At 53.7% G+C, this 41,986-nt stretch carries 37 protein-coding genes, 2 tRNA genes and 2 rRNA genes (2 of these 41 cut by a window edge); 12 read left to right on the top strand and 29 right to left on the bottom strand.

All coding sequences use genetic code 11. The features are described 5' to 3' along the window. The 5 genes from ACJTMZ_RS13195 to gmhB form a co-directional block, all read right to left on the bottom strand. Positions 1-1,809: ribosomal RNA gene (locus ACJTMZ_RS13195) — 23S ribosomal RNA — on the bottom strand; its annotated part reaches 1,075 nt to the left of the window's first position; the annotation flags it as partial. 180 nt (positions 1,810-1,989) lie between these two features. Further along, positions 1,990-2,065: transfer RNA gene (locus tag ACJTMZ_RS13190), tRNA-Ala, on the bottom strand. Positions 2,066-2,257: 192 nt separating this feature from the next. After that, positions 2,258-2,333: transfer RNA gene (locus ACJTMZ_RS13185), tRNA-Glu, on the bottom strand. A gap of 84 nt (positions 2,334-2,417) precedes the next feature. Next, positions 2,418-4,088, bottom strand: a 16S ribosomal RNA gene (locus tag ACJTMZ_RS13180). A 365-nt stretch (positions 4,089-4,453) separates the two neighbouring features. Further along, the gene (gmhB, locus tag ACJTMZ_RS13175; protein WP_017383733.1) at positions 4,454-5,020 is read right to left on the bottom strand and encodes a D-glycero-beta-D-manno-heptose 1,7-bisphosphate 7-phosphatase; all 567 of its coding nucleotides are present in this window, start codon (positions 5,018-5,020) and stop codon (positions 4,454-4,456) included. Positions 5,021-5,208: 188 nt separating this feature from the next. On the opposite strand from gmhB, the gene metN reads away from it, so the two are divergent. The 6 genes from metN (at position 5,209) to proS (ending at position 10,788) form a co-directional block, all read left to right on the top strand. Then, the gene (metN, locus tag ACJTMZ_RS13170; RefSeq protein ID WP_006810022.1) at positions 5,209-6,240 is read left to right on the top strand and encodes a methionine ABC transporter ATP-binding protein MetN; all 1,032 of its coding nucleotides are present in this window, start codon (positions 5,209-5,211) and stop codon (positions 6,238-6,240) included. After that, positions 6,233-6,886: a methionine ABC transporter permease MetI gene (locus tag ACJTMZ_RS13165; protein ID WP_003856130.1), complete on the top strand. Its 654-nt coding sequence runs from the start codon at positions 6,233-6,235 to the stop codon at positions 6,884-6,886. Before metN ends, ACJTMZ_RS13165 begins: the two co-directional genes overlap by 8 nt. 40 nt (positions 6,887-6,926) lie before the next feature. Then, positions 6,927-7,742 (top strand): methionine ABC transporter substrate-binding lipoprotein MetQ, encoded by an 816-nt coding sequence (gene metQ, locus ACJTMZ_RS13160; protein ID WP_003856132.1) that lies wholly within the window; start codon positions 6,927-6,929, stop codon positions 7,740-7,742. A gap of 106 nt (positions 7,743-7,848) precedes the next feature. Then, a complete protein-coding gene (rcsF, locus tag ACJTMZ_RS13155) occupies positions 7,849-8,253 on the top strand; it encodes an Rcs stress response system protein RcsF (protein ID WP_015572735.1) in 405 nt (134 codons plus the stop codon). Then, positions 8,250-8,957: a tRNA (N6-threonylcarbamoyladenosine(37)-N6)-methyltransferase TrmO gene (gene tsaA / locus ACJTMZ_RS13150; RefSeq protein WP_015572734.1), complete on the top strand. Its 708-nt coding sequence runs from the start codon at positions 8,250-8,252 to the stop codon at positions 8,955-8,957. The genes rcsF and tsaA overlap by 4 nt, the downstream gene beginning before the upstream one ends. Positions 8,958-9,069: 112 nt before the next feature. Beyond that, positions 9,070-10,788: a proline--tRNA ligase gene (proS, locus tag ACJTMZ_RS13145; RefSeq protein ID WP_015572733.1), complete on the top strand. Its 1,719-nt coding sequence runs from the start codon at positions 9,070-9,072 to the stop codon at positions 10,786-10,788. 45 nt (positions 10,789-10,833) lie between these two features. Here the strand turns inward: proS and nlpE are convergent, their stop codons facing one another. The 3 genes from nlpE to ACJTMZ_RS13130 are packed head-to-tail and all read right to left on the bottom strand — an operon-like array spanning position 10,834 to position 12,530. Then, positions 10,834-11,532, bottom strand: coding sequence for an envelope stress response activation lipoprotein NlpE (gene nlpE, locus ACJTMZ_RS13140; protein WP_252010811.1), 699 nt, complete (start codon positions 11,530-11,532; stop codon positions 10,834-10,836). Positions 11,533-11,571: 39 nt separating this feature from the next. After that, positions 11,572-11,988 carry an alternative ribosome rescue aminoacyl-tRNA hydrolase ArfB gene (arfB, locus tag ACJTMZ_RS13135; protein ID WP_006810027.1) on the bottom strand — a complete coding sequence of 139 codons (417 nt, stop codon included), beginning with the start codon at positions 11,986-11,988 and terminating at the stop codon, positions 11,572-11,574. After that, positions 11,985-12,530 (bottom strand): YaeQ family protein, encoded by a 546-nt coding sequence (locus ACJTMZ_RS13130; RefSeq protein ID WP_015572732.1) that lies wholly within the window; start codon positions 12,528-12,530, stop codon positions 11,985-11,987. Before ACJTMZ_RS13130 ends, arfB begins: the two co-directional genes overlap by 4 nt. Before the next feature lie 195 nt (positions 12,531-12,725). On the opposite strand from ACJTMZ_RS13130, the gene ACJTMZ_RS13125 reads away from it, so the two are divergent. Both ACJTMZ_RS13125 and rof read left to right on the top strand, forming a co-directional pair. Further along, the gene (locus tag ACJTMZ_RS13125) at positions 12,726-12,926 is read left to right on the top strand and encodes a YaeP family protein (RefSeq protein ID WP_003856146.1); all 201 of its coding nucleotides are present in this window, start codon (positions 12,726-12,728) and stop codon (positions 12,924-12,926) included. Further along, positions 12,913-13,173 (top strand): Rho-binding antiterminator, encoded by a 261-nt coding sequence (rof, locus tag ACJTMZ_RS13120; protein ID WP_003856148.1) that lies wholly within the window; start codon positions 12,913-12,915, stop codon positions 13,171-13,173. Before ACJTMZ_RS13125 ends, rof begins: the two co-directional genes overlap by 14 nt. A gap of 26 nt (positions 13,174-13,199) precedes the next feature. On the opposite strand, the gene tilS is transcribed toward rof, so the two are convergent. From tilS to rpsB, 20 genes are all read right to left on the bottom strand, one after another. Beyond that, positions 13,200-14,486 (bottom strand): tRNA lysidine(34) synthetase TilS, encoded by a 1,287-nt coding sequence (tilS, locus tag ACJTMZ_RS13115; RefSeq protein WP_040117237.1) that lies wholly within the window; start codon positions 14,484-14,486, stop codon positions 13,200-13,202. Positions 14,487-14,545: 59 nt separating this feature from the next. Next, positions 14,546-14,935 carry a VOC family protein gene (locus ACJTMZ_RS13110; RefSeq protein ID WP_003856151.1) on the bottom strand — a complete coding sequence of 130 codons (390 nt, stop codon included), beginning with the start codon at positions 14,933-14,935 and terminating at the stop codon, positions 14,546-14,548. A gap of 66 nt (positions 14,936-15,001) precedes the next feature. Then, the gene (locus ACJTMZ_RS13105) at positions 15,002-17,134 is read right to left on the bottom strand and encodes a lysine decarboxylase LdcC (protein ID WP_015572729.1); all 2,133 of its coding nucleotides are present in this window, start codon (positions 17,132-17,134) and stop codon (positions 15,002-15,004) included. Between the two features lie 100 nt (positions 17,135-17,234). Further along, complete coding sequence (gene accA, locus ACJTMZ_RS13100; RefSeq protein ID WP_003856154.1) at positions 17,235-18,194, bottom strand: acetyl-CoA carboxylase carboxyl transferase subunit alpha; 960 nt, start codon at positions 18,192-18,194, stop codon at positions 17,235-17,237. A 12-nt stretch (positions 18,195-18,206) separates the two neighbouring features. After that, complete coding sequence (dnaE, locus tag ACJTMZ_RS13095; protein WP_032647311.1) at positions 18,207-21,689, bottom strand: DNA polymerase III subunit alpha; 3,483 nt, start codon at positions 21,687-21,689, stop codon at positions 18,207-18,209. 38 nt (positions 21,690-21,727) lie between these two features. Continuing rightward, a complete protein-coding gene (rnhB, locus tag ACJTMZ_RS13090) occupies positions 21,728-22,324 on the bottom strand; it encodes a ribonuclease HII (protein ID WP_015572727.1) in 597 nt (198 codons plus the stop codon). Further along, a complete protein-coding gene (gene lpxB, locus ACJTMZ_RS13085; protein WP_003856161.1) occupies positions 22,321-23,469 on the bottom strand; it encodes a lipid-A-disaccharide synthase in 1,149 nt (382 codons plus the stop codon). Before lpxB ends, rnhB begins: the two co-directional genes overlap by 4 nt. After that, positions 23,469-24,257 carry an acyl-ACP--UDP-N-acetylglucosamine O-acyltransferase gene (gene lpxA, locus ACJTMZ_RS13080; RefSeq protein ID WP_047740769.1) on the bottom strand — a complete coding sequence of 263 codons (789 nt, stop codon included), beginning with the start codon at positions 24,255-24,257 and terminating at the stop codon, positions 23,469-23,471. The genes lpxB and lpxA overlap by 1 nt, the downstream gene beginning before the upstream one ends. Positions 24,258-24,260: 3 nt before the next feature. Next, complete coding sequence (gene fabZ, locus ACJTMZ_RS13075; protein WP_003856165.1) at positions 24,261-24,716, bottom strand: 3-hydroxyacyl-ACP dehydratase FabZ; 456 nt, start codon at positions 24,714-24,716, stop codon at positions 24,261-24,263. Between the two features lie 104 nt (positions 24,717-24,820). Continuing rightward, complete coding sequence (lpxD, locus tag ACJTMZ_RS13070; protein WP_003856168.1) at positions 24,821-25,846, bottom strand: UDP-3-O-(3-hydroxymyristoyl)glucosamine N-acyltransferase; 1,026 nt, start codon at positions 25,844-25,846, stop codon at positions 24,821-24,823. Positions 25,847-25,849: 3 nt separating this feature from the next. Continuing rightward, positions 25,850-26,344 carry a molecular chaperone Skp gene (gene skp / locus ACJTMZ_RS13065; RefSeq protein WP_006810039.1) on the bottom strand — a complete coding sequence of 165 codons (495 nt, stop codon included), beginning with the start codon at positions 26,342-26,344 and terminating at the stop codon, positions 25,850-25,852. A 123-nt stretch (positions 26,345-26,467) separates the two neighbouring features. Then, positions 26,468-28,885 carry an outer membrane protein assembly factor BamA gene (bamA, locus tag ACJTMZ_RS13060; protein WP_003856172.1) on the bottom strand — a complete coding sequence of 806 codons (2,418 nt, stop codon included), beginning with the start codon at positions 28,883-28,885 and terminating at the stop codon, positions 26,468-26,470. 31 nt (positions 28,886-28,916) lie between these two features. Then, complete coding sequence (gene rseP, locus ACJTMZ_RS13055) at positions 28,917-30,269, bottom strand: sigma E protease regulator RseP (protein ID WP_252010810.1); 1,353 nt, start codon at positions 30,267-30,269, stop codon at positions 28,917-28,919. Positions 30,270-30,280: 11 nt separating this feature from the next. Further along, positions 30,281-31,138, bottom strand: a complete 858-nt coding sequence (cdsA, locus tag ACJTMZ_RS13050) for a phosphatidate cytidylyltransferase (RefSeq protein WP_003856175.1) — start codon at positions 31,136-31,138, stop codon at positions 30,281-30,283. Positions 31,139-31,150: 12 nt separating this feature from the next. Further along, positions 31,151-31,909: a (2E,6E)-farnesyl-diphosphate-specific ditrans,polycis-undecaprenyl-diphosphate synthase gene (ispU, locus tag ACJTMZ_RS13045; protein ID WP_003856176.1), complete on the bottom strand. Its 759-nt coding sequence runs from the start codon at positions 31,907-31,909 to the stop codon at positions 31,151-31,153. Positions 31,910-32,094: 185 nt separating this feature from the next. Continuing rightward, the gene (ispC, locus tag ACJTMZ_RS13040; RefSeq protein WP_015572723.1) at positions 32,095-33,294 is read right to left on the bottom strand and encodes a 1-deoxy-D-xylulose-5-phosphate reductoisomerase; all 1,200 of its coding nucleotides are present in this window, start codon (positions 33,292-33,294) and stop codon (positions 32,095-32,097) included. Between the two features lie 92 nt (positions 33,295-33,386). Next, a complete protein-coding gene (frr, locus tag ACJTMZ_RS13035; protein WP_017383739.1) occupies positions 33,387-33,944 on the bottom strand; it encodes a ribosome recycling factor in 558 nt (185 codons plus the stop codon). Between the two features lie 167 nt (positions 33,945-34,111). Then, entirely contained in the window at positions 34,112-34,837 is a 726-nt protein-coding gene (gene pyrH, locus ACJTMZ_RS13030) for a UMP kinase (protein ID WP_002889306.1), read from the bottom strand. A gap of 149 nt (positions 34,838-34,986) precedes the next feature. Then, positions 34,987-35,838, bottom strand: a complete 852-nt coding sequence (gene tsf, locus ACJTMZ_RS13025; protein ID WP_015572722.1) for a translation elongation factor Ts — start codon at positions 35,836-35,838, stop codon at positions 34,987-34,989. Positions 35,839-35,955: 117 nt separating this feature from the next. Continuing rightward, on the bottom strand, positions 35,956-36,681 hold the full coding sequence (rpsB, locus tag ACJTMZ_RS13020) for a 30S ribosomal protein S2 (protein ID WP_003856207.1): 726 nt from the start codon (positions 36,679-36,681) through the stop codon (positions 35,956-35,958). Between the two features lie 321 nt (positions 36,682-37,002). Here rpsB and map point away from each other — a divergent pair, with 321 nt between their 5' ends. The 4 genes from map to ACJTMZ_RS13000 all read left to right on the top strand — a co-directional run bounded on the left by map (position 37,003) and on the right by ACJTMZ_RS13000 (position 41,893). Continuing rightward, a complete protein-coding gene (map, locus tag ACJTMZ_RS13015; protein WP_032652626.1) occupies positions 37,003-37,797 on the top strand; it encodes a type I methionyl aminopeptidase in 795 nt (264 codons plus the stop codon). A 62-nt stretch (positions 37,798-37,859) separates the two neighbouring features. Further along, complete coding sequence (gene glnD, locus ACJTMZ_RS13010) at positions 37,860-40,535, top strand: bifunctional uridylyltransferase/uridylyl-removing protein GlnD (RefSeq protein WP_023295946.1); 2,676 nt, start codon at positions 37,860-37,862, stop codon at positions 40,533-40,535. 32 nt (positions 40,536-40,567) lie between these two features. Next, a complete protein-coding gene (dapD, locus tag ACJTMZ_RS13005; protein ID WP_003856214.1) occupies positions 40,568-41,392 on the top strand; it encodes a 2,3,4,5-tetrahydropyridine-2,6-dicarboxylate N-succinyltransferase in 825 nt (274 codons plus the stop codon). 111 nt (positions 41,393-41,503) lie between these two features. Continuing rightward, positions 41,504-41,893: a DUF3461 family protein gene (locus ACJTMZ_RS13000; RefSeq protein ID WP_015572719.1), complete on the top strand. Its 390-nt coding sequence runs from the start codon at positions 41,504-41,506 to the stop codon at positions 41,891-41,893. 89 nt (positions 41,894-41,982) lie between these two features. Here ACJTMZ_RS13000 and ACJTMZ_RS12995 read toward each other — a convergent pair whose 3' ends face one another. Further along, positions 41,983-41,986, bottom strand: the 3' portion of a protein-coding gene (locus ACJTMZ_RS12995; protein ID WP_003856217.1) for a CdaR family transcriptional regulator. The gene runs 1,154 nt beyond the window's last position; 4 of the gene's 1,158 nt are visible here — the last part of the coding sequence; its start codon lies beyond the right edge, outside the window; its stop codon occupies positions 41,983-41,985.

The following is a 41,986-nucleotide window of genomic DNA, read 5'->3' as shown; positions in this document are numbered from 1 at the left end:
TTTCGTGTTTGCACAGTGCTGTGTTTTTAATAAACAGTTGCAGCCAGCTGGTATCTTCGACTGATTTCAGCTCCGCCCGCAGGGGCTTCACCTACACATCAGCGTGCCTTCTCCCGAAGTTACGGCACCATTTTGCCTAGTTCCTTCACCCGAGTTCTCTCAAGCGCCTTGGTATTCTCTACCTGACCACCTGTGTCGGTTTGGGGTACGATTTCGTGTTACCTGATGCTTAGAGGCTTTTCCTGGAAGCAGGGCATTTATCACTTCAGCACCGTAGTGCCTCGTCATCACACCTCAGCGTTAATAAGGTACCGGATTTACCTGGAACCTCCGCCTACATGCTTAAACCGGGACAACCGTCGCCCGGCTGACATAGCCTTCTCCGTCCCCCCTTCGCAGTAACACCAAGTACAGGAATATTAACCTGTTTCCCATCGACTACGCCTTTCGGCCTCGCCTTAGGGGTCGACTCACCCTGCCCCGATTAACGTTGGACAGGAACCCTTGGTCTTCCGGCGAGCGGGCTTTTCACCCGCTTTATCGTTACTTATGTCAGCATTCGCACTTCTGATACCTCCAGCATGCCTCACAGCACACCTTCAACGGCTTACAGAACGCTCCCCTACCCAACAACACATAGTGTCGCTGCCGCAGCTTCGGTGCATGGTTTAGCCCCGTTACATCTTCCGCGCAGGCCGACTCGACCAGTGAGCTATTACGCTTTCTTTAAATGATGGCTGCTTCTAAGCCAACATCCTGGCTGTCTGTGCCTTCCCACATCGTTTCCCACTTAACCATGACTTTGGGACCTTAGCTGGCGGTCTGGGTTGTTTCCCTCTTCACGACGGACGTTAGCACCCGCCGTGTGTCTCCCGTGATAACATTCTTCGGTATTCGTAGTTTGCATCGGGTTGGTAAGCCGGGATGGCCCCCTAGCCGAAACAGTGCTCTACCCCCGAAGCTGAGTTCACGAGGCGCTACCTAAATAGCTTTCGGGGAGAACCAGCTATCTCCCGGTTTGATTGGCCTTTCACCCCCAGCCACAGGTCATCCGCTAATTTTTCAACATTAGTCGGTTCGGTCCTCCAGTTAGTGTTACCCAACCTTCAACCTGCCCATGGCTAGATCACCGGGTTTCGGGTCTATACCCTGCAACTTAACGCCCAGTTAAGACTCGGTTTCCCTTCGGCTCCCCTATACGGTTAACCTTGCTACAGAATATAAGTCGCTGACCCATTATACAAAAGGTACGCAGTCACCCCATAAAGAGGCTCCCACTGCTTGTACGTACACGGTTTCAGGTTCTTTTTCACTCCCCTCGCCGGGGTTCTTTTCGCCTTTCCCTCACGGTACTGGTTCACTATCGGTCAGTCAGGAGTATTTAGCCTTGGAGGATGGTCCCCCCATATTCAGACAGGATACCACGTGTCCCGCCCTACTCTTCGAGTTCACAGCAAGTGTGCTTTCGTGTACGGGACTATCACCCTGTACCGTCGGACTTTCCAGACCGTTCCACTAACACACAAGCTGATTCAGACTCCGGGCTGCTCCCCGTTCGCTCGCCGCTACTGGGGGAATCTCGGTTGATTTCTTTTCCTCGGGGTACTTAGATGTTTCAGTTCCCCCGGTTCGCCTCGTTAACCTATGTATTCAGTTAACGATAGTGCAACGGATTGCACTGGGTTTCCCCATTCGGACATCGCCGGGTCAAGGGTTCATATCACCTCGCCGGCGCTTTTCGCAGATTAGCACGTCCTTCATCGCCTCTGACTGCCAGGGCATCCACCGTGTACGCTTAGTCGCTTAACCTCACAACCCGAAGATGTTTCTTTCGATTCATCATCGACTTGCGAAAATTTGAGAGACTCGAACACACATGAGCTGTGTGTCGTTTCAATTTTCAGCTTGATCCAGATTTTTAAAGAGCAAAACTTCGCAGTGCACCTTTTCAGGTTCACTCTGAAGTTTTCTTGTGTTCGCAGTAAAAGATGGTGGAGCTATGCGGGATCGAACCGCAGACCTCCTGCGTGCAAGGCAGGCGCTCTCCCAGCTGAGCTATAGCCCCATCGTTTACAACCTCTTCAAATTTGCGAGGCNNNCGACTTGCGAAAATTTGAGAGACTCGAACACACATGAGCTGTGTGTCGTTTCAATTTTCAGCTTGATCCAGATTTTTAAAGAGCAAATATCTCAAACATGACTCGCAAGTCAGTTTTGAGATATGACGGCAGGTGACTTTCACTCACGAACCAGCAAGTGGCGTCCCCTAGGGGATTCGAACCCCTGTTACCGCCGTGAAAGGGCGGTGTCCTGGGCCTCTAGACGAAGGGGACGTACAGTCTCAATCGCAAGACGCCTTGCTATTTACTTTTCATCAGACAATCTGTGTGAGCACTACAAAGGCAGGTTCTTTAAGGTAAGGAGGTGATCCAACCGCAGGTTCCCCTACGGTTACCTTGTTACGACTTCACCCCAGTCATGAATCACAAAGTGGTAAGCGCCCTCCCGAAGGTTAAGCTACCTACTTCTTTTGCAACCCACTCCCATGGTGTGACGGGCGGTGTGTACAAGGCCCGGGAACGTATTCACCGTGGCATTCTGATCCACGATTACTAGCGATTCCGACTTCATGGAGTCGAGTTGCAGACTCCAATCCGGACTACGACGCACTTTATGAGGTCCGCTTGCTCTCGCGAGGTCGCTTCTCTTTGTATGCGCCATTGTAGCACGTGTGTAGCCCTACTCGTAAGGGCCATGATGACTTGACGTCATCCCCACCTTCCTCCAGTTTATCACTGGCAGTCTCCTTTGAGTTCCCGGCCGGACCGCTGGCAACAAAGGATAAGGGTTGCGCTCGTTGCGGGACTTAACCCAACATTTCACAACACGAGCTGACGACAGCCATGCAGCACCTGTCTCAGAGTTCCCGAAGGCACCAATCCATCTCTGGAANACCGCTGGCAACAAAGGATAAGGGTTGCGCTCGTTGCGGGACTTAACCCAACATTTCACAACACGAGCTGACGACAGCCATGCAGCACCTGTCTCAGAGTTCCCGAAGGCACCAAAGCATCTCTGCTAAGTTCTCTGGATGTCAAGAGTAGGTAAGGTTCTTCGCGTTGCATCGAATTAAACCACATGCTCCACCGCTTGTGCGGGCCCCCGTCAATTCATTTGAGTTTTAACCTTGCGGCCGTACTCCCCAGGCGGTCGACTTAACGCGTTAGCTCCGGAAGCCACGCCTCAAGGGCACAACCTCCAAGTCGACATCGTTTACGGCGTGGACTACCAGGGTATCTAATCCTGTTTGCTCCCCACGCTTTCGCACCTGAGCGTCAGTCTTTGTCCAGGGGGCCGCCTTCGCCACCGGTATTCCTCCAGATCTCTACGCATTTCACCGCTACACCTGGAATTCTACCCCCCTCTACAAGACTCTAGCCTGCCAGTTTCGAATGCAGTTCCCAGGTTGAGCCCGGGGATTTCACATCCGACTTGACAGACCGCCTGCGTGCGCTTTACGCCCAGTAATTCCGATTAACGCTTGCACCCTCCGTATTACCGCGGCTGCTGGCACGGAGTTAGCCGGTGCTTCTTCTGCGGGTAACGTCAATCGACAAGGTTATTAACCTTATCGCCTTCCTCCCCGCTGAAAGTACTTTACAACCCGAAGGCCTTCTTCATACACGCGGCATGGCTGCATCAGGCTTGCGCCCATTGTGCAATATTCCCCACTGCTGCCTCCCGTAGGAGTCTGGACCGTGTCTCAGTTCCAGTGTGGCTGGTCATCCTCTCAGACCAGCTAGGGATCGTCGCCTAGGTGAGCCGTTACCCCACCTACTAGCTAATCCCATCTGGGCACATCCGATGGCAAGAGGCCCGAAGGTCCCCCTCTTTGGTCTTGCGACATTATGCGGTATTAGCTACCGTTTCCAGTAGTTATCCCCCTCCATCAGGCAGTTTCCCAGACATTACTCACCCGTCCGCCACTCGTCAGCGAAGCAGCAAGCTGCTTCCTGTTACCGTTCGACTTGCATGTGTTAGGCCTGCCGCCAGCGTTCAATCTGAGCCATGATCAAACTCTTCAATTTAAGTTTGATGCTCGTGAATTAAACTTCGTAATGAATTACGTGTTCACTCAGAGACTTGGTATTCATTTTTCGTCTTGCGACGTTAAGAATCCATGTCACTTTGAGTGCCCACACAGATTGTCTGATAAATTGTTAAAGAGCAGTTGCGACGCGCTTCAGCGCTCTGTCGCGAGGTGGCGTATATTACGCTTTCCTCTCTCAGAGTCAACCCGTTATTTCAGGATTTTTCTCTTCAGCCGACCGGGTTATCTGTGAAGTGATTCACATCCGCCGTGTCGATGGAGGCGCATTATAGGGAGCCGCCGAGGAATGACAAGCGGAAAAATGCATTTTTATTTCAACCGCTCACCTTTTCGCCAAAACGCCTATTTTTGGTGCTTTTTAATCTCTTTTGGCAGTTCTGCCAAACTAGTTATCACCCAGTCGGCTGCATTTTCTGCTTCTGGGGTGACCGGTTTACCGGTACGCACTAATACTTTGGTACCTACACCTGCCGCCGCTGCTGCCTGCATATCTTCCAGTTTATCGCCCACCATATAAGATGCGGCCATATCAATGTGCAGGAATTCCTGTGCAGAGATAAACATGCCCGGGTGTGGCTTACGGCAATCACAGGTCTGACGATACGCCTCTACACTTCCCTGCGGGTGATGCGGACAATAATAGATGCCATCAAGATCGACGCCACGATCGGCCAGAGACCAGTCCATCCATTCCGTCAGCGTCTCGAATTGCGCTTCGGTGAATTTACCCCGGGCGATACCGGACTGGTTAGTTACCACCACCAGCGCATAGCCCATCTCTTTCAACTGGCGCATGGCATCTATTACGCCCTCGATAAACTCGAACTCATCAATCTCATGGACGTAACCGTGATCCACATTAATAGTGCCGTCACGATCGAGAAAAATTGCGGGTACAGATTTTGCCACCGGTTTGCTCCTGAAAAAGTCTTGTTCAGCTAGTATCTCATGAATCGCAGCGCAATAAAGTGCTCATCGCACAGAGGTGGATTGATTTAGACGTCTGGATGCCTTAACATCCATTTTGTTTACGGTCATTCCCCGTATCTGGCAGAAGAAAATGCCACGGCTAACTTACTTACGATAAAAATAATCTAATGATTAAACTTTCCAATATCACCAAAGTGTTCCAGCAGGGGAACCGAACCATTCAGGCGCTGAACAACGTCAGCCTGCATGTGCCTGCTGGTCAGATTTATGGCGTCATTGGCGCATCGGGTGCGGGTAAAAGTACGCTGATCCGTTGTGTTAACCTGCTTGAGCGCCCAACCCAGGGCAGCGTAGAAGTTGGCGGCCAGGAGCTTACCGCTCTCTCAGAAAAAGAACTCACCAAAGCGCGTCGCCAGATTGGCATGATTTTCCAGCACTTTAACCTGCTGGCATCCCGCACCGTGTTCGGCAACGTTGCCCTGCCGCTTGAGCTGGATAACACGCCGAAAGAAGAAGTTACGCGTCGCGTCACCGAACTGCTCGACCTTGTTGGTCTGGGCGACAAGCATGATAGCTACCCGGCAAATCTGTCCGGTGGGCAAAAACAGCGTGTGGCCATTGCCCGCGCGCTGGCAAGCAATCCTAAGGTGCTGCTGTGCGATGAAGCCACCAGCGCGTTAGACCCGGCCACCACGCGCTCTATTCTGGAACTGTTAAAAGACATTAACCGTCGCCTGGGCCTGACGATTCTCCTTATTACGCATGAAATGGATGTAGTGAAACGCATCTGCGACTGCGTGGCGGTCATCAGCAACGGTGAGCTGATTGAGCAGGACACGGTGAGTGAAGTCTTCTCACACCCGAAAACGCCGCTGGCTCAGCAGTTCATTCAGTCCACACTGCATCTGGATATTCCGGAAGATTATCTGGAACGTTTAAAAACAGACGCAACGCCTGACAGCGTCCCGATGCTGCGCATGGAGTTCACGGGCCAGTCCGTTGACGCACCGCTGCTGTCCGAAACCGCGCGTCGCTTTAACGTGAATAACAACATTATTAGCGCGCAGATGGACTACGCCGGTGGCGTGAAGTTCGGCATTATGCTGACGGAAATGCACGGCACACAGGAAGAAACCCAGGCGGCAATTGCCTGGCTGCAAGAACATCACGTAAAAGTAGAGGTACTGGGTTATGTCTGAGCCGATGATGTGGCTACTGGTTCGCGGCGTTTGGGAAACGCTGGCAATGACCTTCGTATCGGGCTTCTTTGGTTTTGTGATTGGGCTGCCGGTCGGCGTGCTGCTGTACGTTACGCGCCCGGGTCAAATTATTGAAAACGCGAAGCTGTATCGCACGCTCTCTGCGCTGGTGAACATTTTCCGGTCTATTCCGTTCATTATTCTGCTGGTGTGGATGATTCCGTTTACGCGCGTGATCGTCGGGACGTCGATTGGTTTGCAGGCAGCTATTGTCCCGCTGACCGTTGGCGCGGCACCGTTTATCGCCCGTATGGTGGAAAACGCCCTGCTGGAAATCCCAACCGGCCTGATCGAAGCTTCCCGCGCTATGGGTGCGACGCCAATGCAGATCGTTCGCAAAGTTCTGCTGCCAGAGGCGCTGCCTGGGCTGGTGAACGCAGCAACCATCACGCTTATCACCCTGGTCGGTTATTCCGCAATGGGCGGCGCCGTAGGTGCTGGCGGTTTAGGCCAGATTGGATATCAGTACGGCTATATTGGCTATAACGCTACCGTAATGAATACCGTTCTGGTATTGCTGGTTGTGCTGGTTTACTTAATTCAATTCTCTGGCGATCGTATCGTCCGGGCTGTTACGCATAAATAACGTTACAAACAACACAAACTCGACGAGTTAAGGATATAACATGGCGTTTAAATTTAAGACCTTCGCAGCAGTAGGCGCACTGATTGGCTCGCTGGCACTGGTGGGTTGCGGTCAGGACGAAAAAGATCCAAACCACATCAAAGTAGGCGTTATCGTCGGTGCAGAACAGCAGGTTGCTGAGGCCGCGCAGAAAATCGCTAAAGAGAAATATGGCCTGGACGTTGAACTGGTGACCTTCAACGATTACGTTCTGCCGAACGAAGCGCTGAGCAAAGGCGACATTGACGCTAACGCCTTCCAGCATAAACCGTACCTGGATCAGCAGATCAAAGATCGCGGCTATAAACTGGTTGCTGTCGGTAACACCTTCGTTTACCCGATTGCCGGTTACTCCAAGAAAATTAAATCTCTGGATGAACTCCAGCCGGGTTCACAGGTTGCAGTCCCTAACGACCCAACCAACCTTGGCCGTTCCCTGCTTCTGCTACAGAAAGTGGGCCTGATTAAACTGAAAGAAGGCGTTGGCTTGTTACCGACCGTTCTGGACGTAACCGAAAACCCGAAAAATCTGAAAATTGTTGAGCTGGAAGCACCACAGCTGCCACGTTCTCTGGACGATGCGCAGATCGCCCTGGCCGTGATCAACACCACTTACGCCAGCCAGATCGGCCTGACCCCAGCGAAAGATGGCATCTTCGTTGAAGATAAAGATTCCCCGTACGTCAACCTGATCGTGACTCGCGAAGACAACAAAGACGCGGAGAATGTGAAGAAATTCATACAGGCATATCAGTCTGAAGAAGTGTACCAGGAAGCCAATAAGGTGTTTAACGGCGGCGCGGTTAAAGGCTGGTAATCTCCCGGCAGTGTAATATCATCAAGACGGGCATTTGCCCGTCTTGTCATTTGTGCGGTCAACTGCTTCAATATCTGACGTTTTGATTATCCACTGAGGAATTATTATGCGTGCTTTACCGATCTGTTTTTTAGCACTGATGCTGAGCGGCTGTTCTATGCTAAGCAGATCTCCTGTTGAACCTGTTCAAAGCACTGCAACCCCGCCAAAAGCGGAGCCAGCAAAACCGAAAGCGCCTCGCGCTGCGCCGGTACGTATTATTACCAAAGCCGACGAGCTGGTCGGTAAGCCATTCCGTGAACTGGGCGAAGTGAGCGGCGAATCCTGCCAGGCAACGAATCAGGACTCCCCACCCAATATTCCGACAGCCCGCAAGCGTATGCAAATCAACGCGTCGAAAATGAAAGCCAACGCGGTGCTGCTGCACAGCTGCGAAGTCACCAGCGGCACACCTGGTTGCTATCGCCAGGCGGTATGTATCGGTTCTGCGCTTAACATTACGGCGAAATGAGTTCATTTCAGTTCGAGCAGATAGGCGTTATCCGCTCCCCTTATAAAGAAAAGTTCGCCGTTCCACGTCAGCCGGGTCTGGTCATTAACGGCGGCGGCGAGCTTCATCTTGTCGCGCCGTATAATCAGGCCGATGCAGTGCGCGGGCTTGAGGCGTTCAGCCATTTATGGGTGGTCTTTGTATTTCACCAGACCATGGAAGGCGGCTGGCGTCCTACCGTGCGTCCGCCTCGTCTGGGCGGAAATGCCAGAATGGGTGTCTTTGCCACCCGCTCAACCTTTCGTCCCAACCCCATCGGGATGTCGCTGGTCGAGCTGAAAGGCATACGTTGTCAGAAAGATCAGGTGATCCTGGAGTTAGGTAGCCTTGACCTGGTTGATGGCACGCCGGTCATAGATATTAAGCCTTACCTGCCCTTCGCCGAAGCGCTGCCGGATGCCCGAGCAAGCTATGCTCAGGACGCACCGCAGGCAGATATGCCGGTTCACTTCACGTCTGAAATAACGACGCAAATCAGCGAGCTGGAAAAGCGTTATCCTCGCCTGCGTGACTTTATCGTTGAAGTGCTGGCCCAGGACCCCCGTCCCGCCTACCGCAAAGAAGAGGAAGCCGGGAATACGTACGCCGTCTGGCTGCTGGACTTTAACGTGCGCTGGCGCGTGACTGCGGCGGGTTTTGAAGTGTTTGCCCTGGAACCCAGGTAATTTTGTTCTCCTCTCTTTTGGCATCTTTGCCACACTGGTAAACTAAACCACTTTTTTTGTGTCAGGCTGGTGTTTCAGCCTGTTCCAATCGTCGAAATGGAACCGTAACAACATGCGTACTAGCCAATATCTGCTCTCCACTCTGAAGGAGACACCTGCCGACGCCGAGGTGATCAGCCACCAGCTGATGCTGCGCGCCGGGATGATCCGCAAGCTGGCCTCCGGGTTATACACCTGGCTGCCGACCGGCGTGCGCGTCCTGAAAAAAGTCGAAAACATCGTGCGTGAAGAGATGAACAACGCCGGTGCTATCGAGGTGTTAATGCCGGTCGTTCAGCCCTCTGAACTGTGGCAGGAGAGCGGTCGCTGGGAGCAGTACGGTCCTGAACTGCTGCGTATTGCCGATCGTGGCGATCGTCCATTCGTTCTCGGCCCAACGCATGAAGAAGTGATCACCGACCTGATCCGTAACGAGCTGAGCTCTTACAAACAGCTGCCGCTGAACTTCTTCCAGATCCAGACTAAGTTCCGTGACGAAGTGCGTCCACGCTTTGGCGTCATGCGTTCTCGCGAGTTCCTGATGAAAGATGCTTACTCTTTCCATACTTCTCAGGAATCGCTGCAAGAGACCTACGACAAAATGTACGCGGCCTACAGCAAAATCTTCTCCCGCATGGGGCTGGATTTCCGTGCTGTACAGGCTGATACCGGTTCAATCGGCGGTAGCGCCTCCCATGAATTCCAGGTTCTGGCGCAGAGCGGCGAAGACGATGTGATCTTCTCTGACTCCTCTGATTACGCCGCGAACATCGAATTTGCAGAAGCGCTGGCACCAAAAGAACCACGCGGCGCGGCAACGCAAGAGATGACGCTGGTTGATACGCCAAACGCGAAAACTATCGCCGAGCTGGTTGAGCAGTTTACTCTGCCGATCGAAAAAACCGTGAAAACCCTGCTGGTGAAATCGGCTGAAGGTAGCGCTTATCCACTGGTTGCCCTGCTGGTACGAGGCGATCACGAGCTGAACGAAGTGAAAGCCGAGAAGCTGCCGCAGGTTGCCAGCCCGCTGACCTTCGCAACGGAAGCAGAGATCCGCGCCGTGGTGAATGCTGGTCCTGGTTCTCTGGGTCCGGTGAACATGCCTGTTCCGGTGGTCATTGACCGCACCGTTGCGGCGATGAGCGACTTCGCTGCGGGCGCAAACATCGACGGTAAACACTTCTTCGGCATCAACTGGGATCGTGACGTGGCGACGCCGGAAGTGGCTGACATCCGTAACGTGGTCGCAGGCGATCCAAGCCCGGACGGCAAGGGTACTCTGATGATCAAACGCGGTATCGAAGTAGGCCACATCTTCCAGCTGGGCGATAAGTACTCGCGCGCAATGAACGCTGCCGTTCAGGGCGAAGATGGCCGTAACCAGGTTCTGACCATGGGCTGCTACGGCATTGGCGTAACGCGCGTTGTTGCTGCCGCTATCGAGCAGAACTATGACGAACGCGGAATCGTCTGGCCGGATAACATCGCGCCGTTCCAGGTGGCGATCCTGCCAATGAACATGCACAAGTCTTACCGCGTGCAGGAGCTGGCTGAGAAACTCTACGCTGAGCTGAGCGCGAAAGGTATCGACGTGCTGATGGATGACCGTAAAGAGCGTCCTGGCGTGATGTTTGCTGACATGGAACTGATCGGTATTCCACACACCATCGTCATTGGCGACCGTAACCTCGACAGCGACGAGATTGAATACAAATACCGTCGCAACGGCGAAAAACAGATGATCAAGACGGGAGATATTCTTGATTACCTGGTGAAAGCCATCAAAGGTTAAGAAACAAAAAACCCCGCCAGTGCGGGGTTTTTTAATGGCTATATCTTATTTGCTTTCGCAGTCTTTCCCCGCAGCAAACTTCGCATCTTTATCTGCCACCAGCGTTTTCACCAGCTCGCCGCTATCCGGGTTTGGCTCCAGCGTAAAATGCCCTTCAACCGTCAGCAACACTGGCTTACTGTCGTTGCCGCGCGCGACGGCATAGTCTCGCTCCAGCTGGGCATTGTTCGCCACGCTGACTTTCTTCCCGGTTGCACAGTCAGTGAAGATCGCCGCACCCGCCATGTAGAAATACATCCCTCGCATCGCCATTGGGGTGGCTGGCAGGGTCGCTTTCACCGGGGCCAACGTGTAGTTGAACTGGGATTCAATTGGATTGCCTTCGCGATCGAGCATCTCCATCCCCTCGCCTTTGGCGCGGAAGAAGGTTTTATCGCCCGTGGTATCCGTCAATACCAGCTTCTCAGCCGTACGCGCCCATGTTCCGTAAGATGCAAAAGAAGACGGTTCTTTCGCCCCCTGGTAACGCTGGTTCATGACCCAGGTGCCATCTTTTTGCAGGAACAGAGAGGTTTCGATGCCCTCGCAATCTGCACACGGTAATACGCCGCGCCAGCTTTGCTGCATCGGCTTTAATTCTTCATTTTGCGTTGGCTGTAGTACCTGCGTTTCTGAACGGTTATTACAGCCAAAAAGCGCGAACAGGCTTGTCACGGCCAGCGCTGATAATAATGCTTTTTTCACAATACTTTCCTTATGAAAAAGGGTATCCCTTTCGTCACATTATGGGTGACGGACTTTGCCACGCAGTGATTTTACAGTGGATTTCTGCGCCTTCGATGACAACCGACGTTCTTTCGATGCCCGCGTTGGACGTGTTGCCCGGCGACTTTTTTGTACAGCCGTCAGCTCTTTGATGACCGCGACCAGCCGGGCTATTGCCGCTTCCCGGTTAAGCTCCTGGCTGCGATACTCCTGCGCTTTAATCACCATCACACCCTCGCTGGTGATCAGGTGATGGCTGGCGGCAAGCAGGCTTTCTTTATAATACTCTGGCAGGCTGGAGGCCCGAATGTCAAAGCGCAAATGGATAGCCGTTGAGGCCTTGTTAACGTGCTGTCCCCCTGCTCCCTGGGCCCGGATGGCGGTGATCTCCAGCTCGTTATCAGGGATGCTGACGTTTCGGGACAATACAATCATGATGCGGGCTGCCAGGCTGTGAGATGAATTTCCAGATTATTCTGAGAATCGGAAAGCCAGATGGCGCCGTCCTGAATCGTCGCCTGTAGCGCCATCGTCCGGCTGGCGAACGCACTCAGCTGCGCCAGCTGTTCATCATCCAGATACCAGACGGTAAGATTTTTGAACAGCGCACATTTATTTTTATTTTGTTGCCACCAGATCTCCGCCGCTCTCTGGTTGTAGGCAAACAACGCCACTTCAGCAGACTGGGTGCAGGCCTTTTTGATCCGGCGTTCATCCGGCAGGCCAAGCTCAATCCATAAATCGATACCCAGATGATCGTTGCGCAGCCAGGCTTCCGGTTCATCTTCCGCGCTTAAACCACGGGTAAATTGCAGACGCTCGTCGGCATACTTAATCCACGCCAGCAGGCGCAGCATCATGCGCTCCTGGGTTTCAGAAGGGTGACGCGCCAGCGTCAATGACGCATCCAGAAACTGGTTACGGTCAAGATCCGCCACATTGACCACAGCTTTATAAATTGTCGCTTTCAGCGCCATGAGAGAACTCCTTTCGAATCAGGCATACATTGTAGCGAAAACCGCGGCAAAAGGCTGTTACGAGGTGGTGGCTTCCTCTTATCAAGGCGCTGATAATGCTTAAATGAGTATGGTATAGTCACCTTGCTAAACCGAGTTTAACTTCGTAGGCTTAATGATATCTCACAGTAAGTCAGTACGCTGGCAGGAGGTGATGTGAATAATTATTGTGAGTTGATTCGCAGACGGTATGCGGAGATCGCCAGCGGAGATCTGGGGTACATTCCGGATGCGTTGGGCTGTGTATTGAACGTGCTAAATGAAGTGGCCTCTGATGAGAGCCTTTCTGAATCGGTCAGGGAAAAAGCAGCGTATGCTGCGGCGAATTTACTGGTGAGCGATTATGTCGATGAATGATACCTATCAACCCATCAATTGTGATGACTATGACAACCTCGAACTCGCCTGCCAGCATCATTTAATACTGACGCTGGAGCTAAAAGATGGCGAAGTGCTAAAGGCAAAGGCCAGCGATCTGGTTTCCCGTAAAAATGTGGAATACCTGGTTGTGGAAGATGCAGGTGCAACGCGTGAGCTACGCCTCGACAAAATTGCCAGTTTCAGCCATCCGGAAATCGGCACCGTTGTGGTGAGCGAATCCTGATAACCAACGGGCAGCCAGGCTGCCCGTTACGCTTTCCATTCAAAATTAACACCCGCTTCAGCCCACCCCTCTTCAGTGATGAAAACCCCTGCCGCCGCGATGAGCGTGTCGCCGTAAAACAGAAGCGGCGTGGTATCACGTCGCCAGGGCGGAACGTTCTGTTCCTGCCAGATTTTCTTCAGCTTACGCCCGCCGTTACGACCGACGATATGCAGCATGCCGCTGGTCCTGAAGCGTATGGTAACGTTCTCGTCCGGCTCAGGTAGACGCACATTGCCCGAATGGCTTAACGCAACGACACCGGCATTCATCGGTAGCGTTAATGCTTTTTCCGGCGACGGCCAGTCGAGCACAACGTCAGCCAGCGACGGCACAGATTTTACCCACCAGAGTTGCCCTTTATAGCGCCTGACGTCATAACCATTCAGGTGTATACACGGGGCGGCATCTTCCCTCGCCTGTGCAACTTCCTCCCAGATACGGTTGAGCATCGCCCGGGACGGCATAACCGCACGGTGGTAAGCCAGCCAGCGACGAATCAGAGCAGCCCGGCGCACGGGGCTCATCACCTTCAACGGCGCAATGTTCAGGGCACCGTCAGCGGTAGTCAGCGTATCCAGCTCCTCGCTCAGCAACTCATCCAGCAAGCTTTCCTGTTCAGCACACAGCATGGCGCTTCTGGCCGCCGCTTCGGAAAAATGCGCCCAGCGCTCACTCAGCAGCGGTAAGACGCGCAGGCGCAGGAAGTTACGGTCGTAACTGTCGTCCTGATTGCTCTCGTCTTCAATCCAGCACAGATGATGCTGCTGCGCCCAGGCTTCCAGTGATGCGCGCGTCTCACCCAGCAGCGGGCGGATGAGCTCTGTTTCAGCAAAATCAGCGCGCTCAGGCATGGCAGATAACCCCGCAGGCCCGCTGCCCCTCTTGAGCGCCAGTAAAAACGTCTCGCACTGGTCGTCCAGATGCTGCGCGGTGACCAACGCTTCCCCTTGCTGTAATGCGCCGGAAAACGCGGCGTAGCGGGCTTTCCGCGCCTGCGCCTCAATACCCAGCCCCTCATCCTCAAGCGTGACGCGTTCAACGATCAGCGGAATCGCCCACTCTGAACACACCGCTTCGCAGTGCGCTACCCAGTCGTCGGCATGAGGGCTTAAGCCGTGATGGATATGCATCGCCCGCAGCTGGACGTCAGGCTCACGGTCGCGCCAGAGCTTAAGGCGGTGCAGCAAAACGGTGGAATCCAGGCCACCGCTGAACCCCACCAGCAGTTGGCGATAGGGTGAAACGGCGTGCGCGATAGCAGGTAAGGTCATAGGAAATTACACATAAAAAAACGCCCGAACTGAACGGGCATTATCACACATGACGGCGATTACTGCTGGTAAAGCTCCAGCGGCAGCCCGTCCGGATCGTTGAAAAAAGTGAAACGTTTATCGGTAAAGGGATCGACACGAATCGCTTCGCAGGCCACGCCGTGGGCTTCCAGATGTTTTACCGCGCTGTCCAGGTCATCGACGCTGAAGGCCAGGTGGCGCAGGCCGCAGGCTTCCGGGCGTGAAGGACGCGCTGGCGGGAAAGGAAAAGAGAACAGTTCAATCACATATTGTCCGTTTAACGCCAGATCGCCTTTCCAGGAGTCGCGCTCCTCACGGTAAGCCTCGCTCAACAGCGTAAAGCCGAGAACGTCGCAGTAGAATGCCTTACTTTTCGCGTAATCGGTGGCAATGATCGCAATATGATGAACCGCTTTTAAACCCAGCATAGTTTCTCCTTTTTATGATGCTCTGAACGTTACAACCGACAACCCGCCCCTGGCAAGCAGACCCTTTTATTTTAGGACTCTCACCCAGTACACGCCGTTATCATCGCGTTTCGCGCCATGAATGTCCGTTTCAAAGCCCGGATAGTGGCGCCCTACCGAACAGAGCATCAGCAGGAAATCGAGCACCGCCCGGCTCTCCTCGGTGATCATTTCACCCGGCATCAGCAGCGGCACGCCCGGCGGATAAGGCAGGATCATGTTGGCCGATACCCGCCCGACCAGGTTTTCCAGCTCAACGGTTTCAACCTCCCCTTTCACCTGGCGCTGCCACGCCCTGTGCGGCGTCAGCTTCATTTCAGGCAGAACATCAAATGCCTGCAACATCAGGCGCGGCAGATCGTGCTGGCGGATCAGCCTGTGGATCCCCTGGGCCAGATCCTGAATACGCATATTGCGATAGAAGTCAGGATCTTCCGCGTAGAGATCCGGCAGCATATTCTTCACCCGCAGGTTCAGATCATATGCACGCTTAAACTCCATCAGTCCGCGCAACAGCCCCATCGCGCGGGTTTTATCGATCCCGATGCTGAACAGGAACAGCAAATTATAGGGGCCGGTTTTCTCCACCACCACGCCGCGCTCATCAAGGAACTTCGCCACCAGCGCAGCCGGGATCCCTTCCTCACCCATCACGCCCTGCTCATCCATGCCCGGCGTCAGGATCGTCACCTTAACCGGATCGAGGAACATGTGGTCCGCATCGGCATCCCGGAAACCGTGCCAGCTCTCCCCCGGCGCGACGGGCCAGCATTCTGCCTCATCAATCTCTTCCGGCTGCCAGATATCAAAGAACCAGCCGTCCGCTTCATCTTTAAGTCGCTGAACCTCTTTTCGGAAATGCAGCGCCCGTTCCACCGAACGATTGATCAGGCGTTTACCCGGATTACCGCGCAGCATCGCCGCCGCCGTTTCGATGGACGCCACCAGCGGGTAGCTCGGCGACGTGGTCGTGTGCATCATAAAGGCTTCGTTGAAGGTGTCCTCGTCGTACTCGCCCTTGATGTGAATAAGAGACGCCTGGGAAAACGCGGCCAGCATTTTGTGCGTCGACTGCGTTTCGAAGAACACCTTGCCCGGCACCCGCTCGCCGCTCATCCCACTTTTACCCGAGTAAATCGGGTGGAAATTGGTGTAAGGCACCCACGCGGAGTCAAAGTGGATCGACGGCACGTCGAGCGTCTGCTTGATCCAGTTCGTGTTGTAAAGCAGCCCGTCATAGGTGGAGTTGGTGATCACCGCGTGCACAGGCCAGCTTGCCTCGGGGATCGCCGCGATCTTATTTTCAATGGCTTCATGCGCGAATTCACGGCGAGGAATGCCGCCGAGAATACCCAGCGCATTACGCGTAGGCGACAGCCAGAGCGGCACCACGTCGCTCATCATCAGCAAATGCGCCAGTGATTTATGGCAGTTGCGGTCAATCAGCAGCGTACTGCCGGCAGGCGCGGCGTACATCCCGACGATTTTGTTCGAGGTTGAGGTACCGTTGGTCACCATGTAGCTTTGCTCGGCGCCAAAGGTCCGGGCGATGTACTCTTCGGCTTCCAGATGCGGGCCGGTATGATCCAGCAGAGAGCCTAACTCGGTGACCGAAATCGACACATCCGCCTTCAGCGTGTTACCGCCGAAGAAATCGTAGAACAGACATCCCACCGGGCTTTTTTGATAGGCTGTTCCCGCCATGTGGCCTGGCGTACAAAAGGTGTACTTCCCTTCATTCACATAGGTGAACAGCGCGCGCGTGAACGGCGGTGTGATGTTATCGAGGTATTCACCGGTGTACTGCTGAATGCGGGTCGCAATGTCCTCGGCAACGCCGAGTGAGTATTCGAAGAACCACAGCGCCATACGCATATCATGCGCGCTCACGTCCATGGTCGAGTGAGTGTTGATAAACGCGTACAGCGGAAGATATTCGTTGAGCTTATTGATATCGCTGCACAACTCCATGTCGTATTCGTCCCAGTCGAATATCACGCCACAGATGCGCGGATTGTGTTCGATAAATTTCAGCAGGTCGGCGCTGTTTTGCGGCCAGATCAGCTGGTATCCGCGTGCTTTAAGGGCTTGCTCCAGCTCCTTGATGGGTTCGTCTTTATAAAAGACGCCGTGTGGCCCCATGATGGCAATGATGTTCATGGTTTACCTCCTTGAAAAACATCAGATAAGCATAGTTAAGGTAAACGGCAGGTATAAAAAAAGCCGCAACAATGTGCGGCTTTTAGGATAATTGTGAGGCTTACGCGTAACCGTAGGTCATCAGACGCTGATAACGACGGTTGAGCAGATCTTCTGTGCTCAGCACGTCCAGGTCCGCCAGATCTGCCAGCAGCTGCGCTTTCAGGGAAGCAGCCATCACTTCCGGCTTACGATGCGCGCCACCCAGCGGTTCAGGGATAACGGTGTCGATCAGCTTCAGCTCTTTCAGACGTGGGGCAATGATGCCCATCGCTTCAGCAGCCAGCGGCGCTTTATCGGCACTTTTCCACAGAATGGAGGCACAGCCTTCCGGAGAGATAACGGAATAGGTACTGTACTGTAGCATATTCACTTTATCGCCCACACCAATTGCCAGCGCACCGCCGGACCCACCTTCACCGATAACGGTACAGATGACCGGCACTTTCAGGCGAGACATCTCACGCAGGTTGCGTGCGATGGCTTCAGACTGACCGCGCTCTTCAGCGCCAACACCCGGGTAAGCACCCGGCGTGTCGATGAAGGTGATGATAGGCATATTGAAACGCTCAGCCATCTCCATCAGACGCAGGGCCTTACGGTAGCCTTCTGGCGCTGGCATACCGAAGTTACGACGGATTTTCTCTTTGGTTTCACGGCCTTTCTGATGACCAATAATCATCACCGGACGTCCATCCAGACGCGCGATACCGCCGACGATAGCTTTATCGTCAGCGTATGCGCGGTCGCCTGCCAGTTCGTCAAATTCGTCAAACGCCAGGCGGACATAATCCAGGGTGTACGGACGCTGTGGATGACGCGCCAGCTGGGCGATCTGCCATGCGCCGAGATCGGCAAAGATTTTGCGCGTCAGTTCTACGCTTTTTTCGCGCAGACGATGCACTTCTTCGTCGATGTTAATATCCAGTTTTTCATCCTGACGGCTCACGGCTGTCAGAGAATCGATTTTCGCTTCCAGCTCTGCAATCGGCTGTTCGAAATCAAGGAAATTCAGACTCATAGTATTCCTGTATTAGTCAAACTCCAGTTCCACCTGCTCCGAACCAATGAGGCCACGGAGATCGTTCAGTAAACGATCGCTCGGAGAGACACGCCACGTTGCACCAAAGCGCAACCGCGCACGTGCATCCGCCCTCTGATAGTAGAGATGTACTGGAATGGTCCCCGAGCGGTGGGGTTCCAGAGACTGACGGAGTCGGTTTAAAAGCTGGTCATCAATTTGCCTGTCCGTCAGCGAGATAGCAAGCCCGCGAGCATATTTTTCCCGGGCTTCGTCAATGTCCATCACTTCGCGGGCGGTCATTTTAAGCCCCCCGCTGAAGTCATCAAAGCTGACCTGTCCGCTGACGATAAGTATGCGGTCTTTTTCCAGCAATTGCTGGTATTTATCCAGCGCGTCGGTGAACAACATCACCTCCAGACGCCCGGAACGGTCATCCAGGGTACAGATGCCGATACGATTGCCGCGCTTGGTGACCATTACCCTTGCAGCAATCACGAGCCCCGCAGCCGTGGTGATTTTACCACGTTCTGTCGGATGCATGTCTTTAAGCCTGTGGCCGCCGACATAGCGCTCAATTTCTTTCAGATACTGGTTGATCGGGTGCCCCGTCAGGTACAGGCCTAACGTCTCACGCTCCCCATCCAGCACCACCTGTTCTGGCCAGGGCTGGCAGTTGGAATAAGACTGCTCAATCTGCTCTGGCTCTTCCGCCAGCACGCCGAACATATCTGCCTGGCCAATGGCTTCCGCTTTCGCGTGCTGATCGGCTGCTTTCAGCGCATCGCCGAGCGAGTTCATCAGCGCGGCGCGGTGTGGCCCCAGCCGATCAAACGCGCCGGACATGATCAGTTTTTCCAGCACGCGGCGGTTCAGTTTTTTGGTATCGGTGCGGGCGCACAGATCGAACAGCTCGCGGAAATAGCCGCCGTTGTTACGCGCTTCGATGATCGCCTCGATCGGCCCCTCACCTACGCCCTTGATCGCGCCGATCCCATAGACGATTTCCCCGTCATCGTTAACGTGGAAATGGTACAGGCCAGAGTTAATATCCGGCGGCAGGATCTTCAGCCCCATGCGCCAGCACTCGTCCACCAGGCCAACCACCTTCTCGGTGTTGTCCATATCGGCGGTCATTACCGCCGCCATAAACTCAGCGGGATAGTGAGCCTTCAGCCACAGCGTTTGATACGAAACCAAAGCATAGGCGGCGGAGTGGGATTTGTTAAATCCGTACCCGGCGAATTTCTCCACCAGGTCGAAGATTTTCATCGCCAGTTCGCCATCGACGCCGTTTTTCTTCGCCCCATCCTCAAAGATGGAACGCTGCTTGGCCATCTCTTCCGGCTTTTTCTTACCCATCGCACGACGCAGCATGTCTGCGCCGCCAAGGGTATAACCAGAAAGCACCTGGGCGATCTGCATGACTTGTTCCTGATACAGGATGATGCCATAGGTTGGCTCCAGTACCGGTTTCAGGCTTTCATGCTGCCACTGCACGTCCGGGTAGGAAATCTCTTCGCGCCCATGTTTACGGTCGATAAAGTTATCTACCATCCCCGACTGCAACGGCCCCGGACGGAACAGGGCCACCAGCGCGATCATATCTTCGAAGCAGTCTGGTTGCAGACGCTTAATCAAATCTTTCATGCCGCGGGATTCAAGCTGGAAGACGGCTGTCGTCTCCGAGCGTTGCAGCATGTCGAAACTTTTCTTGTCATCAAGCGGGATAGCCGCGATATCCAGCGGCGGCTCGCCGTTCTTCTCGCGACGGGCGTTGATCATCTCCAGCGCCCAGTTGATGATGGTCAGCGTACGCAGGCCGAGGAAGTCGAACTTCACCAGCCCGGCGTATTCTACGTCGTTCTTGTCGAACTGGGTGACCGGATGCTGGCCCGCTTCATCGCAGTACAGCGGCGCAAAGTCGGTGATTTTGGTCGGGGCGATAACCACACCCCCCGCATGCTTACCGGCGTTACGCGTGACGCCTTCCAGCTTGCGCGCCATGTCGATCAGCGCTTTGACCTCTTCGTCGGCTTCGTAGATTTCCGGCAGCTGAGGTTCAGCTTCAAAGGCTTTCGCCAGAGTCATGCCCGGATCGGGCGGCACCAGCTTAGAGATACGATCGACAAAACCGTACGGGTGGCCCAGAACGCGGCCCACATCGCGGATAACCGCTTTCGCGGCCATCGTACCGAAGGTGATGATCTGCGAAACCGCATCACGACCGTACATATCGGCCACGTGCTCAATCACCTGGTCGCGTTTTTCCATGCAGAAGTCGACGTCAAAGTCGGGCATGGAGACACGTTCCGGGTTGAGAAAACGTTCGAACAGCAGGTCAAATTCCAGCGGATCGAGATCGGTGATTTTCAGAGCATACGCCACCAGCGAGCCGGCACCAGAACCACGGCCCGGACCTACCGGCACGCCGTTATCTTTCGACCACTGGATGAACTCCATCACGATCAGGAAGTAGCCTGGGAACCCCATCTGGTTGATCACCTGGAGTTCAATATCCAGGCGCTCGTCATATTCAGGACGTTTCTCTTTACGGACCGCTTCATCCGGGAAGAGGAATTCCAGACGCTCTTCCAGACCCTCTTTCGATTTCATGACCAGGAAATCTTCGGTGGTCATGTCTCCCGTCGGGAACTGCGGCAGGAAGTATTCGCCGAGACGCACGGTGACGTTACAGCGCTTGGCAATCTCTACGCTGTTTTCCAGCGCTTCCGGGATGTCCGAGAAGAGCTCACACATCTCCTCTTCGCTGCGCATGTACTGCTGCGATGAGTAGTTGCGCGGGCGTTTTGGATCGTCGAGGGTGAAACCGTCGTGGATAGCGACGCGAATTTCATGCGCGTCAAAATCACCCGCCTCAAGGAAGCGCACATCGTTGGTGGCCACCACAGGCAGGCCATGCGCTTCCGCCAGGGCGACGGCCGCATGCAGGTAGCTCTCTTCATCCGCACGCCCGGTACGGATCAGCTCCAGGTAATAACGATCCGGGAAATACTCTTCGTAGAACGAGACGCACTGATCCACCAGCGCGTTATTACCGCGTAGCAGACATTTGCCGACATCCCCCATACGGCCACCGGAGATCAGCAGCAAACCTTCGTTCAGCTCCGCCAGCCAGTCGCGGTCAATCCATGGACCCAGTGCGCCGTAACCGCGTTGGTAGGCTTTTGAGATCAGCAGAGTGAGGTTCTGATAACCCGTGTTATTCATGGCTAACACGGAAATTTGCGTCATCTCATCGCCGAGCAGGTCGCTCTGCACATGAAAATCCGCGCCGACGATGGGCTTTAATCCTGCGCCATGCGCCGTTCCGTAGAACTTCACCAGGCCACACAGGTTGGTAAAATCGGTGATCGCCAGCGCAGGCATGCCAAGCGAGGCCGCCTTTTTTACCAGCGGCCCGGTCTTTGCCAGCCCATCGATCATGGAGTAGTCGCTATGCACCCGCAGGTGTACGAAACGTGGTTCAGCCATCTTCAAATCCCGCGTTACTTAATTGCTTGCGTCTTGATTCAGGACACCAGTCCCAGCGCGCGTTTCACCGGGCCAAAGCTGCGCCGATGATGTTCAGTTGCGCCATGTTCAGCCAGCTTTTCCAGATGGAAAGCCGTTGGATATCCCTTGTGCTGGGCGAAACCATACGCGGGATAAGTGAGGTCCAGCGCGGCCATTTCGGCATCGCGCGTCACTTTGGCAATGATTGACGCCGCACTGATTTCTGCGACGCGGCTATCGCCTTTAACAACAGCCATGGAAGGCATCGGCAGCGCCGGGCAACGGTTACCGTCGATCAGCACATACTCAGGCACAATCTTCAGGCCAGCGACGGCACGCTGCATCGCCAGCATGGTGGCGTGCAGAATGTTCAGATCGTCGATCTCATCCGGCTCTGCGCGCCCGAGACTCCAGGCCAGCGCCTTTTCTTTAATTTCATCGAACAGCGCCAGGCGACGCTTTTCACTCAGTTTTTTCGAATCGTTCAGGCCAACGATCGGGCGGGCTGGATCGAGGATCACCGCCGCGGTCACAACGGCACCCACTAACGGGCCACGACCGACTTCATCCACACCGGCAACGAGGTGGGTATGGGGATAAATAAATTCCATCATTGTGCTAACTCCAGCACCGCATCGGCCGCCTGCTCATCAGCATTACAGCGGATCAGTTGATGCAGTTCACGGAAGGTATCATGCATCTGGTGGCTGGTTTTACCGTTGGCCAGCAGCGGCAGTAATGCATCAGCCAGTGCCTGCGGCTGGCATTCATCCTGCAAGAGCTCTTTCACCAGTTCGCGACCCGCAAGCAGGTTTGGCAGGGATACGTAATCTGTTTTTACCAGACGTTTTGCCAGCCAGAAGGTAAACGGCTTCATGCGATAACCGACCACCATTGGGCATTTTGCCAGCATACACTCCAGCGCAGCCGTGCCGGAAGCCAGTAGTGCGGCATCGCTCGCAAACATGGCTTGCCGCCCTTTCCCGTCCAGCAGGCGGACGTGAAGATCCGGGGCGACGTCAGCTTTGATACGCTCAAACTGCTCGCGGCGTTTGGCATTCACCAGCGGCACGACCACTTCAAGATCGGGATAAGTCTTGCGAAGAATTTGCGCCGTTTTCAGGAAATCGGCACTGAGCATTTCAACTTCCGCACCCCGGCTCCCTGGCAGCAGCGCCAGACAGTGCACATCATGCGGGATGCCCAGTTCGTCACGCGCCGCGTTTTTATCCGGATCCAGCGGCATGGCATCCGCCATGGTATGACCGATAAAACGGCACGGGACATTAAATCTGTCGTAAAACGCTTTTTCGAAAGGCAGAAAAGCCAGCACCAGATTAGTGGATCGTCCGATTTTGAAAACGCGTTTCTGTCGCCACGCCCACACGGACGGACTGACGTAATGGATAGTTTTGATCCCCTGCTTTTTCAGGTTCCCTTCAAGGGTAATATTGAAATCAGGCGCATCAATGCCGACAAATACATCGGGCTTAAGGTCGGTAAAGCGGCGGGTAAGGTCGGCGCGAATATGCAGCAGGCGACGCAAGCGCCCCAGCACCTCGACGATGCCCATCACAGCCAGCTCTTCCATTTCATACCAGGCTTCACAGCCTTCGGCCTGCATCAGCGGCCCAGCCACGCCCACAAAGCGAGCATTGGGTACACGGGCTTTAAGCGCGCGGATAAGACCTGCACCAAGAATATCGCCGGAGGTTTCTCCGGCGACCAGGGCGATGGTAAGCGGACGACTGTCGACCATTAACGAATCAGACCACGGGTTGAACGTTCAAAGAATTCCATGAACGTTTTCACTTCAGGGTGCTTATTCGCCAGCTCGGCAATTTCCGGCTTAGCCTCTTCCAGCGTTTTACCGCTACGGTACAGCAGTTTGTACGCGTTGCGGATCGCAGTAATCGCTTCGCGACTAAAACCACGACGCTTGAGACCTTCGATGTTCACGCCAAACGGCGTGGCATGGTTGCCCTGCGCAATCACAAACGGTGGGACGTCCTGCGCCACACCGGAGCATCCGCCGACCATCACGTGTACACCAATGATGCAGAACTGATGGACTGCGGTCATGCCGCCAATAATGGCGAAATCATCAACCGATACGTGTCCCGCCAGCGTTGCGTTGTTGGCGAGAATACAGCGGCTACCCACGGTACAGTCGTGCGCAATATGCGCATTAACCATAAACAGGTTGTCGCTGCCCACCTTCGTCAATCCACCGCCTTGCGTTGTACCACGATGAATGGTGACGCTTTCGCGAATGCGGTTACGATCGCCGATTTCCACGCGGGTCGGTTCGCCAGCATACTTGAGATCCTGGTTAACTTCGCCGATGGAGGCGAACTGATAGATCTCATTGTTGCAGCCAATGGTGGTATGACCATTCACGACAACGTGAGATTTCAGTACTGTACCCTCACCAATTTCGACATGGGGTCCAACAATACAAAACGGGCCAATGTGGACATTGGCACCAATGATGGCACCCGTTTCCACAATGGCGGTAGGATGAATAAAGGCGGATTTATCAATCACGTATCAGGCCTCCCGGCTACGCGCACACATCATTGTCGCTTCGCAAACAACTTTGCCGTCAACCATAGCTACGCCTTTGAAGCGAGTCAGGCCGCGACGCGTTTTTTCAAAAGTGACTTCCATGATCATTTGATCACCAGGCACGACCGGACGCTTGAAGCGCGCTTCATCGATACCCGCGAAGTAATAGAGTTCACCCGGTTCCAGTTTACCTACGCTTTTAAACGCCAGAATACCGGTAGCCTGTGCCATCGCTTCCAGGATCAATACACCCGGGAAGATAGGCTTACCAGGGAAGTGCCCCTGGAAGAACGGCTCGTTAACGGAGACATTTTTCACTGCGCGCAGAAAACGACCTTCTTCAAAATCCAGCACACGGTCTACCAGTAAAAACGGATAGCGGTGCGGCAGAAGTTCTAAAATCTCTTCAATATGCAGAGTATGAGTGTCAGTAGTCAAAATACTCTTCCTGTCAAATGTACTAAGTAGCAATAATAACACGGCCTGCCGGTTTATAAACAAAGCCGACAGGCCGGGAAATTTAGCGTTAAACGGATGAACGCTTAGTCTTGTTGATCGATTTTGCGCTCAATCGCTTTGAGTCGCTTGCTCATATCATCAATATTCATCACCAGTGCAGCTGTTTTACGCCAGACCTTGTTCGGTTGCAGCGGAATACCTGAGGAATAAACGCCAGGCTCAGTGATTGGACGCATCACCATACCCATCCCCGTCACCGTGACTTTGTCGCATATTTCCATATGGCCATTGATCACGCTGGCACCGCCAATCATGCAGTAACGGCCAATTTTCAGGCTGCCTGCCATGATAACACCACCCGCAACTGCGGTATTGTCGCCAATCACAACGTTATGTGCAATCTGGCACTGGTTGTCTATGATAACACCGTTACCAATAATGGTGTCGTCAAGCGCACCGCGGTCGATAGTTGTACAAGCGCCGATCTCCACACGATCGCCGATAATCACGCGACCCAGCTGAGGGATCTTAACCCAGTTACCCCGATCGTTGGCGTAACCAAATCCGTCAGAACCAATCACCGTGCTGGACTGAACGAGACAATTCTCGCCAATCTCAACCTCATGGTAGACAGAGACATTGGCCCACAGACGAGTCCCTGCGCCAATTTTCGTATTTTTTCCAACAAAGCAGCCAGGGCCAATCACCACGTTATCACCCAAAACAACGCCGGATTCGATAACGGCGTTTGCGCCGACTGATACGTTGTTACCCAGCTGAGCCGTCGGATCAATCGCAGCACTGGCTGCAATGTTCTGTGCCGGCTGCGGCGTGGTATCAAGAATTTGGGCCATGCGCGCATAGGTCAGGTAGGGATTTTTCACTACCAGTGCAGCGCTAGTGGCAAACGGAAGATCGTCCTGCGTCAGCACAACGGCAGACGCCTGGCACTGGGCCAGGTGTTCACGGTACTTAGGGCTTACCATGAAGGTAATAGTGCCTGCTTTAGCAGATTGCATGGACGCAACAGCGGTGATGACGATATCGCCATCACCGTGTAATTCTGCATCCAACTGCTGAGCTAAATCAGCCAGTCGAATTGAAGGCATTACTTATTTAACCTGTTTCAGAACATCAGCGGTGATGTCTTTAACATCGCTGCTGTTGAATGCAACGGCGTTCGCATCAACAACCAGATCGATGCTCTGATCGGCTGCTACTGCTTTAACGGCAGACTGAATACGCGTCACCAGTTTGCCACGCTCTTCGTTAGAACGACGCTGACGATCCTGCTCGAAAGCCTGTGCTTTCTGAGAGAAGGTCTGGCGCTGAGACATGACGTCTTTTTCCAGTTTGCTGCGCTCGCTCGCTTTCATGGTAGAACCATCACGCTGAAGACGCTGCATCTTGGACTGAAGATCACCTTCCATACGTTGCAGTTCGCTCGCACGGCCTTTGAATTCGTTTTCCAGCGTTGCAGAAACACCGGTTTTCTGTGCAACCTGCTGGAACAAATTACCCATGTTGACGATTGCAATTTTATCCGCTGCCTGAGCAGAAGTTGCCATCGCTAAACCGAGACCTGCAGCTAATAACCACTTTTTCACAATTAACTCCTTACCATCCCATTGGCACCCGAGGGGTACCGTTCTTTGCGTGGCAAGGCGACCGTGTTACCGATCGCCGGTTGTCAGCGCTACACTGCCAACGCATTCCATTGCAGCGGATTATTACCAGGTTTTACCAATGTTAAACTGGAACTGCTCCGCTTTGTCTCCATCGTATTTCTTAAACGGCTGGGCGTAAGAGAAGACCAACGGCCCCAGCGGTGACATCCATTGTAATGCGATACCTGCGGACATGCGAATGTTGCTCGGATCGCTGTAGTCCGGAACCCCCGCCGCACGCATCTGGGCGGTGTTCTCCCAGTTGGTGTCCCACACCGTACCTGCATCCATAAAGAAGGAGGTACGCACGGAGTTCGCATACTTATCACTGATAAACGGCGTAGGCGTGATGAACTCGAGGCTCGCCACGGCCATAGCGTTACCACCTACTGCGTCATCAGAGCTACATACTTGCTTAGGATCACGGCTTGCGCAGTTATCTTCGTCATTACCGCCGTAATAAACCGCTTTCGGACCAATGTTATTGGACTGGAAGCCACGCACGGTGCTTGAACCACCGGCGTAGAAGTTTTCATAGAACGGCAGTTCTTTGCTTCCAATACCGTCACCATAACCCCAACGGGTACGACCCAGAACAACCCACTTGTGATCTTCATCAATTGGGAAGTAGGACGCCGTATCCAGCGTGACCTTGTAGAACTCGTTATCCGAGCCCGGGATAGTCACTTTACCGTTCAGATTGACGCGTGAACCTTCCGTCGGGAAGTAGCCACGGTCAAGACGGTTGTAGGTCCAACCGTAGTTGAAGGTGAAGTCATCCGCGGCGAAACCGTTGTCATCGCTGGACGTACTCGCCGACTGACCGATGGAGTCCAGGTAACGCCACATCGCCACCTGCGGTTGCATGTTGGACAGGTCGTTATGCACGTACCCTAAACCTGCGCGCAAGGTGTTGTATTCGTTAACCGGGAAGCCAAGCGTACCATCCAGACCGTAACTCTTGTTGGTATACGAGGAGAGGTCCGCATCGTCCGCTTTAAAGTCGTTATAGAAGATACGACCGCCCAGGCTTACACCGTCAACGGTGAAGTATGGGTTGGTAACGGAGAACTCAGAGTAGGTCTGGTAGTCGTTTTTCGTCCCGTTGATACCGACAGAGTAGCCCGTACCCAGCCAGTTATCCTGCTGAACACCGACCTGGAAGCTCACGCCACTTTCAGTACCGTAACCAATACCGAAGTTGAAGCTACCGGTATTACGTTCTTTAACTTTATAAACAACATCAACCTGATCCGGACGACCTGGTACACGCTGAGTATCGGTATCGACCGTTTCGAAGTAGCCCAGACGGTTCAGACGCTCTTTACCCTGATCTACCAGATCGCTTCCCAGCCATGCCCCTTCCATCTGGCGCATTTCACGGCGCAGAACGGAGTCTTTAGAGGTATCGTTACCTTCGAAGCGGATCTTACGCACGTAGAAGCGGTTGCCCGCATCAACGTTAACGTGCAGCTTAACGGTTTTATCCGTGTCGTTAATTTCCGGCTGCGTTTGCACACGCGGATACGCATAACCATAACGGCCGAGCAGCTTCTTAATGCTGTCTTCCATTTTGGTGACTTTAGATCCGCTGTACAGATCGCCCGGCTGAATTTTGGTCAGAGATTCAATTTCAGCTGAATGTCCTGCCAGGTTGCCGCTGACTTCAACACCCGAAAGCGTGTACTTATCGCCTTCTGTGATGTTAACGGTAATGTAGATACCTTTCTTGTCCGGAGTCAGACTCACCTGAGTTGAATCGATGTTGAAACGGGCGTAACCGCGATCCAGATAGTAGCTGCGCAGGGTTTCAAGGTCACCCGCCAGTTTCTGTTTCTGGTATTTACGATCGCCTACCACATTCCACCACGGCACTTCGTCACGCAGCTGGAAGTTGGAGATCAGTTCGTCGGTGCTGAACGCGTGGTTACCCACGATGTTGATCTGCTGGATCTTCGCAGAAACACCTTCCTGGAAGACCAGTTTCAGGTCAACACGGTTACGTGGCAGCGGTGTAACAACCGCTTTAACGCTCGCGCTGTATTTACCGACGCTGTAGTAGAAATCTTCCAGACCTTTTTCAATGTCTGCAAGGGTTGTGCGGTCCAGAGATTCCCCCACACGAACACCCGATGCCTCAAGGTTCTGCTTGAGCATGTCATCTTTCACCGATTTGTTACCGGAGAAAGTGATGCTGGCAATCGTTGGACGTTCTTTTACCTGAACCACCAGCGTATCACCATCGCGCAGGACGCGGACATCCTCAAAGTTGCCAGTGGCAAACAGAGCACGGATGGTGTTACTGATATCTTCATCATTAACCGTATCGCCGGGGCGCACAGGCATACTGAGGAGGGCCGCACCAACGGCGACACGCTGAAGGCCTTCGAAATGAATATCTTTCACTACGAACCCGTCAGCACCGTATACGGTCGCGCTGCTAAACAGCAGCGACGCTATGAGCAACTTTTTCATCGCCATCGTTATTATGCGTTCTTCCTAACTAACTCTCTTACAACCGAGAGAAATCATTGAAAAGTGCAAGCCCCATTAACAGCACCAGCAAAATCGAGCCAATGCGATAACTAAAGTCTTGAACTCGCTCGGATACCGGTCCGCCTTTTAGCTTTTCAATCGCTAAAAACAGCAGATGGCCCCCATCTAATACGGGAAGCGGGAACAGGTTGATTATCCCCAGGTTCACGCTAATCAGCGCAAGGAACATGAGATAGTAAATCACCCCGAACTCCGCTGACATCCCAGCCCCCTGAGCAATCGAAATTGGCCCACTGAGGTTGTTCAGTTTCACATCACCGGTTATCAATTTCCCCAACATGTTGACCGTAAGCTTCATCAGCTGCCATGTTTTATCCGTGGCCTCAACGATGGCGCTAAACGGCCCATACTGGCGTATTGTCTTGTACTCATCTGGCAGTGGGATCACTTTCGGCACAACGCCTGCAAACCCTTCCGCCTTACCGCCGCCCGATTTGGTATCCGGGGTGAGAGTCAGTGAGAGCGAACTCCCCTGCCTTTCCACTTCCAGCGCGAGCGGCTTGCCTGGATTATCGCGCACCAGAGTAACAAAGGTCATCCATTGTGTTAATGGCTGACCATCGACTTTAACGATCCTGTCACCCGCTTGTAAACCTGCTTTACTCGCTGCCGATTTGGCCTGTACTTCGGCTAATACCGGCTCGATCTGCGCGCCGCGCGGTCGAATCCCGAGTGCGGCGACAGGGTCCTCTTTGTCTGGCTCAAAGCGCCAGTGGCGTAAATCCAGCACTTTTTCCTGCCGCTGGTCGGAACCAAAAGGTGATACGCTGACGCTTGTCTGCTCATCACCAATTTTGGCAACCAGTTGTAACCTCACGGCATCCCAATCAGGGGTTTCGATACCATCAATCGCTTTAAGTTCCATTCCCGGTGTAATTTGCGCCGTTGCCGCAATAGAACCCGTAGTGATTTCGCCCACGACCGGGCGCACGCCAGGCACACCGATGATAAACACCAGCCAGTAAGCGAAGATAGCGAAGATGAAATTGGCTACCGGGCCGGCAGCGATGATGGCAGCACGTTGTCCAACAGTTTTATTGTTAAACGCGCTATGGCGAAGTTCCGGGGCGACAGGCTCAACGCGTTCGTCGAGCATTTTGACATAGCCGCCCAGGGGAATCAGAGCAATGACAAACTCGGTGCCATGCTTATCGGTGCGCTTCCAGAGCGATTTGCCAAAGCCAATCGAGAATCGCTCCACCCGCACACCACAGCGCCGGGCAACCCAGAAATGGCCAAATTCATGCACGGTAATCAGTACACCCAGTGCAACAATGAACGCCGCCAGATTCCAGAGAATGCTCAGCATAAAACCTTCCGTTATATCGTCCCAAACACCAGTAAAAGCAGGCAAGCAAATACGGGAACAGCCGCGGTAAGGCTGTCAATGCGATCCAGTATTCCGCCATGTCCTGGAATCAGGTGACCACTGTCCTTAATCCCTGCTTCACGCTTAAACATACTCTCGGTTAAATCACCCAGCACCGATGCCAGCGCCGCGAAAATCGAACATACCAGCAGCGTCGAGGGGGCAACCTCAAGATTCGCCCAGACGCCATAGCCCCAGGAGATAATCGCTGCCGTAAACAGGCCGCCGATGAAGCCTTGCCAGGTTTTGCCCGGAGAAACCTTTGGCGCCAGTTTATGTTTGCCGAACAGTTTACCAAACATATAGGCCCCGGAGTCAGCCCCCCAGACGAGAATCATCACATAAAGCAGCCATATCGCGCCGCTGTAGTGGTTTTCGTCATAGTGCCAGGCGCGCAACGCAACCATCCCCCAGAAAAACGGAACAATCGTGAGCAGACCAAAAATAAGGCGCAACACTTTAGAGTTACGCCAGATCGCCGCAGAGCCCGGATAGAAAAGCACTAAAACAAGCGCAGCAATCCACCAGGCCAGCGATATCCATAAGGATCCGGCAACCAGCGGCTGGTGAACATCATGATGATATTCAGGCAAGGTATACAGCATCAGGGCCAGTAAAAAACCACAGAGTACCGCCAGCCATACCCGCTGAGTGCGCGAGGTAAAGCCGCTAAGCTGCCCCCATTCCCACGCGGCGAGCATACACACCACCAGCGTAACAATAGCGAATCCCACCGGAGGCAGTAAAAACAGCGCTGCGATGACGACGGGTATTAATACAAAAGCGGAAATCAGGCGATACTTCAGCAAAAGCTACCCCCATCAGGCGTTATCGCCACCAGGCTCGGTGCCGCCGAAACGACGCTCTCGATTGGCAAAGGCATGCAGCGCACCTTCAAAGTCTTGTTCATCAAAATCTGGCCAAAGAACATCCGTAAAGTAAAGTTCGGCGTAGGCAATTTGCCACAGCAAAAAGTTACTTATGCGATGTTCCCCCCCTGTCCTTATAACCAAATCCACGGGTGCCAGTTCATTCATGCAGATTTGCTGACTCAGCGCCTCTTCATCAATCTGGTCGGGTCTTAACAGCCCTTCCTGAACCTGCTCAGCCAAATGCCGAACCCCCTGGATAATATCCCAGCGTCCGCCGTAATTCGCCGCGATATTGAGCGTCAGGCCGGTATTATTTTCCGTCAGCGCTTCTGCTTTGCGAATCCGTTCCTGCAAACGTGAGTTAAAACGACTGGTTTCGCCAATAATACGCAAGCGGACGTTGTGGCGGTGCAGGCTTTTTACTTCACTATCGAGCGCCCACACGAACAGTTCCATCAACGCAGTCACTTCCTGCGCAGGTCGATTCCAGTTCTCACTGCTAAAAGCATAGAGCGTTAACGCATCAATGCCGTTATTGGCGGCAAAAGAGACGGCGCGGCGAACAGATTTCGCCCCAGCTTTATGCCCAAAGGCTCGTATCTTCCCTTGTCTTTTCGCCCAGCGGCCATTGCCATCCATGATGATTGCAACATGGCGACAGCCATGTGCTGGCAAGTTTTCGCTTATTGGTTGATTCGCAGACAACATAACGCGTTTTTAGTCCCTGAAAGGATTTAACGGTACACAGGAATACTGAAGCCTATACATAAAAAAGCCGTGTCAAACCACGGCTTACCTGACCACTTAAAGCCAAATACCTGCGATCAGGTGGCGCAGACTATATCACTGAAGCCCAACGCTAACAAATAGCACGACGACTAGTGCTTGCTTTATCACCAGCTTGCGAGACGTGTCACCTGTTTACGCGCAACAATGCGTGCCTGTTCATCCACGGCCAGCACCTCTTCCACGCTCTGCGGCTCACGCAAATCCATTATCTCCAGCACGGATAAATTCAACGCGGCGATGTCAGTAAAGCGGATCTGCTGATTCAGGAATGCTTCAACGGTCACTTCATTGGCTGCATTAAGCGCCGTTGTCGCCGCCTGCCCCTGATCGAAGGCCGTCATCGCCAGTTTCAGACAGGGATAACGGTCGTAATCAGGCTCGCTAAACGTCAGTGAACTCAGCTTACAAAAATCGAGAGGTTTAACGCCCGATTTAACGCGGTTTGGCCACGCCATCGTATGAGCAATAGGCGTACGCATATCCGGTTCGCCCAGCTGGGCCAGCACGCTGCCGTCCTGATAGCGCACCATCGAGTGAATCACCGACTGCGGGTGGATCAGCACTTCCATCTGTTTCGCCGACGCATTGAACAGCCAGCGAGCTTCAATGTATTCCAGACCTTTGTTCATCATGGTGGCCGAATCGACGGAGATCTTACGCCCCATTGACCAGTTCGGATGACGGCACGCCTGATCCGGCGTCATTGCGCTCAATTCAGACAGTGGCGTTTCACGGAACGGGCCACCAGACCCGGTAAGCAGAATCGACACAACGCCATTCTGCTCCAGGTCAGCGTACCCCAGGTTTTGTTGAAAAGGTTGAGGCAAACTCTGAAAAATCGCGTTGTGCTCGCTATCGACCGGCAAAAGACGCGCCCCACGCTGTTTTACCGCCTCCATAAAGAGGCGTCCACAGGTGACCAGCGACTCTTTGTTCGCAAGCAGGACATCTTTCCCCGCATCAATAGCGGCAAGCGTCGGCAGAAGACCCGCCGCCCCGACGATTGCCGCCATGACCTGATCAACTTCATCAAGCGCGGCCATATCGCACGCCGCCTGTTGCCCGCTGAGCACCTCGGTACGGCAGCCCTTCTCCTGCAACAGCGCTTTCACCTGGCGGGCGCTCTCTTCATCATCCATCACCGCAAAACGGGGGGTAAACTCCAGGCACTGTTCGACCATTCGCTGCACGTTTTTTCCGGCCACAAGCGCGGCTACGGTGTAGCTGTCAGGATTATGACGTACAACGTCGAGAGTGCTGCAACCGATAGAGCCGGTCGAGCCGAGGAGAGTGAGATGCTTCATGAGATGCCCAAAAGTTAGACCAGATAAAAGCAAAACGCCGCCAGCAAGACCCAATGTCCTTCTGAACGGCGTTTATCAGTGTACAGCGAAAATCAGAACTGCATCAGTTCCGCTTCTTTTTCTGCCAGCGCCGCATCAATTTTCTTGATGGCCGCGTCGGTCATTTTCTGAATGTCGTCCTGAGAACGACGATCGTCATCTTCACTGATCTCTTTTTCTTTCAGCAGGGCTTTCACTTTATCGTTCGCATCGCGACGCACGTTACGCACGGAAACACGACCCTGCTCAGCTTCGCCACGCACTACTTTGATCAGGTCTTTACGACGCTCTTCCGTCAGAGGAGGCAGTGGAACGCGAATATCCGCGCCGGCTGAGCTTGGGTTCAGACCCAGGTCAGATGCCATGATTGCTTTTTCAACGGCCGGGCTCATTGAGCGGTCGAACACGTTGATTTTCAGGGTACGGGTATCTTCTACCGTCACGCTCGCCAGCTGACGCAGAGGCGTTGGCGTACCGTAATATTCTACGATGATGCCATCCAGCAGGCTTGGGGAAGCACGGCCAGTACGGATTTTGCTGATTTGGTTTTTGAACGCTTCTACGCATTTTTCCATGCGTACTTCAGCATCTTTTCTGATGTCGTTAATCACGTTACGGATCCTTGAAAACTTGTCTCAGGCAGACTATCCGCCAGCACAGCGCTACAGGTGTGCTAAGTATAGTCGCGTTTAATTCATGACAACGCCAAAGGCGCGCCCGGGTAAGATACCACGTCGAAATAAAGCGGAATCTTACCTGTATTTATCGCCGACGGAAATTATTCCGTGATCAAAGTGCCTTCTTTTTCGCCCATAACAACGCGACGCAGCGCGCCTGGCTTGTTCATGTTGAAGACACGGATCGGTAGTTTGTGGTCACGAGCCAGCGTAAAGGCGGCAAGATCCATCACTTTCAGCTCTTTTTCCAGCACTTCGCTGTAGGTCAGCTGATCGTACATGGTCGCTGAAGGATCTTTTGCCGGGTCGGCAGTAAACACGCCATCTACTTTGGTCGCTTTCAGCACCACATCGGCTTCGATTTCGATACCGCGCAGGCAGGCTGCGGAATCGGTGGTAAAGAACGGATTACCCGTACCGGCGGAGAGGATCACCACGCGGTTGTTGCGCAGCAGGCTGATGGCCTCTGCCCAGCTGTAGTTATCGCATACGCCATTCAAAGGAATAGCGGACATCAGGCGAGCGTTCACATAGGCGCGATGAAGCGCATCACGCATCGCCAGGCCATTCATCACGGTTGCCAGCATACCCATGTGGTCGCCCACTACGCGGTTCATCCCCGCTTTCGCCAGACCAGCACCACGGAAAAGGTTGCCACCGCCAATGACCACGCCAACCTGAATACCCAGTTCGACCAGTTCTTTGATTTCCTGTGCCATGCGATCAAGGATGCTTGCGTCAATACCGAAGCCTTCCGATCCTTGCAGCGCTTCGCCACTCAGCTTAAGCAGAATGCGTTTGTACACGGGTTTTGCATTGGTAGCCATGTTTCTTTCCTGAGACTGTCAACGATTAAGATGGGGTTAATTCTGGCGACATGATATGTCGCAAATCAGCACAGCGATACTGGAGCCTGTCTGATTTCGTGAGACGGGTGACAAAAAGAAGCCGCCCTCAGGCGGCTCCTTTTCAATCATTAAGACTGCTTGGACATTGCAGCAACTTCTGCTGCGAAGTCAGTCTCAACTTTCTCGATGCCTTCGCCCACTTCGAAGCGGATGAAGCCAGTTACATCAGCGTTGTGCTCTTTCAGCAGCTGAGCAACAGACTTGCTTGGATCCATTACGAAAGGCTGGCCAGTCAGAGAAACTTCGCCGGTGAATTTCTTCATGCGGCCTTCAACCATTTTCTCTGCGATTTCTTTTGGCTTACCAGACTGCATCGCGATGTCCAGCTGAACCTGGTACTCTTTCTCTACCACTTCAGCAGACACGTCTTCTGGCTTAACGAATTCTGGTTTGCTTGCAGCGATGTGCATTGCCAGCTGTTTAACCAGCTCTTCGTCAGCGCCTTTAGCCGCAACCAGAACACCGATACGCGCGCCGTGCTGGTAAGAGCCCAGAACATCGCCTTCCAGGGAAGAAACGCGACGGATGTTGATGTTCTCACCGATTTTAGCAACCAGCGCTACACGCTCTTCTTCGAACTGTGCTTTCAGAACTTCAACGTCAGTGATTTTGCCTGCAACCGCTGCGTCCAGAACTTTGTTAGCAAATGCCTGGAAACCAGCATCTTTAGCAACGAAGTCAGTCTGGCAGTTAACTTCCAGAATGATGCCGTAGTTGCCGTCGATTTTGGTGATGATCACGCCGTCAGCAGCAACGTTGCCTGCTTTCTTAGCTGCTTTGATCGCACCGGATTTACGCATGTTTTCGATTGCCAGCTCGATGTCGCCGTTCGCTTCGGTCAGCGCTTTTTTGCAATCCATCATGCCTGCGCCAGTACGCTCACGCAGCTCTTTTACCAGGGATGCGGTAATTTCAGCCATTCTTAAATCCTCGGGAGATGTGAACTGCCCGGCCGGGAGCCAAACAGTATAAATTGAAAAAAGGGGCCGATAATGGGCCCCTATTCATACACGGTACTAATAAGGGGTAAAACCTTATTATTCAGCTTCTACGAAGCTTTCTTCCGCCTGAGAAGCCAGATCCTGGGAACGGCCTTCACGAACGGTAGCAGCTACAGCGCTCAGGTACAGGCTAACAGCACGGATTGCGTCGTCGTTACCCGGGATAACGAAGTCAACACCGTCCGGATCGGAGTTGGTATCAACGATAGCGAATACCGGGATACCCAGGTTGTTAGCTTCTTTGATTGCGATGTGCTCGTGGTCTGCATCGATTACGAACAGCGCGTCTGGCAGGCCGCCCATATCTTTGATACCGCCCAGGCTGTTTTCCAGCTTGTCCAGTTCACGAGTGCGCATCAGCGCTTCTTTCTTAGTCAGCTTATCGAAAGTACCGTCCTGAGACTGGGTTTCCAGATCTTTCAGGCGCTTGATGGACTGACGAACAGTTTTCCAGTTGGTCAGCATGCCGCCCAACCAGCGATGGTTCACGAAGAACTGGTCGCAGCTGTTAGCAGCATCTTTCACAGCTTCGCTTGCAGCGCGCTTAGTACCAACGAACAGAATCTTACCTTTACGGGAAGAGATCTTGTTCAGCTCAGCCAAGGCTTCGTTGAACATTGGTACAGTCTTCTCAAGGTTGATGATGTGAACTTTGTTACGTGCGCCGAAGATGAAAGGCTTCATTTTCGGGTTCCAGTAACGGGTCTGGTGACCGAAGTGAACACCAGCCTTGAGCATGTCGCGCATGGAAACAGTTGCCATGTTTAAAACCTCTATATTGAAAGTTGGGGTTATGCCTCCACGTATCCCATATTACCGACCCCGAAGGGCACCCCGGAATATGTGCCGATACGTGTGTGTTGTTACACAAAGTGAGATTTGTCGCTCCCGTCCAGCCTGTGTATCTGAGATGGATCGGAAGTCCGGCGCGCTTTATATCACAAAACACGGCCAGAAACCAATAATTGTTGGCGGAGTGTGCTGTTAATGATTCTCAATTTGGCACGGGGTGCGCCTGACTGATACCATTGACAACACTTACACTAGTATTGTCGAAAAAATCGACACCGATGGACAGATTACATGGCTATCTCTATTAAGACACCTGAAGAAATTGAAAAGATGCGCGTCGCCGGTCGTCTGGCCGCGGACGTGCTGGAAATGATCGAGCCGTTTGTGAAACCGGGCGTCAGCACTGGCGAACTGGATCGCATCTGTAACGACTATATCGTCAACGAGCAGCACGCGGTCTCCGCCTGCCTTGGCTATCACGGTTTCCCGAAATCCGTCTGCATCTCTATTAATGAAGTGGTTTGCCACGGCATTCCGGACAACGAAAAACTGCTGAAAGATGGCGACATCGTCAACATCGACGTGACCGTGATTAAAGACGAGTACCACGGCGACACCTCTAAGATGTTCATCGTTGGCAAGCCGACGATTCTGGGCGAGCGTCTGTGCAAAGTGACGCAAGAGAGCCTCTACCTGGCGCTGAAAATGGTGAAGCCGGGCATCCGCCTGCGCACCATCGGTGCCGCAATCCAGAAATTTGTGGAAGCGGAAGGTTTCTCCGTGGTGCGCGAATATTGCGGTCACGGTATTGGTCGTGTGTTCCATGAAGAACCGCAGGTTCTGCACTACGATGCAGACGACGGTGGCGTAGTGCTGCAAAAGGGCATGACCTTCACTATCGAACCAATGGTCAACGCGGGTGATTACCGCATCCGTACCATGAAAGATGGCTGGACGGTAAAAACCAAAGACAGAAGCTTGTCTGCCCAGTACGAGCATACTATTGTGGTTACAGACAACGGCTGCGAAATTATGACGTTGCGCAAGGATGACACCATCCCGGCGATACTGACGAACATTGAGTGATAAGAAGCCGGCGAATGCCGGCTTTTTTAATGGCGATAGCTTTTTCTTATGGGTGGCGCACGATGAGTAATCTCTTACCCGAACAGTATGCTAATACAGCACTTCCCACCCTCCCCGACCAGCCTGATAACCCGGGCGTCTGGCCACCGCATGAGCTGACCTGCGCGCATATCAAAGCCCACATGGAGGTTTTCCATCGCTGGCTGGGTAACGCATTTGACGCAGGCATTTCGGCCGAACAGCTCATTGAAGCGCGCACCGAATTTATCGACCAGCTCCTGCAACGTCTGTGGATCGACTACGGTTTCGGACAGGTGAGCGACGTCGCGCTGGTTGCGGTCGGCGGCTATGGCCGGGGTGAACTGCATCCACTCTCTGATATCGACCTGCTGATCTTAAGCCGTAAAAAACTGCCGGACGATCGGGCGCAGAAAATCGGTGAACTGTTGACCCTGCTCTGGGACGTAAAGCTGGAAGTGGGCCACAGCGTACGCACGCTGGAAGAGTGTCTGCTGGAAGGGTTATCTGACCTGACCGTCGCCACCAACCTGATTGAAACCCGCCTGCTGATTGGCGACGTTGCGCTGTTCCTCGAACTGCAAAAGCACATCTTTAGCGACGGCTTCTGGCCTTCGGAAAAATTCTTCGCCGCGAAAGTCGAAGAACAAAACCAGCGCCACCAGCGCTATCACGGTACCAGCTATAATCTCGAACCGGATATTAAAAGCAGCCCCGGTGGCCTGCGCGATATCCACACGCTGCAATGGGTCGCCCGTCGCCATTTTGGGGCAACATCGCTGGACGAAATGGTCGGGTTTGGTTTTCTGACCGAAGCCGAACGTAACGAACTCAATGAGTGTCTGCATCTGCTGTGGCGCATCCGTTTTGCCCTGCACCTGGAAGTCACCCGCTACGATAACCGCCTGCTGTTTGACCGACAGCTCAGCGTGGCGCAGCGCCTGAATTACCAGGGCGAGGGCAACGAGCCGGTCGAGCAAATGATGAAGGATTTCTTCCGCGTCACCCGCCGCGTCTCTGAGCTAAACCAGATGCTGTTACAGCTGTTCGATGAGGCGATCCTCGCGCTGACGGCAGACGAAAAACCGCGTCCGATTGATGACGAATTTCAGCTGCGCGGCACGCTTATCGATCTGCGCGACGAAACGTTGTTCATTCGCGAACCGGAAGCGATCCTGCGAATGTTCTACACCATGGTGCGCAACAGCACGATCACCGGGATCTACTCCACCACCCTGCGTCATCTGCGCCATGCACGACGCCATCTGAAGCAGCCGCTGTGTTACATCCCGGAGGCGCGCTCGCTGTTCCTGAGCATGCTTCGTCATCCGGGCGCCGTCAGCCGCGGTCTGCTGCCGATGCACCGTCACAGCGTATTGTGGGCCTATATGCCCCAGTGGTCGCATATTGTCGGGCAGATGCAGTTCGACCTGTTTCACGCCTATACGGTAGATGAGCACACAATCCGCGTCATGCTGAAGCTGGAAAGCTTCGCTAAAGAAGAGACGCGATCCCGCCATCCGCTGTGCGTTGATCTGTGGCCACGTCTGGCGCACCCGGAGCTGATCCTGATCGCCGCCCTGTTCCATGATATCGCCAAAGGTCGCGGCGGCGACCACTCCGTACTCGGTGCCCAGGACGTGCTGAAATTTGCCGAGCTGCACGGCCTGAACTCGCGTGAAACGCAGCTTATCGCCTGGCTGGTTCGCCATCATCTGCTGATGTCAGTTACCGCTCAGCGTCGTGATATTCAGGATCCGGAAGTGATCAAGCAGTTCGCCGAGGAAGTGCAAACGGAGAACCGCCTGCGCTACCTGGTCTGCCTGACGGTAGCCGATATCTGCGCCACCAACGAAACCCTGTGGAACAGCTGGAAGCAGAGCCTGCTGCGCGAACTCTACTTCGCCACCGAAAAACAGCTGCGTCGCGGGATGCAGAACACCCCCGACATGCGCGAGCGTGTGCGCCACCATCAGTTGCAGGCGCTGGCTCTGCTGCGCATGGATAACATCAACGAAGAGGCGCTGCATCAGATTTGGGCGCGCTGTCGCGCCAACTACTTTGTGCGCCACAGCCCAAACCAGCTTGCCTGGCACGCCCGGCATCTGCTGAAGCACGACCTGACAAAACCGATGATTCTGCTCAGCCCGCAGGCCACGCGCGGCGGGACAGAGATCTTTATCTGGAGTCCGGACCGGCCTTATTTGTTTGCAGCGGTCTGTGCCGAGCTGGACAGGCGTAACCTGAGCGTGCACGACGCGCAGATTTTTACCACCCGCGACGGCATGGCGATGGACACCTTTATTGTGCTGGAGCCGGACGGCAGCCCGCTGTCGTCGGACAGGCATGAGGGGATACGCTTTGGCCTCGAGCAGGCGATTACGCAGCGCAGCTGGCAACCTCCGCAGCCGCGTCGTCAGGCGGCAAAACTGCGCCACTTTACCGTCGATACCGAGGTCAATTTCCTGCCGACCCATACCGACCGTAAATCGTTCCTTGAGCTGATTGCGCTCGACCAGCCAGGGCTGCTCGCCCGCGTCGGTCAGGTTTTTGCCGATCTGGGAATTTCGCTTCACGGCGCCCGAATTACAACCATTGGCGAACGAGTAGAAGATTTATTTATAATCGCGACGGCCGACCGGCGTGCCCTTAATAATGACCTGCAACTTGAAGTGCAACAACGGTTGACAGCAGCCCTCAATCCAAACGATAAAGGGTGACGTGTTTTTTAGTGAAATGGAAAGAGTAAACAATGCAGCAGTTACAGAACGTTATTGAGTCCGCTTTTGAGCGTCGCGCCGACATCACTCCGGCAAATGTGGATACCGTGACCCGTGAAGCGGTAAACCAGGTTATTTCCCTGCTGGATTCCGGCGCGCTGCGCGTGGCAGAAAAAATCGACGGTCAGTGGGTTACTCATCAATGGCTGAAGAAAGCTGTGCTGCTCTCTTTCCGTATCAACGATAACCAGGTTATCGACGGAGCAGAAAGCCGCTACTTCGATAAAGTGCCAATGAAATTTGCGGATTACGACGAAGCGCGCTTCCAGAAAGAGGGCTTCCGCGTAGTACCACCCGCGGCCGTTCGTCAGGGTGCCTTCATCGCACGCAACACCGTGCTGATGCCATCCTACGTGAACATCGGCGCCTACGTTGACGAAGGCACCATGGTGGACACCTGGGCTACCGTCGGCTCCTGCGCGCAGATCGGTAAAAACGTTCACCTGTCCGGCGGTGTGGGCATCGGTGGCGTTCTAGAGCCACTTCAGGCTAACCCAACCATCATCGAAGACAACTGCTTCATCGGCGCACGTTCCGAAGTGGTGGAAGGCGTGATCGTCGAAGAAGGTTCTGTGATCTCCATGGGCGTTTATATTGGCCAGAGCACCCGTATTTACGATCGCGAAACCGGTGAAATTCACTACGGCCGCGTTCCAGCCGGTTCCGTTGTGGTTTCCGGCAACCTGCCGTCTAAAGATGGCAAATACAGCCTGTATTGCGCGGTCATCGTGAAAAAAGTGGACGCGAAAACGCGCGGTAAAGTGGGCATCAATGAACTGCTGCGCACCATCGATTAATCGGGTATAACAAAAAGCGGGGGCAACCCCGCTTTTTTTATATCCGAAGGTGGCGAAAATAGATTTTTTCGTTAATTATTCATAGGTTATGTTGAGATCAAGGGTACCGCTATGTACGATAATCTGAAAAGTCTGGGCATTACCAATCCTGATGAAATTGATCGTTATAGTCTCCGCCAGGAAGCCAATAACGATATTTTGAAAATCTATTTTCACAAGGACAAAGGAGAGTTCTTCGCCAAAAGCGTGAAGTTTAAATACCCTCGCCAGCGTAAGACCGTTGTCGCTGACGGTATCGGTCAGGGATATAAAGAAGTACAGGAAATCAGCCCTAACCTGCGCTACGTGATCGACGAACTCGATCAAATCTGCCAGCGCGATCGCAGCGAAGTCGATCTGAAACGTAAGATCCTTGACGACCTGCGTCACCTGGAAAGCGTAGTCACCAATAAGATCAGCGAGATTGAAGCGGATCTTGAGAAATTGACGCGTAACAAATGAGCCGTTTTATTGCCCGGTGGCGCTTCGCTTACCGGGCCTACGAACACATGTAGGCCGGGTAAGGCGAAGCCGCCGCCCGGCAAACAGCATCAT

It is taken from the genome of Enterobacter sp. DN (assembly GCF_046054285.1).
Classification (GTDB): domain Bacteria; phylum Pseudomonadota; class Gammaproteobacteria; order Enterobacterales; family Enterobacteriaceae; genus Enterobacter; species Enterobacter hormaechei_C.
This window is presented reverse-complemented; position numbering and strand designations above follow the sequence as displayed.

What these genes read in the sequence shown, in the direction of transcription:
- metN (WP_006810022.1), top strand. Translation starts at nt 5,209, where the DNA reads ATGATTAAACTTTCCAATATCACCAAAGTGTTCCAGCAGGGGAACCGA.
- ACJTMZ_RS13165 (WP_003856130.1), top strand. Translation starts at nt 6,233, where the DNA reads ATGTCTGAGCCGATGATGTGGCTACTGGTTCGCGGCGTTTGGGAAACG.
- metQ (WP_003856132.1), top strand. Translation starts at nt 6,927, where the DNA reads ATGGCGTTTAAATTTAAGACCTTCGCAGCAGTAGGCGCACTGATTGGC.
- rcsF (WP_015572735.1), top strand. Translation starts at nt 7,849, where the DNA reads ATGCGTGCTTTACCGATCTGTTTTTTAGCACTGATGCTGAGCGGCTGT.
- tsaA (WP_015572734.1), top strand. Translation starts at nt 8,250, where the DNA reads ATGAGTTCATTTCAGTTCGAGCAGATAGGCGTTATCCGCTCCCCTTAT.
- proS (WP_015572733.1), top strand. Translation starts at nt 9,070, where the DNA reads ATGCGTACTAGCCAATATCTGCTCTCCACTCTGAAGGAGACACCTGCC.
- arfB (WP_006810027.1), bottom strand. Translation starts at nt 11,988, where the DNA reads ATGATTGTATTGTCCCGAAACGTCAGCATCCCTGATAACGAGCTGGAG.
- ACJTMZ_RS13130 (WP_015572732.1), bottom strand. Translation starts at nt 12,530, where the DNA reads ATGGCGCTGAAAGCGACAATTTATAAAGCTGTGGTCAATGTGGCGGAT.
- rof (WP_003856148.1), top strand. Translation starts at nt 12,913, where the DNA reads ATGTCGATGAATGATACCTATCAACCCATCAATTGTGATGACTATGAC.
- tilS (WP_040117237.1), bottom strand. Translation starts at nt 14,486, where the DNA reads ATGACCTTACCTGCTATCGCGCACGCCGTTTCACCCTATCGCCAACTG.
- ACJTMZ_RS13110 (WP_003856151.1), bottom strand. Translation starts at nt 14,935, where the DNA reads ATGCTGGGTTTAAAAGCGGTTCATCATATTGCGATCATTGCCACCGAT.
- ACJTMZ_RS13105 (WP_015572729.1), bottom strand. Translation starts at nt 17,134, where the DNA reads ATGAACATCATTGCCATCATGGGGCCACACGGCGTCTTTTATAAAGAC.
- accA (WP_003856154.1), bottom strand. Translation starts at nt 18,194, where the DNA reads ATGAGTCTGAATTTCCTTGATTTCGAACAGCCGATTGCAGAGCTGGAA.
- dnaE (WP_032647311.1), bottom strand. Translation starts at nt 21,689, where the DNA reads ATGGCTGAACCACGTTTCGTACACCTGCGGGTGCATAGCGACTACTCC.
- rnhB (WP_015572727.1), bottom strand. Translation starts at nt 22,324, where the DNA reads ATGATGGAATTTATTTATCCCCATACCCACCTCGTTGCCGGTGTGGAT.
- lpxB (WP_003856161.1), bottom strand. Translation starts at nt 23,469, where the DNA reads ATGGTCGACAGTCGTCCGCTTACCATCGCCCTGGTCGCCGGAGAAACC.
- lpxD (WP_003856168.1), bottom strand. Translation starts at nt 25,846, where the DNA reads ATGCCTTCAATTCGACTGGCTGATTTAGCTCAGCAGTTGGATGCAGAA.
- bamA (WP_003856172.1), bottom strand. Translation starts at nt 28,885, where the DNA reads ATGGCGATGAAAAAGTTGCTCATAGCGTCGCTGCTGTTTAGCAGCGCG.
- rseP (WP_252010810.1), bottom strand. Translation starts at nt 30,269, where the DNA reads ATGCTGAGCATTCTCTGGAATCTGGCGGCGTTCATTGTTGCACTGGGT.
- ispU (WP_003856176.1), bottom strand. Translation starts at nt 31,909, where the DNA reads ATGTTGTCTGCGAATCAACCAATAAGCGAAAACTTGCCAGCACATGGC.
- ispC (WP_015572723.1), bottom strand. Translation starts at nt 33,294, where the DNA reads ATGAAGCATCTCACTCTCCTCGGCTCGACCGGCTCTATCGGTTGCAGC.
- pyrH (WP_002889306.1), bottom strand. Translation starts at nt 34,837, where the DNA reads ATGGCTACCAATGCAAAACCCGTGTACAAACGCATTCTGCTTAAGCTG.
- tsf (WP_015572722.1), bottom strand. Translation starts at nt 35,838, where the DNA reads ATGGCTGAAATTACCGCATCCCTGGTAAAAGAGCTGCGTGAGCGTACT.
- rpsB (WP_003856207.1), bottom strand. Translation starts at nt 36,681, where the DNA reads ATGGCAACTGTTTCCATGCGCGACATGCTCAAGGCTGGTGTTCACTTC.
- map (WP_032652626.1), top strand. Translation starts at nt 37,003, where the DNA reads ATGGCTATCTCTATTAAGACACCTGAAGAAATTGAAAAGATGCGCGTC.
- glnD (WP_023295946.1), top strand. Translation starts at nt 37,860, where the DNA reads ATGAGTAATCTCTTACCCGAACAGTATGCTAATACAGCACTTCCCACC.
- dapD (WP_003856214.1), top strand. Translation starts at nt 40,568, where the DNA reads ATGCAGCAGTTACAGAACGTTATTGAGTCCGCTTTTGAGCGTCGCGCC.
- ACJTMZ_RS13000 (WP_015572719.1), top strand. Translation starts at nt 41,504, where the DNA reads ATGTACGATAATCTGAAAAGTCTGGGCATTACCAATCCTGATGAAATT.